General features: G+C 59.3%; 38 protein-coding genes and 2 pseudogenes (1 of these 40 running past the window's edge). 3 read left to right on the forward strand and 37 right to left on the reverse strand.

The genetic code is table 11. The features are described from left to right. On the reverse strand, window positions 1-462 hold the 5' portion of the coding sequence (gene tyrS, locus SDD30_RS02200) for a tyrosine--tRNA ligase (protein ID WP_434073295.1). The gene continues 759 nt to the left of window position 1, outside the view; 462 of the gene's 1,221 nt are visible here — the first part of the coding sequence; it begins with the start codon at window positions 460-462; its stop codon lies off the left edge, out of view. A gap of 215 nt (window positions 463-677) precedes the next feature. Here tyrS and SDD30_RS02205 point away from each other — a divergent pair, with 215 nt between their 5' ends. Beyond that, on the forward strand, window positions 678-3,404 hold the full coding sequence (locus tag SDD30_RS02205; protein ID WP_434073296.1) for a transglycosylase domain-containing protein: 2,727 nt from the start codon (window positions 678-680) through the stop codon (window positions 3,402-3,404). A gap of 31 nt (window positions 3,405-3,435) precedes the next feature. On the opposite strand, the gene SDD30_RS02210 is transcribed toward SDD30_RS02205, so the two are convergent. From SDD30_RS02210 to SDD30_RS02375, 34 genes are all read right to left on the reverse strand, one after another. After that, on the reverse strand, window positions 3,436-5,820 hold the full coding sequence (locus SDD30_RS02210; RefSeq protein WP_434073297.1) for an endonuclease MutS2: 2,385 nt from the start codon (window positions 5,818-5,820) through the stop codon (window positions 3,436-3,438). A 98-nt stretch (window positions 5,821-5,918) separates the two neighbouring features. After that, window positions 5,919-8,558 carry a U32 family peptidase gene (locus tag SDD30_RS02215; RefSeq protein ID WP_434073298.1) on the reverse strand — a complete coding sequence of 880 codons (2,640 nt, stop codon included), beginning with the start codon at window positions 8,556-8,558 and terminating at the stop codon, window positions 5,919-5,921. 146 nt (window positions 8,559-8,704) lie between these two features. After that, entirely contained in the window at window positions 8,705-8,893 is a 189-nt protein-coding gene (locus tag SDD30_RS02220) for a hypothetical protein (protein ID WP_434073299.1), read from the reverse strand. Window positions 8,894-9,241: 348 nt separating this feature from the next. Then, window positions 9,242-11,485 (reverse strand): sigma 54-interacting transcriptional regulator, encoded by a 2,244-nt coding sequence (locus tag SDD30_RS02225; protein WP_434073300.1) that lies wholly within the window; start codon window positions 11,483-11,485, stop codon window positions 9,242-9,244. 173 nt (window positions 11,486-11,658) lie between these two features. After that, window positions 11,659-11,802, reverse strand: a complete 144-nt coding sequence (locus SDD30_RS02230; protein ID WP_434073336.1) for a hypothetical protein — start codon at window positions 11,800-11,802, stop codon at window positions 11,659-11,661. Window positions 11,803-11,955: 153 nt separating this feature from the next. Beyond that, window positions 11,956-12,504 carry a bifunctional diguanylate cyclase/phosphohydrolase gene (locus tag SDD30_RS02235; protein WP_434073337.1) on the reverse strand — a complete coding sequence of 183 codons (549 nt, stop codon included), beginning with the start codon at window positions 12,502-12,504 and terminating at the stop codon, window positions 11,956-11,958. Continuing rightward, complete coding sequence (locus SDD30_RS02240) at window positions 12,453-12,839, reverse strand: hypothetical protein (RefSeq protein ID WP_434073301.1); 387 nt, start codon at window positions 12,837-12,839, stop codon at window positions 12,453-12,455. The genes SDD30_RS02235 and SDD30_RS02240 overlap by 52 nt, the downstream gene beginning before the upstream one ends. A gap of 213 nt (window positions 12,840-13,052) precedes the next feature. Next, the gene (locus SDD30_RS02245; RefSeq protein WP_434073302.1) at window positions 13,053-13,220 is read right to left on the reverse strand and encodes a hypothetical protein; all 168 of its coding nucleotides are present in this window, start codon (window positions 13,218-13,220) and stop codon (window positions 13,053-13,055) included. 112 nt (window positions 13,221-13,332) lie between these two features. Continuing rightward, the gene (locus SDD30_RS02250; protein ID WP_434073303.1) at window positions 13,333-13,602 is read right to left on the reverse strand and encodes a hypothetical protein; all 270 of its coding nucleotides are present in this window, start codon (window positions 13,600-13,602) and stop codon (window positions 13,333-13,335) included. Window positions 13,603-13,737: 135 nt separating this feature from the next. Beyond that, the gene (locus tag SDD30_RS02255) at window positions 13,738-13,881 is read right to left on the reverse strand and encodes a hypothetical protein (RefSeq protein WP_434073304.1); all 144 of its coding nucleotides are present in this window, start codon (window positions 13,879-13,881) and stop codon (window positions 13,738-13,740) included. A gap of 235 nt (window positions 13,882-14,116) precedes the next feature. Continuing rightward, window positions 14,117-15,199, reverse strand: coding sequence for a BMP family protein (locus tag SDD30_RS02260; RefSeq protein WP_434073305.1), 1,083 nt, complete (start codon window positions 15,197-15,199; stop codon window positions 14,117-14,119). 14 nt (window positions 15,200-15,213) lie between these two features. Beyond that, window positions 15,214-15,387, reverse strand: coding sequence for a hypothetical protein (locus tag SDD30_RS02265; protein WP_434073306.1), 174 nt, complete (start codon window positions 15,385-15,387; stop codon window positions 15,214-15,216). Between the two features lie 4 nt (window positions 15,388-15,391). Continuing rightward, window positions 15,392-16,738, reverse strand: a complete 1,347-nt coding sequence (locus SDD30_RS02270) for a UbiD family decarboxylase (RefSeq protein ID WP_434073307.1) — start codon at window positions 16,736-16,738, stop codon at window positions 15,392-15,394. Between the two features lie 73 nt (window positions 16,739-16,811). Continuing rightward, window positions 16,812-17,429 carry a flavodoxin family protein gene (locus SDD30_RS02275; protein WP_434073308.1) on the reverse strand — a complete coding sequence of 206 codons (618 nt, stop codon included), beginning with the start codon at window positions 17,427-17,429 and terminating at the stop codon, window positions 16,812-16,814. A gap of 204 nt (window positions 17,430-17,633) precedes the next feature. Further along, window positions 17,634-18,227: an SGNH/GDSL hydrolase family protein gene (locus SDD30_RS02280; RefSeq protein ID WP_434073309.1), complete on the reverse strand. Its 594-nt coding sequence runs from the start codon at window positions 18,225-18,227 to the stop codon at window positions 17,634-17,636. A 271-nt stretch (window positions 18,228-18,498) separates the two neighbouring features. Then, on the reverse strand, window positions 18,499-20,220 hold the full coding sequence (locus SDD30_RS02285) for an NADH-dependent [FeFe] hydrogenase, group A6 (RefSeq protein ID WP_434073310.1): 1,722 nt from the start codon (window positions 20,218-20,220) through the stop codon (window positions 18,499-18,501). 22 nt (window positions 20,221-20,242) lie between these two features. Beyond that, window positions 20,243-23,278 (reverse strand): NADH-quinone oxidoreductase subunit NuoF, encoded by a 3,036-nt coding sequence (gene nuoF, locus SDD30_RS02290; RefSeq protein WP_434073311.1) that lies wholly within the window; start codon window positions 23,276-23,278, stop codon window positions 20,243-20,245. Further along, window positions 23,279-23,647, reverse strand: coding sequence for a (2Fe-2S) ferredoxin domain-containing protein (locus SDD30_RS02295; protein WP_434073338.1), 369 nt, complete (start codon window positions 23,645-23,647; stop codon window positions 23,279-23,281). Further along, complete coding sequence (locus tag SDD30_RS02300) at window positions 23,647-24,201, reverse strand: ATP-binding protein (protein WP_434073312.1); 555 nt, start codon at window positions 24,199-24,201, stop codon at window positions 23,647-23,649. Before SDD30_RS02300 ends, SDD30_RS02295 begins: the two co-directional genes overlap by 1 nt. A gap of 6 nt (window positions 24,202-24,207) precedes the next feature. After that, window positions 24,208-24,681: an NADH-quinone oxidoreductase subunit NuoE family protein gene (locus tag SDD30_RS02305; protein WP_434073313.1), complete on the reverse strand. Its 474-nt coding sequence runs from the start codon at window positions 24,679-24,681 to the stop codon at window positions 24,208-24,210. A 352-nt stretch (window positions 24,682-25,033) separates the two neighbouring features. Further along, the gene (locus SDD30_RS02310) at window positions 25,034-25,789 is read right to left on the reverse strand and encodes a PHP domain-containing protein (protein ID WP_434073314.1); all 756 of its coding nucleotides are present in this window, start codon (window positions 25,787-25,789) and stop codon (window positions 25,034-25,036) included. Between the two features lie 96 nt (window positions 25,790-25,885). Continuing rightward, window positions 25,886-26,224: a DRTGG domain-containing protein gene (locus tag SDD30_RS02315; RefSeq protein WP_434073315.1), complete on the reverse strand. Its 339-nt coding sequence runs from the start codon at window positions 26,222-26,224 to the stop codon at window positions 25,886-25,888. Next, complete coding sequence (locus SDD30_RS02320) at window positions 26,157-27,521, reverse strand: [Fe-Fe] hydrogenase large subunit C-terminal domain-containing protein (protein WP_434073316.1); 1,365 nt, start codon at window positions 27,519-27,521, stop codon at window positions 26,157-26,159. The genes SDD30_RS02315 and SDD30_RS02320 overlap by 68 nt, the downstream gene beginning before the upstream one ends. 14 nt (window positions 27,522-27,535) lie before the next feature. Then, entirely contained in the window at window positions 27,536-27,970 is a 435-nt protein-coding gene (locus SDD30_RS02325) for an ATP-binding protein (protein ID WP_434073317.1), read from the reverse strand. Further along, entirely contained in the window at window positions 27,967-28,392 is a 426-nt protein-coding gene (locus tag SDD30_RS02330; RefSeq protein WP_434073318.1) for a hypothetical protein, read from the reverse strand. Before SDD30_RS02330 ends, SDD30_RS02325 begins: the two co-directional genes overlap by 4 nt. Window positions 28,393-28,837: 445 nt before the next feature. After that, window positions 28,838-29,530 carry a response regulator gene (locus SDD30_RS02335; RefSeq protein WP_434073319.1) on the reverse strand — a complete coding sequence of 231 codons (693 nt, stop codon included), beginning with the start codon at window positions 29,528-29,530 and terminating at the stop codon, window positions 28,838-28,840. Then, on the reverse strand, window positions 29,520-32,246 hold the full coding sequence (locus tag SDD30_RS02340; RefSeq protein ID WP_434073320.1) for a DUF4118 domain-containing protein: 2,727 nt from the start codon (window positions 32,244-32,246) through the stop codon (window positions 29,520-29,522). The genes SDD30_RS02335 and SDD30_RS02340 overlap by 11 nt, the downstream gene beginning before the upstream one ends. 205 nt (window positions 32,247-32,451) lie before the next feature. Next, entirely contained in the window at window positions 32,452-33,030 is a 579-nt protein-coding gene (kdpC, locus tag SDD30_RS02345; RefSeq protein ID WP_434073321.1) for a potassium-transporting ATPase subunit KdpC, read from the reverse strand. A gap of 51 nt (window positions 33,031-33,081) precedes the next feature. Continuing rightward, window positions 33,082-35,145, reverse strand: coding sequence for a potassium-transporting ATPase subunit KdpB (gene kdpB, locus SDD30_RS02350; RefSeq protein ID WP_434073322.1), 2,064 nt, complete (start codon window positions 35,143-35,145; stop codon window positions 33,082-33,084). A gap of 121 nt (window positions 35,146-35,266) precedes the next feature. Then, window positions 35,267-36,979 carry a potassium-transporting ATPase subunit KdpA gene (gene kdpA, locus SDD30_RS02355; RefSeq protein ID WP_434073323.1) on the reverse strand — a complete coding sequence of 571 codons (1,713 nt, stop codon included), beginning with the start codon at window positions 36,977-36,979 and terminating at the stop codon, window positions 35,267-35,269. An 82-nt stretch (window positions 36,980-37,061) separates the two neighbouring features. Further along, complete coding sequence (kdpF, locus tag SDD30_RS02360; RefSeq protein ID WP_434073324.1) at window positions 37,062-37,166, reverse strand: K(+)-transporting ATPase subunit F; 105 nt, start codon at window positions 37,164-37,166, stop codon at window positions 37,062-37,064. 451 nt (window positions 37,167-37,617) lie between these two features. Then, window positions 37,618-39,021 (reverse strand): [FeFe] hydrogenase H-cluster radical SAM maturase HydG, encoded by a 1,404-nt coding sequence (gene hydG / locus SDD30_RS02365; protein ID WP_434073325.1) that lies wholly within the window; start codon window positions 39,019-39,021, stop codon window positions 37,618-37,620. 277 nt (window positions 39,022-39,298) lie between these two features. Next, the gene (gene hydE, locus SDD30_RS02370) at window positions 39,299-40,360 is read right to left on the reverse strand and encodes a [FeFe] hydrogenase H-cluster radical SAM maturase HydE (protein WP_434073326.1); all 1,062 of its coding nucleotides are present in this window, start codon (window positions 40,358-40,360) and stop codon (window positions 39,299-39,301) included. A 224-nt stretch (window positions 40,361-40,584) separates the two neighbouring features. After that, the gene (locus tag SDD30_RS02375) at window positions 40,585-40,839 is read right to left on the reverse strand and encodes a TM1266 family iron-only hydrogenase system putative regulator (RefSeq protein WP_434073327.1); all 255 of its coding nucleotides are present in this window, start codon (window positions 40,837-40,839) and stop codon (window positions 40,585-40,587) included. 399 nt (window positions 40,840-41,238) lie between these two features. On the opposite strand from SDD30_RS02375, the gene SDD30_RS02380 reads away from it, so the two are divergent. Beyond that, complete coding sequence (locus SDD30_RS02380) at window positions 41,239-41,733, forward strand: hypothetical protein (RefSeq protein ID WP_434073328.1); 495 nt, start codon at window positions 41,239-41,241, stop codon at window positions 41,731-41,733. 5 nt (window positions 41,734-41,738) lie between these two features. Here the strand turns inward: SDD30_RS02380 and SDD30_RS02385 are convergent. Beyond that, a pseudogene (locus SDD30_RS02385) lies at window positions 41,739-41,870 on the reverse strand (Txe/YoeB family addiction module toxin); the annotation flags it as partial. 2 nt (window positions 41,871-41,872) lie between these two features. Then, window positions 41,873-42,028 (reverse strand): annotated as a pseudogene (locus SDD30_RS02390) (type II toxin-antitoxin system Phd/YefM family antitoxin); the annotation flags it as partial. A 397-nt stretch (window positions 42,029-42,425) separates the two neighbouring features. Between SDD30_RS02390 and SDD30_RS02395 the strand changes: the two are divergent. Further along, the coding region (locus SDD30_RS02395) for a DinB/UmuC family translesion DNA polymerase (protein WP_435870346.1) at window positions 42,426-42,840 on the forward strand (415 nt) is incomplete at its 3' end.

Genomic DNA, 42,840 nt, shown 5'->3' on the forward strand with positions numbered 1-42,840 from the left:
CATCCGGGCCACCGTGATACTAGCCGCCAGTTCGATAACCTCAGTGAAGGTCAGTTTGGCCAGCCAGCTGCTGTTAAAGGTGACCCTGGTTCGATCCGGATCCAGTATTTTGAATATCTGTTCTTTATAGGTTTCCGCATTGGCCAGAACTTCGGCTTCTGTCAGCTGGCGCCTGGTTTCCGACTTGCCGGTAGGGTCGCCGATGCGGCCGGTGAAGTCACCGATGATAATAATCACCTGGTGACCCAGTTCTTGAAACTGGCGCAGTTTCTGGAGCACCACGGTATGGCCCAGGTGGATGTCCGGCGCGGTGGGGTCCAGGCCTAGCTTTACTTTCAGGGGCTTACCAGTGGCCAGGGATTTTTTTATTTTCGCCTTTAAGTCTTCCTCCGGGACAATCTCAGCCGTTCCCCGACGGAGTACCATCAACTGCCGTTCTACTTCCTGCTGCAAGTAAACCATCCTCCGCTAATGTAGTGCAACTTTTCCGTTCCCCCAACGTCTATTATAAAGAGAGAATCACAGTAGCCAGCCGCCACCAACGAACGGGAGAAATCGAGGCAGGGCTTGCTTTAGTTTAGCATAAGCTGCTGCCGTCCTTCAAGGTGTCAACATTCCCCTATCGTCCCGGCTATGATATAATGAAAAAGCCGTTGAAAGGAGGTCAATTAGAAATAATGGCTCCAGAGAAAAAACGCCGACGTAAACTGAATATTTTCCGGGCGGCATTACTAACCCTGGTGGTGCTAGGGGTAATCCTGGTAGGCGCCGGGGCCGGTTTTGCCATTGGCATCATTCGCTCCATGCCTGACTGGCGCCCTGACAACTTCAAACTGGATATGACTACCTTTGTCTACGATAAAAACAACCAGCTGGTTGATGAACTTCATGGGGAGCAAAACCGGGTGGTTGTGCCCCTGGATAAGATCCCACTCAACCTGCAAAATGCCGTCATCGCCACCGAGGATGCCCGCTTCTATCAACATCACGGCATCGACATCAGGGGCATCCTGCGGGCCGCCTATATCAACCTGCGTCATGGCAGCATCCAGGAGGGTGCCAGCACCTTGACCCAGCAGCTGGCTCGTAATGCCTTCATTGACAACCCCCAGCGGACCTTCAAACGCAAGATTCAGGAAGCCTTGATGGCCATTCAACTGGAACGCATGTATACCAAAAAAGAAATTCTGGAGAAATATCTAAACATCGTCTATCTAGGTCCGGGCACCTACGGGATGGAAGCCGCCGCCCAGTACTATTTCGGTACAGATGTCCAGAACTTGGATCTGGCCCAATCAGCCGTGCTGGCCGGTATTATCCAGAACCCCGGTCGTTACTCGCCCTTCATCAAAGGCAATGAACAGGCCACCAAAGAGCGCCAGGCTGCAGTGCTGGACAATATGGTAAAGTATGGTTACATCACCCCGGAACAGGCCAGCCAGGCCAAAGCGGAGAAGCTAAACTTTAATCAAGCTAAAAAGACGACAACGGCTAAATACCCCTATTATATCGACGCCGTCGTGGAAGAGGCCAGCCAATTACTGGAAAACAAGGGCATCGAAGCTGCCGAGCTCTACCGGGGCGGCCTGAAGATCTATACGGCCCTGGACTCCGGCATCCAGGCGGAAATGGAAAAGGTCTATCAGGATAAAAACAACTTCCCGGCCAGTGCCCCGGATCGCCAGATTGAGAGCGCCATGGTGGTCCTGGACCCCCATACCGGTGAGGTACGTGGCCTTGTAGGTGGCCGCGATTATACCACCCGCCGGGGCTTCAACCGGGCCATCCAGGCGGAACGCCAGCCTGGTTCAACTATCAAGCCCCTGGTGGTCTATGGCCCGGCCCTGGAAAAGGGTTATCCCCCGGCCTTTGTCATTGATGATGTCCCCACCACCTTCCCCAGTACGCCCAAACCCTTTAGCCCCCGCAACTACGACGGCCGTTACCGGGGCCTGATCAGCATGCGGGAGGCCCTGCGCTGGTCCGTCAATGTGGCCGCTGTCAAGATGCTCAGCACCATCGGCGTTGATGCTGGTTTCGATTTCGGCCAGCGCCTGGGGTTACCCCTGAAACCGGAGGACCGCAACCTGGCCCTGGCCCTGGGCGGCCTGACTACCGGGGTCTCGCCCCTGGAAATGGCGGCCGCCTATGGTACCTTTGCCAACCAGGGGATCTATACTCCCCCCCACCTGATTAACCGGATTACCGATCATAATGGCCGGGATCTGGTCGTGGTCAACCCACCCAAAAAAGCCGTCATGAGCGAGCAATCGGCCTACCTCATGACCGACATGCTCGAAACAGTCGTGGCCTCCGGTACCGGCACCAGGGCCCAGCTCGGCCGCCCGGTCGCCGGCAAAACTGGTACCACCTCCCTGCCGGAAACACCAGAATTTAAAAACCTCAACGGGGAAAAGGATGCCTGGTTCGTCGGTTATACCCCGGAACTGGTCGGTGCTGTATGGATGGGTTACGACCAGACCGATGCCCGCCACTACCTGAAGAGCGTTGCCGGGGGCGGCTACCCGGCCCTGATCTGGAAAAAGGTCATCGGCGCTGCCCTAAAGGATAAACCGGTCCAGGATTTCCCCCGGCCGGCTGGGATTATCTACGCCGATGTGGACGCCAAGTCGGGCCTTTTGCCCAGCGACCTGACGCCCAAGGAGTTTATCGTGAAAGAGATCTTTACCCAGAGCATGCTGCCGAAAAAAGTCTCCGATGTCTGGGTGCAGGTCCAGATCGATCCTACCACCGGAATGCTGGCCACCCCCAATTGCCCCAACGTGACTACCGGTGTCTTTTTAAAGCGGCCGGATGGTTATAACGGCCCGGTTAAACCTGAGGATGCCTACCTGGAGGCGCCGACGGAGTATTGTACCCTCCATAGCGGCGGCGGCAACGGCGCCAAGCAGGAGCTGGTAAGTATCTGTACCGACCCGCGCCATGGCGGCGCCCTGTTCTTGGCCAACGTCCCGGGCCCGGGCCAGTCTGGCGGCTGCCCGCCCCAGTACGTCAAGCAGGTCCAGCTGCCCCCAGGCCAGGTGCCTACCAAGCATTGTGACCTGCCGGACCACCAGCTTGTACAAAGCACCAGTAAGCCCGGCCAGAATACCGGACCGCCGGCCCCGGACCTCAATGGCCAGCTGGAAGTCGGCCCTAACGTCAGCCAGCCCCGGGTAATCCTTTCCTGGGATGTCGCCGACGGCGGCAGTTATGTCTTCTCCGTTGAGCGACGCACCGGCGGTTCCGGCTACCGCAGCCTGGCCATCGTCAAGGATACCAGCTATACCGACACCGGCGTTAAGCCTGGTCTCACCTACCAGTACCGGGTAATTGCCCTGACTGGTGAAGACAGGTCCGGCACCCCTTCTAACGAAGTAACCATTGCCGTCCCCAAGAAGTAGTTAAAAAGCCCCGGCTGCTAGCCGGGGCTTTTTAACGCCCAAGATCGACAACTGTGACGCCACTACCCCCTTCACCGGCCCCGCCCAGGCGGAAGCCCCTGACCAGGGGATGCTGGCGCAGGTAGTCCTGGAGGGCCACCCGCAGGGCGCCGGTACCCTTACCATGGATCAGGTTGACCCGGTTTAAACCCGCCAGGACGGCGTCGTCCAGGTAGGCATCCACCCGGAGACAGGCCTCGTCCACAGTCAGGCCCCGCAGGTCGAGCTCCGGCCGCAGGTCATCATTAACGGCCGCCTTGACCGTCCAGCCACCGCCGTTAACCTCCCCCCCGACCGGGGCCTTGTTTTTGCGGCTCCTGTCTTTCACCAGGCGCAGTTCCTGCAGGGGAATATTCACCTTCAAGGCACCGACCTGGACCAGGACCTCGCCCTGCTCGCCAGGGGGACTGAGGACTGTGCCGGTCTGGCCCCAGGACGCCAGGTACACCTGATCCCCGGCCTGGAGGTTCTCCGGCGGCCGTCCCGCTGCCGTTGGCCGGTAGCCATCCAGGACGGCCTCTGTCCCCTCCTCGAGCTCCTTTAACCGCTGGCGGGCTGTGGTCAATTCCCGTTGCTGGCCGCGCAGGTTTTCTTCGGCCAGGGCCTTCTCGACCCGGGCCATGATCTCCCGGACCTCATACCGGGCCCGGCGCAGGATTGTCCGGGCCTCCTCCCGGGCCTTGTCCAGCTGTCGGGCGGCCTGCTGCTGCCAGGCCTGCTTCTCCCTGGCCAACTCGGCCCGGGCAACTTCAGCCTCCTGGCGTAAAGAGGCGGCTGCAGCCCGTTCCCGGGCGCTGGCGCGCTTATCTTCCGCCAGGCCGGCAATCAAGTGGCTGACCCGCTGATCCTCCTCGCTTAAAAGGCTCCGGGCCCGGTCGATTAGCGCCGGGGGCAGGCCCAGGCGGGCGGCCACAGCAAAGGCATTGCTCTCCCCCGGGGCGCCGATGAGGAGGTTATAGGTCGGCTGCAGGGTCTGGCTGTCGAATTCCACGGCGGCGTTTTCCACCTCCGGCGTAGCGTAGGCGTAGGCCTTAAGCTCACTGTAGTGGGTGGTGGCGATGGTCCGGGCGCCCAGGGCCGTCAGGTGATCGAGGATGGCCATGGCCAGGGCCGCCCCCTCGGTGGGGTCGGTACCGGCGCCCAGTTCGTCCAGGAGGATCAGGCTCCCCGGCTCTGCGGCCCCGATGATGGTCACGATCTGGGCCATATGGGAGGAAAAAGTGCTCAGGGACTGTTCGATACTCTGTTCGTCGCCGATGTCGGCGTAGACGGCGGCCGTAGCGTCGACTTCGGTACCGTCGGCCGCCGGCAGGTGCAGGCCGCACTGAGCCATAAGGGTAAAAAGGCCTACCGTCTTCAGGGTAACCGTCTTGCCGCCGGTATTGGGACCGGTAATGACCAGAGTATTGAAATTTTCGCCCAGGGTCAGGCTGATCGGCACTACCCGGCCCCCGAGGAGAGGGTGACGGCCCTGGCGGATCCGCCAGCGGCCGGCGGCATTGAGCCGCGGCGGCAGGGCGGCCAGGGCCTGGCTGAGGCGGCCTTTGGCCAGGGTAAAATCCAGCTCGCCCAGGGCGGCCAGGGTGGCCAGCAGTTCCTCCTTTTGCCCGCCGATGAGGTTGCTCAGGTGCTGCAGGATAACCTCTACCTCCCTGGCTTCGGCCGCCTGGAGACGCCGCAGTTCATTATTCAGCTCCACCAGGGCCATGGGTTCGATAAACAGGGTGGCCCCGCTGGCGGACTGGTCGTGGATAAGACCGGGGACCTGCTGGCGGTATTCCTGCTTAACGGGAAGGACATAGCGATCGTTGCGGATAGTAAAGAGGTTGTCCTGGAGGTATTTCTGCATCTCCGTTGAGTGCAGGTAGCCATCCAGGCGCTCTTTGATGCGGCCCTGGGCCTGGCGGATCTGCTGGCGGAGGCTGGCCAGCCGCAGGGTGGCCTGGTCCAGTACCAGGCCATCGGGACCGATGGCTCCGGCTATAGCCTTCTCCAGCTGGCGGAAGTCGCCGATCCCGGTGGCCAGGCCTTGCAGGATGGGCCAGTCACCCTCCAGGCCCAGGAGAAACTGGCGCAGGCGCCTGCCGGCCGCCAGGGTAGCAGCTACCCGGAGGAGTTCCGGGCCGTCCAGGATAGCCCCGGCCGCCGCCCGGCTAATCTCCGGCCTCAGGTCATGAAAGTTACCCAGGGGTAGATCCGGGTAACGTAACAGTACCCGGTCACCTTCGCCGGTGGCGGCCTGGCGCCGCCGCACCGTCTCCAGATCCCGGGCCGGTGCCAAGGAACGGACCAGCTCCGCCCCCAGGGGCGACAGGCAGCACTCCTCCAGCCGGGCCAAGACCTTATCCAGTTCCAGCTTGAGATAAGTCTTCTGCAAAAACCCTTCCCCCATTTTTTATCTCGTTCCCATGATACCTGTAACAGCTGCCGCGGTCAACAGGAAAGCCCGGCCTATTGCCAGCCGGGCATTCCCCTTTAAATAACGCCGCGGAAATAGTGGCCGCGGGTAATACCTGCGGGGGCCAGGTCCTCGGCCTGCCGGGCGGCCGCCGCCAGGACGCCCTCTTCTTCCCGCGTCCCCAGGGCGGCCAGGGCCTCCCGGTAAAGGCCGGTCAGCCGGCGGATATAACCGGCTGGTTTTTCCCGGACCTCAAGGCGCACCCAGTTCAGGTTCAGGGCAGCGATGACCGCCAGGTGATCCACCAGGCTCATCTCTTTGGGGTTATAGAGATAAAAGTGGCACTGCCGGTCTGTAGCTATGGGGAAGACCAGCCCCAGGCGGTCCTTGAGGCCATAATGCCCCCGGCGGCAGGGGGCCGTGCAGGTCCGGCCTGTTTTCTTGCCGCCCAGGCGCGCCCCCAGGACGCAATGGGCCGAGACCATCAAGGGCAGTGAACCGTGGACGATAATCTCCAGGGGTAGACCCGCCGTTCGCGCCCGCAACTCCCGCAGTTGCTCCAGGTTTAGCTCCGGCGACAGGGTTACCCCCGCCAGGCCGGTAGCGATTAAATCCTTTACTGCGGCGGCATTAAAAACGTTCAAGGGGTAATCGCCCCATCCCTGCAGGTGGTGCTGCTGCAAAAGCTCCAGCCCGCCCAGGTTGGCCACCAGGATTAACGCGGCCCCGGCAGCCAGGAGGTGTTCCAGGTGCCGGTTGACGGTTGGGGTTTCCTGCTCATGCCACAGGCGCGGCAGGGCCGGGATCAGCTCCGCCCCCTGCTCCCGGGCCTGGGCCAGCAGTTCCTTCAGGCCGGAGGTGTCCAGGGGTCTTTTACCCTGCCAGACCTCACCAGCCAGGTAAACCCGCCGGGCGCCGGCCTCCAGGGCAGCGCGGGCACCCTCCCTATCGCCCACGGCCACTGCCAGGCCAGGCCGGACCTGATTGGCGCGCCGGTGCATCACTGGACTGGCAGGGACCTGGCTACCGCCTGTTACCGCCCCGCTCCCACCCTGATTATAGCCAGTAGCCCCGGCCGCTCTCTCTCCTGCCACCAATTCGGGAGCAGTTATTGCCTCCAGCCGGGCGAGGTAACGTTCCCGGGCGGCCCGGAAGGTCTCCCGGTCCGGTACCCGCCGCGGCCAAGCTTGCAAGCGTTTTTGGCGTAACAGGTCTATGGCCTCCCGGCGCACCCGGTTCAATTCGCTTAAAGGAACCATTACCGGCCCTTCCAGGGTGGCCTCCAGGTGGGCCAGCCGGTAGGGGGTGTTGCCCAGGCGGCCCAGCTGCGCCCTCAGGGTAGCCTGGTCCAGGGGATGGCGCTGCGCCACGGCAGCGGCTACCCTTGTCTGCACCGTGACCCGGCGGCCCCCCGGATCCCTGACCTCCAGTTCCAGGGGTATTCCCGGCCGGGCCTTGACGAGCATGGCCAGGGGCATCCGCGGCTCTTCCCGGGGGGAGGTATAGGTCCGCCGGATCCTCTCCAGGAGCTCGGCGTCACTAGTTTTAAAGATCCGGTCCCCCGGTCTGGTGGCCGGCGGTAGCTCCAGGGCCACGGTAGCCCCTGCCGGGGCAGCAGCGATCTCGCGTCCCTCCTGCCAGATGTGATGGACGACCATTCCCTGGTGGCCGCCCCGGCTGACCCAGACATCCAGGCCGTCCCCCCGGCTTAAGGGGGCCTCTAGGTGCACCGGCCAGCGCCCGGCCTGGCGCTGGCCGGCCCGGCCCAAATAAAGGCCCCGGTTGCTGGGCCGGCCGTAACCCATGAGATCGGCGCCCGGGTCGCCGGCCAGGTAGCCCGGCGTAAAATCGCGGTTAAAGATTTGGGCCACTTCTTCCCGTTCAGCCGGGGAGACGGTAAAACCCTCCGGGTCCGCCAGGTAGCGATCGATAATCCGCCGGTAAGCCCGGGTAACTACAGCTACATACTCCGGCCGCCGCAGGCGACCCTCGATCTTAAAAGCCGTCACCCCGGCAGCCAGCAGGTCGGGCACCCGGTCCAGGGTGTAAAGGTCGCGGGTGCTTAAGAGGTGTTCCGGTTTGGCTTCCAGGGGCCGCCCGTTCTCGTCCACCAGGAGATAGGCCAGGCGGCAGGGTTGGGCGCAGCGGCCGCGGTTGCCGCTGCGGCCCCCGATCATACTGCTGAGGAGGCATTGACCGGAATAGGAGAAACAGAGGGCGCCGTGGACAAAAGCCTCCAGTTCTATCTCCACCTGGCTACTGATGGCGCTGATATCGGCCAGGGATAGCTCCCGGCCCAGGACGACCCGTTGGAAACCCAGCCCCTGTAAATAACGAGCACCGGCGACATTGGTGATGGTCATCTGGGTACTGCCAATGAGGGGTAATCCGGGAAGGAGCTGGCGAGCCAGGGCGACCAGGCCCAGGTCCTGGACGATAATCCCATCGGCCCGCGCCTCCCCCAAGAAGTAGAGGTAATCCAGGGCCGTAGGTAGTTCCGTATCCGCCAGAAGGATATTCACAGTTACATAAATACGACAATCCCGCTCGTGGGCGTATTCGATGGCGGCTACCATCTGGTCGCGATCAAAGTTGGCCGCCCCCGCCCGGGCGTTAAACTGTTGCCCCCCTAGATAAACGGCGTCGGCCCCGTTGGCAATTGCTGCCTTCAGGGTTTCCGGGTTACCTGCCGGGGCCATGAGTTCTGGTTTCGGCATCTTTTCACCCCAAGGTTTATCACTCCAAGATTTATTATATCGCTTCCGGCAGTAAATAAAATAAGGTAGTCAAAAACGCCGGCAGCTTTTCTTAGCCTGCCGGCGTTTTAATTTCTATCTACACTTTTTAACATTTTAATGCTACCTTAGTTCTGGTCTACTTTACCCGCAGGATCTGCGGCTACAGGGACGTAATCAGCCCGGCAAAACCACTCCCAATTGCTCCGCAGGCAGTTATAGCGCTCCTCCAGGCGGGCATAGGCCTCGTTGAGTTCGCCAGCCGTCAGGGCAGGCAGTACCCCTGCGTACTCTACTTCCGCTAAAACCTTAGCCATTCTTTATTCCTCCCTTTTAAATTTCCTTTGGTAGCGTTATTTTACCACACTTTTAAAACAGTTGCGTCATTCCCCTGCTACATGGTCGTTTTTCTCCTGCCGGTGGTTGATAATCCCCCCTAAACGGTTTTTTGTACCTCTTTTCACTAATACCTATATGCAAATTCCATGCCAGCCCATAAAAATACGGCCTTCGCAGCCATAGGGTATGCGAAAGCCGTCTCATGCACAAGCCAACCGGCCCGTAATAATACATATTTCTAGACACCGATCGGCTTGATTTCCGAAGAATAAAGGAAAATCTGTAGTCCATATATTTGGATGGGATTCAGTTTTTTATATCGGCGTTTACTCTATCCCGTTTTTTCGACCCATTAACTTATAGCGTTTAATCATTTCGTTTAAGGTACTGCGCTTCAGGCCCAGGATCTCTGCCGCCCGGGCCTGCACCCCCTGGCTCTCTTCCAGGGCCTGAAGAATAAGCCGCGCTTCGTAGGCTGAGACAGCCTCTTTGAAACTCATGCCCCGGGTATAGGCCCACCCGGTAGCGCTAGCCGCCATGTTACGGAAGTGCCGCGGCAGATCGCCCAGTTCAATCTTTTTACCCTCAGTCAGGATAACGGCCCGCTCGATGACATTCTCCAGTTCCCGGACGTTCCCCGGCCAGTCAGCCCGCACCAGGGCGTCCATAGCCTCATGGGTAAAGCCGTTAACCTCTTTACCCAGGCGCTGGCAGGATTTTTCCAGGAAGTGCCGGGCCAGCAGGGGAATGTCGTCGCGCCGCTCCCGCAGGGGCGGCAGCCAGATGGTGATAACGTTGAGGCGGTAAAGGAGTTCCGGCCGGAAGGATCCTTCTTTGACGGCTTCTTCTAGATCGCGGTTGGTCGCCGCCAGGACCCGAACATTGACCCGGGTGGGCCGGGTTTCCCCTACCCGCAGGAATTCCCCCTCTTGGAGTACCCGCAGCAACTTGCTCTGGAGCCCCAGGCTGATATCGCCGATCTCGTCCAGGAAGATGGTGCCTTCGTGGGCTTCCTCAAAGAGACCCTTTTTCGCCGTGACCGCCCCGGTAAAAGCGCCCCGGGCGTGGCCAAACAACTCACTTTCCAGTAAAGTCTCCGGCAGGGCAGCGCAGTTAATGCTGATAAAGGGGGCTTCGCTGCGCCGGCTGTTATAGTGAATCGCCCGGGCCACCAGTTCCTTACCTGTACCGCTCTCGCCCCGGATTAAAACTGTGGCATCGGTTTTAGCCACCTTTTCAATCAGGCGGTAAACCTCCTGCATGGGCGTGCTGTTACCCACCAGCTGGCCGAACTGGCCCTGGAAAGCCTTAAGTTCCTGGCGCAAGTGGAGGTTGCTTTTCTCCAGCTGGGCAATCAGGTAGGGCAAACACATCCGGTTTTCTGCCAGGCCATGATAGACAGCAACGGCCTTTTCCCGGCAGGAGGGGTAACCACAGGCGCCACAGTTAAGTTCATCTTCGGGGGTGTACTTGCCCAATTCGGCCAGGATGGCCCGGATATCTGCCTCGCTGGGCTGGGGGAAGAAAACGCTCCGGTCGTGGAATTCCCGGCGCAGGTTGATCCCGGAGAGGTCCAGGGGCCGGGGCGGGGTTTCGTTTTTCAGGCCCTGGCGGGTAAACTCGGCAATGATCTTCTTCCGGCGGAAAGAAGAAAAGTTATTCTCCTGCATGGGGCCGTTGATACAGCCTTTACAGAAAAGCATATCGACTATCTGGGGGACCATTTTGCCCTCGTTGACGGCCTTTAAGAACTCCAGGCAATCCTCCCGGCCCTCCACCACCAGGACCTGGTTGGCCAGGATGTCGGCGTCGATGCCGGCACTCCGGAGGAGGCCGCCGCCAACGGGGTATAAGCGTCCCAGGTAAGCGGGTTCATTGTCAAAGTCGCTATCACCACACGTAGCGATGTCAATCTCCCTGGCAGCCAGCATTTCCTTAATTTCCGTAAAAGTAAGCACGGCGTTGACGGCCCCGGCCACCTCTTCATCGCCAGCCTCACCCTTTTTAGCCACACAGGGACCGATAAAGACCACCCGGGTATTCGGCCCCTTGCGGGCCTTGAGGTAACGTCCCAGGGCGATCATGGGTGAGACCACCGGCACCAGCTGGGGTAGCAGGCGGGGGAAGTATTTACTCACCAGATTAACTATCGCCGGGCAGGGGGTGCTGATGAGACCCTGGCGTTCACCAGACTCCTGGAGGTATTTCTGATACTCCAGGGTCACCAGGTGGGCGCCAAAAGCCACCTCGTGAACCTCGGCAAAACCCATCTTCTTTAAAGCCGTCACCACTTGGCCGGGCCAGGCTGGGTGAAATTCGGCGACAAAGGAAGGCGCCAGGCAGGCAATAACCCGGCCGCCGTCGGCCAGATATCCCTCGGTCCGCTCTACTTCGCGTTCTACCAGTTTGGCCTGCTGGGCGCATACCTGGACACAGTGACCACAGGCAATGCAGAGCTCAGGTACCACCCTGGCCTGGCCATCGACAACTTTGATGGCCTTGACCGGGCAGTTGCGGATACAGGCGTAACACATCCGGCATTTACCTGTGATGGTTTTCACTATTTCCATCAAACCTCGCCCCCTGGCGCGCCCTTTTTCTTAAACCTATTATACAATACATCCGGCCGGATGGCGAGACAAAATTTTGGATTGTAGGGGGCTAAAAACGAGTAGGGGAGAATGGCTAGCCCCCTTTAATTCATGAAAAAATACGATTTCTTAAGGTGATTGAGTAGTTGCGTTTAATCTTTATCCCCCAGGCCGAAAATACGCTTTGTGGTGGCCATGACCCAACTCCAGTGCAGGACAATATGAACGATGACCAGAATAACCGCGATCACCGCCAACAGTTCGTGGAAACCCACCCATTCATGCCGGCTAAAAATAAAAGTAGCCGCTTCGCTCCCCCGTCCCTACCTGCCGGAAGGTAGCACTTTCCAGGTGATGAAGCCCGATATGGCCAGGCCGATTGCGCAAAGGAAAAGAAGCAAATCGACTATGTAGTTTATTTTCCATTTTGGCATAAAAAGATCTCCTCCCTAACAGCAATCGCCCTGGCCGCCGTTCCGGCAGTACTCGATTTCCTTTAAATGGCGCCGAAAGGCGGCGACCACGCCGGGGTCGAACTGGCTGCAGGCGTTGTTTTTCAGCTCGGCCACAGCCGCCTTGCAGAACATGGCCCGGCGGTAGGGGCGGTCGCTGGTCATGGCGTCGAAGGCGTTGGCCACGGCCAGTATCCGGCACAGGTTTTCCGTTCTGGCCTCGTTCCAGTACTTGACGGGCAGCAAAAGGAGAAACTCGTCGCCGCCCCAGCGGCAGATGACGTCGCCCGCGCGCAGGCATCCCTGCAAAACCTCGGCGGCCATTTTTAAAAGCCTGTCGCCTTCTTCGTGGCCGAAAACGTCGTTTGCAAGTTTTAAACCGTTGACGTCGGCCATGATTACGGCTACGGGAAGCTTTACGGTATTGGCGGCATCTTGCAGCCATTCTTCAGCATAGCGGCGGTTGTAAAGACCGGTGAGGGCGTCGTGGTAGCTTAAATGAACAATCCTTCGCTCCCATTCCCTTTGCCGGTGACGTCGCGGAATACCATCACCATACCATGGATGCCGCCGCTTTCGTCCGTTATAGGGGCGGCGCTGTCGGCGATGGGCACCCTATACCCGTCACGGGTGACGAGCATGGTATGGTTGGCCAGGCCGACGATTTTCCCCCTCCTTAAGACTCTGGCGGTCCGGCGCAGGAGGATGCTACGGGATAATATCCAGGCCGCCGTCCACATTAAATTCTTTTCGCTTTCCGCCCACTCCCTGCCTGCACCGCAGACGTCCAGGCCTACGAAGCCGTAGTATTCCTTTTCTAAAAATATGGGCGCCACCAGGATTGATTTTATGCCCTGAATTTTTAAGGTTTCCTTCGTCAAGGAATCGGGAATGGCCTCTATATCGCCATAGTAAATGGCTTCTCGATTTTTTCAGCCTTTCCGTCCACCAGGCGTACTCTTCTTCAGACATATGCTGGAGACTATCTTTCTGGGGGGCAACGCCGGGGGCCATCCATTCGTAGGTGTTATTGATAGTTCCCTTTACCGGATCCCTTTCAAAGATATAGGCCCGGAGGGCGTCCATCCCCTCTCCTAATATCGCGATACTCTTAGTAAGAAAACTTCAAGGTCGCCTTCCTGGAGGGCCTGGGCCGCCAGTTTGCTGACGGTTTGTTCGTATTTTAGAGTCTGGCGCAACCGGACCTCCGCCTGTTTGAGGCTGGTTATTTCCGTACTAAAACCGATTATGTATTTCATCATGCCCTTTTCTGTTATCGGGGTTAATCTGGTGAGCTTTTTCCCCGCCGGGAAGGTTTAATGTTTCTTCGTAGATTATGGGCCTTCCGGCCGTTACACACCTTTGATAATTGTCTTAAATGGTTTTTCCCAGTTCTTCGCCCATCAGCTCCACCGGGGTTTTACCCTGGATTGCATTGAGACTAAAACCCGTCAGCTTCTGGTGGGCTTCGTTGGTGCGCAGGTAACGAAAACGGCCCTCGTCGACTTCCACCAGTAAAAGGGCGTCCTGGGTGCCGTTGAAGATCATTTCCAGCTCATCGGTCAGCTCTTTTATCTTTCCCGTCTGCTCCTCGAAAATTCTGATCCTTGCCGTCTCTGGTGTTATATCCTGAAAGATAGTCACGAAGCGGTCTTTTTCGGGTGAAAAAGCCTTGACCTTATACCAGGCTTCAGGGATGAGGCATACTGCACCATTCTCCCGTCTCGCCGTTCTGCACCAGGCGGTCGTAACATTCCACCCAGTCGAAATCATCTTCCCTTATACCGGGCAGGCTTCAAAGGCGGGATTAAGGTCCAGGAAAACGTAATCTTCCGGCAGGCCTTTTTCGTCGTAGAGAATCCAATGATAGGCATAGCCGCAGGACGCCTTTTCCAAAATCTCCCTAAACAACTCTTGCCCCATGATAGCTCTCCTCGGTTTAGATTGTCTGCTATATTTGTTTTCGATGGTTATATTCTGTCACACGTTGAGTTCATCTGTCAATAATAATCAGGTCCTGCCTAAAGATAGACGCCCCCCTTCGGCTGAGGGCTTGCCACCTCGCCTACATTAGTGGCTTTTACCACCAAGCTAACACCCCTGCCGGGCGCACTAAAAAAGGGCAGGGGTTCCCCTGCCCTTAACCGTTAGCGCCGTGCTACTGCTTTTCGACGGTAACCTGGCCCGTTTTGGTGTCCAGGTCGATCTTCACCTTGCCGCTCTTGATGTCCTCAGGCACCTGTTTGATCTTCTTTACTATATCGGCCGGTAATTTCTGTTCGAAATCGTAGAGGGGTGCCAGGAATACGGCTCCTTCTTTTACACCTACCATATAGACGTCAGGTTTGTAATTGCCGTCCATGACTGTTTTAGCCATAAAGGACATGGCCTTGCCGATATTTTGCACGCCGCTGGTGACGACATTATCTGGTGCCACCGCATGCTGATCCGAACTGCTGCCGATGGCGTAGACGTTTTTTTCCTTGGCCGCCTGGATGGCGCCCAAGCCGGCCTGGTTGGCATTACCCAGGACCACGTCGACGCCCTGATTAATCATGCTCATGGCAACTTCCTTCATTTTACCCACGTCACTAAAACTACCGATGTAGGTACTCAAAACCTCTACGTTCGGGTCGATATATTTAGCCCCCTGCTTAAAGCCTTCAATCCCCAGTTTAATCGGGGTGGTCTCTTCTCCGCCGATGGCGGCGACTTTTTTGCTCTTGCTCAGGATGGCCGCAGCAGCCCCTTCCAGGAAGCCCATCTCGGCGCTGTTGACGGAAAAGGAGGAGATGTTTTTATCACTGAAATAGCCGTTGGTAACGATAAAGATGGTTTTGGGAAATTCCGGGGCGACCTTCTTAGCGGTATCGACGAACTCAAAACCGTGGGCGAAGACGATGTTATAGCCCTGGGTGGCATACCCCCGCAGGACCTCTTCCTGGTCGGATTTGCTGACGTTTTCCGAGTAGGTCGTTTTGACTCCCAGTTCCTTTTCCACCGTCTTCAGCCCGTTGTAGCCGGCGGCGTTCCAGCCATTGTCATTGATAGGGCCGTTTAAAACCAAGGCCACTTTAAAATCTCCGGCCTTACTGTCAGCACCCGTCTGGGCACCCTGATTGGCCTGATTGGCATTGCTGCCTGACTGCTTGGCGCCGCCGCAGCCGCTGAAAACAAGGGCTGTTGCCAGCAGTAAAATCAGTAACCCTACCAGATATACGGTACGCGCTTTAATTTTCACTATTCAAGACCTCCTCACTTATTCTTGCGCCCAGCCGGCGTGGCGCCGACTTTCCACGCTTTAATTCCCTGCTCTTGAAACCAACGATAAACCCAGGCAGCCGCTTCTCCTTCCCGGCCATAGGGGCTGGGGATATTGCCGAGTTGCAGCAACAGGCTCAACAATTCCCGGCGATCCACCAACGGCATCCGATCACCCCTTCAAACCTGGCAGGAACTTCTCCAGGTCCACCTTCGGGTAGCGGACACGACGGTAGTCGTCTTTAAGGCCCAGGGCCAGGGTGGCGTCAATGGCGAACTTGGTATGGGTGCCGTCGGGGCCGGTGGTGGGGTCGTTCTCCATGCCCTGGGCGTAGGGGACGATAAAGATATCTCTCTTGGCGTCAACGCGGGTGGCGATGGCCCAGAGGATATCGCTCGGCTGGTAGATATCGACGTCAGTATCCACAACCACGGCCACCTTGATATTGACATGGGTCATTAAAGCCGCCAGGGCGATGTTCTTGGGCTCGCCCTCGTTCTTTTTGTCAATGGCGATTACCGCCATAAAACCGCCGCTGTATGGGGTCAGGTGCACATTCCGGACATTGGGCGAGGCGTGGGTAGTTAGATTGCGCAGCATGATTTCCCGGGGCAGGACATTCCCTAGATAGATATGCTCGAAGGAGCCCGGTACTATGGTCCGGAAAATAGGTTGATCCCGGTAGCTCAGGGCCGTGACCTCAAACACAGGGTTTTGATAGACCTCGCCGAAGTGGCCGGTGAATTCGGCCAGGGGGCCCTCCGTCTCCCGTGTGTGGGGCGGTACGAAACCCTCAATGACAATCTCCGCCCCGGCCGGGGCCAATAGATCCATTGTGTGACATTTACTTACCGGCAGGGGCCGACCGTTGATAGCTCCGGCCAGCATGGCTTCGTCCTCCTCAATCCGGAAACCGGCGGCGATTTCCACGGCCGGGTCGACGCCGATGGCCACGGCCACGGGTAAAGGCTCGTCCCTTTTCTCTAGTGCCTGGTAAAACCAGGCAATATGACGCCAGGCGTTCATCATGATGCCGAACTTCCGGGGGCCCTTGAGCTGCAGGCGGTTGTAGGAGTAATTCTGCCGGCCGGTAGCCGGGTCTTTGCTGATCATGATGCCGGCGGTTACATATGGCCCCGCATCGCCTTCATTATGCCAGGGGATGGGTAGCTGTTCTTCCAGGTTGATCGCCTCGCCCTGGAAGACATTCTGTCGCCAGGGCGGGTTTTCTACTACCACCGGGTCAATGAGGTTGGCCAGGGCCTGTTCCAGTTTCCGGCTGATTCCTGCTGGTTCAGTATCCAGGGCCAGGGCGATGCGCTCCATATTACCCAGCAGGCCGCCGACGACAGGGATGCCCGAAGGGTGGGTCAGGTTCCGGAATAAACCTACGGGCCGGTTTTGCTGCAGCATAGTGTTGATGATGCTGGCCAGTTCATAGTTAAGCTGGACTTCCCGGTCGATGGTGACCAGTTGGCCGGCAGATTGGAGTTTTTGCAGGTAGTCTCTAAACTCCATGATTATCCCCCCTAAAAATAGGCTTCTACTGTGCAAACTCGGGGCCGCTGGGATTAGTAACAGCCCTACGGAATCAGGCTTTAAGAGCCTCCCGCCCGGCATGTAATAGCAGGGCCAGTTCCGCCACCCGGCGGGCCAGGCCGCGGACGGTATCCATACCAATGTTGTCCTCCCCGGCCGCCTCAATTTTATCCTGGGACCAGATCTTGCCGCCGGCATATCCGCCGATCTCGCCTCCTACGACCACCAGGCCGCGGGTAAGCATATAGTTGATAATGGTGTTTACGGTAATTTCCTGGCCGCCGTTTCGAGTTCCGCCTACGGCAATAGCCCCGCCGACCTTGTTGCGCAGGGCGCCGGGAAAGACGTGGTGGATAGGCCGCAGGCGGCTGAAAAAGGCGGCCAGCTGCGGCGTCGGCCCCATTACGTATACCGGCGAGGCCACCAGGAAGGCATCGGCAGCGACAAAGATATCAAAAAGCGCCTGCATATCGTCCTGGACATTGCAGCGGGTCTGGTGACGCTTGCAGTAATTACACCCGGTACAGGGCTGGACCTTTTTCCCCCGCAGGGTTACCAGCTCGGTCGCGATTCCCGGCAGGGTTGCCGCTTCCTGCAGAGCCTCCTGGAGGACGTACTCCGTCGCCCCCTTGCGCGGGCTGCCGCACAGGCCCAATAGTTTGACTGCCAAAATATTCCCTCCTCTCTCCGTGCAGGTATTTGCTGTGATATAGTTACATAAAATAACGTTATTCTTTGTAACTAACTTACTTTATTATTCGCCATAAAACCGCTTTTTCCTTCCGGGCTATTAAATGCTATTAAATTAAATAAACCCGGCTTTTCACGGGTTTACCTCAAGTCATATGAAAAATGGCCAAAGGAAAAAAGCGGTTTAGTTGGTTCTGCTGCACAATTTCCGGAATAAAGGCACGGCTACGGCGGCCATGACCCGGTAACCGGCAACACTGGGATGAGCGTCGTCGGTAAAGTAGTCCCGCCGGCCCCAGCCGGTGGCCGGGTCCAGGAGCGGGGTATAAAAGTCCAGCAGTTTTAACCTTTGCGTACGAGCCAGTTCACGGCAGGCCTCACGATAATCTGCCAGCATGGCGGCCATCTTTTTTAAGAATGACGCCGGTATATCGGACCCGGTTAGGCAGAGAGGCGGCGGCAGGCAAATGATGGCCTCGATGCCAGCTTGCTGGGCTTTAGCCACCATCGCCCTGATATTATCTTCCACTTCCGCCACCGCATAACCCGCCCAGGCGTCATTGGTGCCACCCATGATGGTCACCGTCCGCGGCTTAAGTCTCACCACGTCCTCGTCGAAACGGGCCAGCATCTCCCCCGTCGTCTCGCCGCTGATACCACGGTTAAGTGCCTTGAGGCCGGTTTCCCGGGCCGCCAGCTTCAACCAGGATGCCTCCGGCCCGAAGGGGTACCCCCACGTCAGGCTGTCTCCCATACCGATGAGATCGATAGACGGCATTGAATCCTCCGCCAGTGTTCGCTCCTTGGCCAAGTTGATTAAATTATCTTTCTTGAATTCTAGTATAACCTGAAATAACAGATAAAACAAGATGGAACCTCTAATTAAGCCGTCTACAACGATCAAACACCCAGGTAAAAAACCTCCCGGTTACCCTTGTAAGACGGGAGGTTTTTCTGCCGGGTGCTACTTCCCTTAGAAGTTGCCACCCGTCCAGCCAGCAGAACCTTATTTATGGTAGTGGGGCCGCAAGGGCGGCAAAGGTGTCCCTTTAGTACTTCCCCCGGGGCGTATACTTGGTGTGCAGCAGGTGGTGGGACTTCTCACCCAGGGGCTGACCCAGAAACTCGCGGTAGAGGGCCTGGATGGACGGGTTCTCATGGGACTTGCGGATGGGCATCTCCTTATCGGCCTGGTAAATGCCCTTAATGCGTTCCTCCCGGATAGCGGTGTTGGTCGGGATGGGCTGGCCGCCGCCGCCGATGCAGCCGCCGGGGCAGCACATGATTTCAATAAAATGGTACTGCTCCCCGGCCTTGACCCGCTCTAAAAGTTGCCGGGCGTGACCCAAGCTGTGGGCCACCGCCACCCGGACTTGGGTACCCTTAATGTCTACCGTGGCTTCCTTGATGCCTTTAAGGCCGCGGACATCGTAGAAGTCCAGGGCCGGCAGGGTTTCGCCGGTAATGAGTTCATAAGCTGTCCGTAGGGCCGCCTCCATAACGCCGCCGGTGGCGCCGAAGATAACCGCCGCGCCGGTGGATTCGCCCAGGGGGTCGTCGTATTGTTCTTCCGGCAGGCTGCGGAAATCGATTCCCGTTTCCTTGATCATCCGCGCCAGCTCGCGGGTGGTGAGGACGTAATCCACATCCTGGTAGCCGCTGTCCCGCATCTCCGGCCGCTGGCACTCGAACTTCTTGGCCGTGCAGGGCATGATGGAGACGACGATCATCTTGGCCGGATCGATCCCAGCCTTCTGGGCGTAGTAGGTCTTGGCCACGGCGCCGAACATCTGCTGGGGCGACTTGCAGGTGGAGACGTTAGGGATAAACTCCGGGTAGAAATGCTCCATAAATTTCACCCAGCCCGGGCTGCAGGAGGTGATTAATGGTAAAACGCCGCCTTTAGTGAAGCGCTCGATAAACTCGGAGCCCTCCTCCATGATGGTCAGGTCGGCGGTAAAGTCGGTATCAAAGACCCGGTCAAAGCCCAGGCGCCGTAAAGCCGCCACCATCTGGCCGGTATTGACGCTCCCCGGGGGCAGGCCGAACTCCTGGCCGATGGAAACCCGGGTGGCCGGGGCCGTCTGGACGACGACGAACTTCTCCGGATCGGCCAGGGCGGCCCAGACGTCGTTGATATAATCTTTTTCGTACAGGGCTCCTACCGGACAGACCAGGGTGCACTGGCCGCACTCCACGCAGGCGATGTCCAGGAGCTTTTCCTGGAAAGCTGGGGCAATGACGGTGTCAAAACCCCGTCCCAGGGGGGCGATGGCCTTGACGCCCTGGACCTTCTCGCAAACAGAGACGCAGCGGCGGCAAAGGATGCACTTGTCAGGCTCGCGAATGATAGCCGGTGTGGAATCGTCTATAGGATACTCGCTCTTTTTACCCTCAAAGCGGACCTGCCGGATCCCCAGTTCCTGGGCCAGGGATTGCAGTTCGCAGTTCAGGTTGCGGATGCAGGTAGGGCACTCCATCTTGTGGTTGGAAAGGAGTAGTTCCACATTCAGGCGCCGGGCCATCCTGACCCTGGGGCTATTAGTCTTTACCATCATACCCTCGGCTACCGGGGTCACACAGGAGGCCATCAAATTCCTGGCCCCTTCCACTTCTACCACGCAGACGCGACAGGCGCCGATTTCATTGATTCCCTCCAGGTAACAAAGGGTGGGTATATGAATACCGGCCTCCTCGGCGGCCTTCAGGATAGTCGTACCGGCTTCTACCTCTACGGGTACGTTATCAATCGTCAGTTTTACGGTACTCAACTTCTTCGCCTCCTATCTTTCCCTATTCCCGCACGTCGCAGCGCAGGCAACGGGACGCTTCAGCTACGGCCTGTTCCTCATCATAGCCCACTTCCACCTCAACAAAGCCCTGGAGGCGATCGGCCAATTCCAGGCTTGCCGCTACCTCGCGGTTAGTTATTTCTTCAATGACCGGCGCTGTCCGCTGGCGTTTGATTGCCAATTCGGGTACGACTATACCGTCGCCGCCCAGGTACCGATCAATGGCCGCCGCTATCCGCTTGCCGGCGGCTATGGCACCGATGACGGTATCCGGCCCGGCCACACAGTCACCGCCGGCAAAGACCCCGTCCAGAGCTGTGGCCCCGGTCTTGGCATCGGCGACTACCGTTCCGGCAAGGCCTTTTTCCACCCCAACCGGGATACCATCAGGATCCACCGTTTGGCCGATGGCGGTAATGACCACATCCACCGCCAGGGTGAAATCGGCTCCCTCCATGGGCACCGGTCGCCGCCGTCCGCTGCGGTCAAATTCACCCATCTTCATCCGGGCGCATTGCATGGCCGTGACCCGGCCGTTTTCGCCCCGGATAGCCACCGGGTTGGCCTGGCAGGTGAGTTGCACGCCTTCCTTCTCCGCTTCCTGAATCTCCTCACGGATAGCCGGCATGTCGTCCTTCTGGCGGCGGTAGATAAGGTGGACTTCCTTCGCTCCCAGGCGCAGGGCTGAGCGGGCGGCGTCCATGGCCACGTTACCGCCGCCGACAACGGCCACCACTTTGTCTTTGACATCCAGAGCCTGGCCCAGATTGAGCCGGCGCAGGAAAGTGGTGCCGCCGTAAACACCTTCCAGTTCCTCCCCGGGAACGCCCAATTTTTGGTCCTTATGGGCGCCGATGGCCACAAAGACGGCTTCGTACCCTTGTGCCTTCAGGTCGTCGATGGTAAAATCGCGGCCCAGGGCTTTGCCTGTCTGCAGCTCGACCCCCAGCTCCATGATGGTATCAATCTCCGCCTGGAGGGTCTTCTTGGGCAGGCGGTACTCGGGGATACCTACGGCCATCATGCCGCCGGCCACCGGGAGGGCCTCGAAGACGGTCACGCTATATCCTTTACCGGCCAGATAGTAGGCCGCCGTCAGCCCCGCCGGACCGGCGCCGATAATAGCTACCTTTTTACCATTGGCCGGGGCGATGGCAGGCCGCGGCCGCTGGCCGTTCAGCTTCAGGGCGTAGTCAGCGGCGAAGCGTTTCAATTCGCGGATGGCCAGGGGCTGGTCCATTTTCGCCCGGTTGCACTTGCCCTCACAGGGGTGATTGCAGACCCTGCCGCAGACTACCGGGAAGGGATTCTCCCGTCGGATGACCTCATAGGCCTCGGCAAAGCGCCGTTGACGGATCAGGTCAATATAGATGGGCACATCCACGTTAGCCGGGCAGGCGTTCTGACACGGCGAGTTAAAAAGGGCGGCACAGACACCCGCCGGGCAGCGGTGATCGCGGATGTGGGCCAGGTACTCATCGCGAAAGTATTTAATGGTGCTCAACACCGGGTTGGGCGCCGTCTGGCCCAGGCCGCAGAGGGCCGTATCCTTAATCTGTTGGCCCAGCTCCACCAGCAGGTCCAGGTCTTCTTCCTTGCCCTGTCCCTTGGAGATCCGGTCCAGGATCTCCAGCATGCGGGTGGTACCGATACGGCAGGGGGTGCACTTACCGCAGGACTCATCTTTAACAAAATCCAAGAAAAACTTGGCCAGGTCCACCATGCAGGTGTCCTCGTCCATGATAATGAGACCGCCGGATCCCATAATAGTACCCAGGGCCGTCAGGGACTCATAGTCAATGGGGGTGTTCAAGTATTCTGCCGGGATGCAGCCGCCGGAAGGCCCGCCCGTCTGGGCGGCTTTGAACTTCTTGCCGCCGGGGATGCCACCGCCGATGTCGTAGATCACCTCGCCCAGGGAGGTGCCCATGGGGATCTCCACCAGGCCGTTGTTATTAATCTTGCCGGCCAGGGCAAAGACCTTGGTGCCCTTGCTCTTTTCCGTGCCGATGCCGGCGAACCATTCCCAGCCCTCACGGATCAGGGTGGGCACATTGGCCAGGGTCTCGACGTTATTGATGACCGTCGGCTTGCCCCAGAGGCCGGATACGGCCGGGAAAGGCGGCCGCGGCCGCGGTTCGCCCCGGCGGCCTTCAATAGAAGCCAGCAGGGCTGTCTCTTCGCCGCAGACAAAGGCGCCGGCGCCCAGGCGGATGTCGATATCGAAGTTGAAACCGGAGTTAAAGATGTTCTGGCCCAGGAGGCCCTTCTCCCGCGCCTGCTGGATGGCGATCTTCAGGCGGTTGACAGCAATGGGGTACTCAGCACGGACATAGATATAACCCTGGCTGGCGCCGATGGCGTAACCGCCGATGGCCAGGCCTTCCAGGACGGCGTGGGGGTCGCCCTCCAGGATGCTACGGTCCATGAAGGCCCCCGGGTCGCCCTCGTCGGCGTTACAGACGATATACTTCACCGGTCCCGGCGAGCGGTGGGCAAATTCCCACTTCAGGCCGGTGGGAAACCCACCGCCGCCCCGGCCGCGCAGGCCGGCTTTTTTCACGGTATCGATTACCTCCGCCGGCGTCATGGTCGTCAACACTTTACCCAGGGCCTGGTAACCATCCCGGGCGATATATTCGTCGATGGATTCCGGGTTAATCAGGCCGCAGTTGCGCAGGGCGATGCGTACCTGGTGCTTGAAGAAGGGGATGTCTTCGAAGGCTTTAACGGCCGCTTCCGTTTCCGGCTGCTTGTATAACAAACGCTCCAGCACCCGGCCCTTGACGAAGTGCTCTTCCACTAGTTCCGGGACATCCTCCGGGTGGACCTGGTTGTAAAAGACCCCTTCTGGGTAGACCATCATGTTGGGGCCGAAACGGCAGAAACCAAAGCAACCGGTATCCACTACCTGGATCTCTTTGTCCAGGCCGCGGGCCTTTAATTCGTGGATCAAGGCTTCTTTGGTAGCCGGGCTTTCCGAGGCCGTACAGCCGGTGCCGGCGCAGACCAAGACGTGGGCACGATAGAATTCCATTTACGCTTCCCCCCTGTTAACAACCCATTCACTGATCACGATGCCATTGACTACATGCTGGGCGACGATCTGCCGCGCCTTGCCGGCATCGACTTTACCGTAGGTTACCCGCGGTTTCCCCGCTAGGATAACGTCCACCAGGGGCTCCTGGGCGCATAGGCCCACGCAGCCGGTCTGGGTGACAGCAACATTGCTCAAGCGCCGCTTGCCCAGTTCATCCAGGATGGCGCTCATAACCTCCCGGGCGCCGGCGGCGATACCGCAGGTCCCCATGCCGACGATAATCTTAGCCTTCTGGCCGGCCTCCCGCAGGCGGATAGCCTCCAGTTCAGCCTCCTTGACCTTTTGCAGTTCTTCCAAGGATTTGATCACTTCTCGTCACCTCCGTACAATTCTGCCAAGCCTTTGTTAATATAACGTTGTACCCAATCCAGTACCGGCCCGCAGTTCAGGGGTATTTCCCCCAGGTGCAACTGCAGCCAGGCCGAGGAAAACTGAAACTCCCTGCCCCCCCGGCGGTGCTGGTAGACAATCTCCACTGGTTCCTCCCGGCTCAAGGCCGCAGCCACCGTCGCTCCCATGTCGCCCAGGGGCGGCAGGTCCGGGTGGCTGAGCCTCATGGTGGCCACCACCCTGGTCCCCTGGCCCGGTTGGGAGGTCAGGGACAGGGCGCCGTCGCACTGGGTGGCTGTAGCCTGAAAGAGGGAAAGTCCCAGGCCTACCTTCCTGGTGGTGCGGGTGGTGTAAAAGGGATCCATGGCCCTTTGCCGGGCCGCCGCCCCCATACCGCGGCCGTCGTCCTGGACGGTAATGGTCAACCGGTCCCCCTCGGCATCCTCGACGATGGTAATCAGGATGTGGCGGGCGCCGGCGGCCAGGGCGTTTTCCAGGAGATCAAGGAGATGCAGGGCTAGTTCTTCCATGATTACTTACTGGTACTGCTTGAGGACAGCAGCAGCCTTATCGGGTTTTAAAAGGCCGTGGGCGCGTTTGTTGACGGTCATTACCGGGCCCAGGCCGCAGGCTCCCAGGCAACGGACGACCTCCAGGGAGAACTTGCCGTCGTCGGTGCTGTCGCCGGCTTTAATTCCCAGTTCCTTCTCCAGGCGCTCCAGGATCTCCGGCGAGCCTTTGACATAGCAGGCCGTGCCCTTGCAGACGGATACCTGGTACTTGCCTTTGGGTTTGACGGTAAAGTGGTGGTAGAAGGAAATAACACTGTAAACCTCGGTCAAAGATACCCCCAGGCCGTCGGCGATGGCGATCTGCACCTGCCGGGGCAGGTAGCCGATGAGGTCCTGGGCCTGGTGGAGGACTTCGATGAGGGCCGAGGGCTGGCCGCGGTGGGCGGCGATGATCTGGTCGAGTTCCTCCCATTTGGCTTCGCATTGACAGGCTTCCATGGTAACAAAACCTCCTTCGAAAATAGTGCTCACTTCAGCGTGCTTCCGGGGGTGAGGCAGGTTCCCTTCGGGCGCTGGTTGCGCACTTATACTTGTATCGAACTCGGCCGGCTTCGGGCGCGGCCTTAACTCGCCCTTCGGGCTCGGACAGGCGGCCGCGCTCATCCTCAGCCGGCCTCGTTCTTCTGAACTAAGCGCAAATGCGCCCTCCGGGAACCTGCCTCACCCTTATCATCTGCAAATTAATTTTCATGCATCATGGTGCGCTTCACACGGGGTAACTCCTTCGAAAATGGGTTCTGGCAAAAAGTTCAACTCTGGTTCTATCAAAATACCGAATCAGATGCGCTATTTATCTGAAATTCTCCTTCCTCGCATCAACCACCACCCTGAAGTGCTGTTTTTGCAGGGCGCGGGTTAGGGAGGCAATATTTAGCGCCCCTAGATCATACTCGGTAATCCGCCGGCCGATGTCGCCCAAGTAATGGGCGTCGGAAGCGGCCACTAGGGACCTGCCGGCCAGGGCGGGAAACTTTTTCCGGGCGGCCTCCGGTCTGAACAAGCCCAGTTCCAATGCCGGCACCGGCAGTCCCGGCGGCATAACCCCCAGGTTGGCCAGGAGGCTGTATGATGGCCTATCCACGTGGGCCGGCAGGCAGAGCCCGCCCCGGCTGTTTACCTCCCGGACGACTTCCTCTACTGACATCCTGGTGCTGCCTAAAAGAAGCCGTTTTTCCCGGCCTATCTCCCACCCGGCGGCATCCATCAGGATTTGCGGCCCGAAATAGTCCTCCCGGTTCTCCCCGGCCGGAAGATGACGGTATACCTTCTCCTGCCAGGCCAGGGCCGCAGTAGCGGTAGCGAAAAGGCAAACCAGGTGCACGTCTTCCTGGGTCTGGACCTCCATACCGGCTAGGACCTCAAGGCTGGTACCCCGGGCCGCCTCCTGGACAGCGGCCACATTACCGGCACTATTATGGTCGGTCACGGCAATGAGCTGTAAGCCGGCTGCCAGGGCTGCGGCCACAATGGCCGGCGGGGTCATCTCTTCCCCGGCGCAGGGCGACAGGGCGGTGTGGATGTGGAGGTCAGCACGATAAACAGCCATGATATCACCGGTTAACTACTTTGAAACTCAAAGGTTCGATTATGAAACTGGCCTTGCCAGTTTCGACCCTGGATCTCGCTGCTCACTTCCCACCTCTCATCTCCCATATAACAGCTGGTAGAGCTGCCCGGCTACCTCAAAGGTGCGGGCAGATGTTGCCAGGAGCGGTAGCCCTTCAACCTCAGCCTTACGGCAGACCTCCGACGCTACTTCTCGCCCCCCGGTAAAAACCACCCCCGCAGCCTCCGCCAGGAGGGCCACAGCCACCACATTCATGTGGGTCTGGAGGGTCAACCATAAACATCCAGGTTTCCCGTTGGCCATGAAGTCGCTGATCAGGTCGGAGCAGTAACCGCTGCTCACCTCCCTATCCAGGGCTCCTGCCCCGGCCAGGACCTGCAGGTTCAGGCTGGTTGCTATTTCCCTGATTTTCACTGTTACTCCCCCCTTCCGGTTGGGCCATGGAAGGCGGCAATTTTCGCGCCAGTTCAACTACCTCTTCCGCCAGCACCCGCACCCGCTCCCGTAAGACAAAGACACAATCCGTATCCTGGGCCTCACCCCGGACAATATCCTCCGCCAGGGCGCGGCAGCTGGGGGAACCACAGGAACCGCAATCCAGGCCCGGCAGTAGGGCCTGGGTAGTTTCCAGGCGGCGCATCTTTTCCAGGGCCGTGACTAAGTCGGTGTCCAGTTGCAGTACCGCCCGGGGTTGAACCGGCGTCGTCGCCAGGTTGTTACCCGGCTCGGGTAGCTCCCCGGCACCTGCCGGCAGGCGCCGGGCCAATTGCCGCAGTTCCAGGCGGGCCAGGTAGGGGTTACGGACCATCAGCGCGCCGCCGACACAACCGCCGGGACAGGCCTGGGCTTCAATATACTCGATATCATTAAAGTCGCCGGCTTCAATGCGGGTAAAGACCTCGATGACGTGATGGATGCCATCGACCTCCAGCAAACGCCGGCCGCCGATGCTGGTATTCTCGCCCCCACTCTGCCCCCAACCGTAACCGGCGGCCCCGGCCCGGTAGGGATATGCCGGGGCTTTGGCTAAAACCTTAAGGATATCACCATAAATCGCCGCCAGGGGGATGACACCATCAGGTCCTGGTAAGCCCTCCTGCTGCTGGCGACCGGCGGTTATCTTGGCCGGGCAGGGGGAAATAAAGAAGGTGCCGATGGCCTCGGCCGGCAAGCCAGTAACTGCTCTCCCCTTTTCCCGGGCCAGCCGGGCCGCCACATCCATCGGCGTGGCCAGGGGCAACAACTGCTCCACCAGGGCAGGAAAACGCACCTGGATTAGGCCCACCACCGCCGGGCAGGCCGGGGAAATCAGTGGCCTTTTACCCTGGTAACCATCCAGGAAACTGCGGGTCGCCCGGGCCACCACCTCGGCCGCCATGGCTACCTCGTAAACTTCATCAAAGCCCAGGGCCAGCAGGGAGCCCAGAATCTGTTCCAGGCCGGCCCGGCCGGCAAACTGGGAAACAAAGGCCGGCGCCGGCAGGGCGATGCGATAGCGGTACCGATCGAGGGAGTCCAGACCGTCACCGACAGCGATCTTGGCGTGATTGGGGCAGATGCGGATACACTCGCCGCAATCGATACAGCGCTCCTGGATTATATGCGCCTTACCCTCCCGCACCCGGATGGCTTCGGTCGGGCAATGCTTGATGCAGTTGGTGCAACCCTTACACTTGTCCTCGTCCAGGCGTACGGAATGGAAGTACTCCATCACGCCACCGCCTTTTAGCGATTATAAATTACCATCTTGATAGTCGTTCCTGTACCCGGAGCGGATTCTATTGCCAATTCGTCGGTACAGCGGCGAATATTAGGCAACCCCATACCGGCGCCGAAGCCCATCTCCTGGATCTCCCGGGGGGCGGTGGAATAGCCTTCCTGCATGGCCAGGTCGATATCAGGGATGCCCGGCCCTTCATCCCGGGCGATAATAGTGATTACCTCCGGCGTAACCTGTGCTTTGAGTTCACCGCCCCGGGAGTGAATAACGATATTCATCTCCGCTTCATAAGCGGCAATGGCCACCCGCCGGATGATGCCCGGCGGAAAACCAACCTGCTGCAGGACCAGGCGGATGCGGGCCGCCCCATCCCCGCCGGCCAGGAAATCCCGGGCGCGGACAGGAATAGCCAGCTCCAGGGCTGGTTGGGGTTCCTTCATTTCAAGTCGCCGGCCTGGAAATTAAGGTCATTGTTTCCTACCCCACTCGCCCCTGGCTTTTCTTCCTCCAGTAGTTCACCGGAACACCCCTTTAACCCGGCCCGAAAGAGGCGGCCGCAGCTGTCGTACATTAATAACCTGGTCCCCAGTAAGGGCAGGCCTGCTCCGGCGGCGACGTTAATTAAGCCGACGTCCGGTCGCTTGCCCCGGACAAAGACCACAGCCCCCGCGTCGACCATGGCCGCCGTGTTGATGACGTGGTGATTGGTCAGGCCGGTTAGCAGAAGAATGCGACCCCGGGCAAAGGCCAGGACATCGCTCATCAGGTCAGAACCAAAGCCGGCTTCAATTTCCAGATCCAGTTGGTCCGCGCCGGTAAAAACCTCGGCCCCCAGGATGGCCTGAATCTCCCTGAGCTTCATCCAACCGGCACCTCCAGTGGTGAATTAGTTCACAATTTAAGGTAAAATATATGCTCCCCTCTGTGACTGCTGTCTTGGTGGCGGTGCCCGGAACATAAACACAATGCTGGCCGGCTAATTTAGCGAACTCTGCCCCAGTGATAGCGTGGTTATTCACTTTAATAGTAGGAAGCATTTGTGATTGTTAGCATAGGATGTTTATTCGCCATGGAACTTGATTCTCCTGCTGGCTCTCGTAAAATTCTTATAAGCCGTTCAATATATTGAATAGCACCATCTATATTTTTGGTTTCAATGGTTTTGAACAGCTGCCTGCGTTTCTTAGAAAAGGTCGCCAGGGCGCTGGACGCCAAGATCGAAATTAAGCTCAAATAACTTAAAAGCAGCAGGCACGGATTAGCGCCTGTTGCTTTTCGTTTGGTCCTAACCATTACTTTCTCGTCAATTATTCCCCGCCTACCAGGCGGTAGCCGACGCCCGGCTCGGTGATGATGTAGCGGGGCCGGGTGGGGTCGGGCTCGAGCTTGCGCCGCAGCTGGCCGATGTAGACGCGCAGGTAATGGGTATCCTCCTGGTACTCCGGACCCCAGATGGTCCGGAGAAGCTGGCGGTGGGTCAGCACCCGCCCGGCATTAACGGCCAGGTGCTTCAGGATCTCGTACTCCGTGGGCGTAAGCTTTACTTCCCGGCCCGCCACCGTTACCAGGCGGCGTGGCAGATCCACCGTCAAGCCGCCCAGGTGAAGGGCGGGCTCGTCCTCCCTTTGGGCCGTGTGGCGCAGGGCTACCCGCATCCGGGCCAGGAGTTCCCCCATGCTGAAAGGTTTGGTAACGTAGTCATCGGCGCCGGCATCGAGGGCGGCGATTTTATCCTGCTCGTGCTCGCGCACTGTCAGGATGATGACCGGTACTTGCGACCACTCCCGTAGGCGTTTGATAACCTCCAGGCCGTCTAGATCCGGCAAACCCAGGTCCAGGATGACCAGGTCCGGGTGCAGGAAGGCGGCCTGCTGCAACCCCTCCTCCCCGCTGGTGGCCTCGGCCAGGTCGTAGCCGTGGGCCGCCAGGGCCACCTTGAGCAGGCGGCGGATGGGGGGCTCATCGTCGATAATGAGGACGCGGGCGCCCTTAGCTGTCACCTTCCTCACCTTCCCTGACCGAAGGAATCTGCTCCGGGGGCTGCTCATTCAGCGGCAAAGAAAAAGCGAAGACGCTGCCGCCCCCGGGACGAGGTTCGGCCCAGATTCTCCCCCCGTGGGCTTCAATGATTCCTTTGCAAATGGAGAGGCCCAGGCCGGTGCCGCTGACGTGACGGGGCGAATGGAGGCGATAAAACTTATCAAAGACCCGCTCGCGATCTTCCGCGGGGATACCGGCGCCCCGGTCGGCGACGGCCACCTGAAGCTCCTTATCCTCCCCCCGGACGGTAATATCAATAGGGCTCCCCTGGGGAGAGTACTTAAGGGCATTCTCCAATAAATTAATCAGAACCTGCTCCAGGAGGGTAAAATCCGCTCTGACCAGGGGTAGGCTGGGAGGAACAGCCACCTGTAAGGGGCGACCCTGCAGGAGTTCCTGCAGTTGACCCAGGACCACGCCAATAATATCTTCCACGTCACACCATTCCCGGTTTAACTGCATCATGCCGCTTTCCAGGCGAGCCATATCCAGCAGGTTGCCGACCATCCGGTTCAGGCGCCGCGCCCCCTCCTTAATGGTTTGCAACAGGGCCTGCCGGGCCTCAGGCTGGTAGACCCCCTCTCCTTCCAGGAGGCCGGTAACGGCGGCCGTGATGGAGGCCAGGGGTGTACGCAGGTCGTGGGAAATGGAATTAAAGAGGGCTGTCCGCAGTTTTTCCGATTCCGCCAGGCAGCGGGCCCGCTGGGCCTCGGCTGCCAGCTGCAGGCGCAAGATGGCCAGGGCGGCCAAGTTGGCGAAGGCCTCCAGCAGCCGGCGCTGCTCCGGCGCCAGGTGGCGCTCGGGGTGTTTCAGTTTTACGCCCAGGACCCCCAGGTTATTTTCTTCCGCCTTTAAAGGCAGGTACAGCCCCTCCGCCCCGGCCAGGGTGTCAGTCCCCCTGCCGGCCAGTTGCCCGTGGGTAAAAACCCATTTGGCCACGGCTCTTTCGTTGTCGTCCAGCCACTCTTCGGGCCGGGAAGGAGCCGCTGCCCGGGCCATCAGCCCCCCGTCGGCGCCGGGCATGAAGACCACAGCTTCACCCTCGATGGTCTCAGCGACTGTTCGGACTACTGTCTTTAATAGATCCTCCAGGCCAGTCGCCACCGCCATTTTGCGGCTGAGGGCATAAAGGGCGGCTGTCCGTGTTTCCCGGTAGCGAGCGTTCTCGGCCTGGGCCTTCAGCCGGGTGGCCAGGGTCCCGGTGATTATAGCCACCCCCAGGAAGACGACAAAGCTGAGGAGATAGCGGAGATCAGTCACTGTGAAGCTAAAAACCGGCGGTACAAAGAAAAAGTCGAAGGCCAGCATCCCCAGAATGGCCGCCATGATAGAGGGGCCGCGGCCCCAGCGGGCGGCGCCGAAGAGAACCGGTAACAGAAAGAGAAGGGCAATGTTGATTAAATCGAAGACCGGCTGCAGCATTTTACCCAGGACCGTCACCAGCAGGACGGCGATCACCGCCCCGGCGTAGGGCCAGGAGGGAGGCCCCGGGCGGCGAAGCCCGGCGGCCTCGCTACGCTGCTCTGCTCTAGGCCCGGCTTTGCTGGGGATGAGGTGAACGCCGATCCCCTGGCTGCCGCGAATAACTTTATCTACCAGGGAGCCCCGCCACATCTCCTGCCAGCGGGGATGTAACGGCTTACCGATAACGATCTGGGTAACGTTCTTCCGGTGGGCCAGGTCTAAAAGTTCGGCAGCGGCATCATCACCCGTCAGGGTGACCACTTCCGCCCCCAGCTCTTCGGCCAGGCGCAGGTTGCGCGCCAGCTGGTCCCGCCGGTTGTCATCGGCTGGCGGGCAGCCCGGCGTCTCCACGTAGACGGCCAGCCATTCCGCCCGGAGGCCAGCAGCGATGCGCCTGGCGGCGCGAATTACCTGGGCGGAGAAAGGGCTGGGGCTTACGCAGGCCACGACCCGCTCCCCGGCCGGCCAGGGACCGGGGATGCCGTGGACGCGCATGTAGCGGTCCAGCTGCCCCTCCACCCGCTGGGCCGTATGGCGCAGGGCCAGTTCCCGCAGGGCGTTAATATTACCCGGCCGGAAAAACTTCTGCATGGCCTTTTCCGCCTGGTGCGGCACATAGACCTTGCCCTCCCGCAGGCGCTCGATTAACTCCTCCGGCGGGATGTCAATGAGTTGGACCTGGTCGGCCTCCTCCAGGAGCCGATCGGGAACGGTCTCCTGCACCCGGACGCCGGTGATCTGGGCAACGATATCGTTTAAGCTCTCCAGGTGCTGGATGTTCAGGGTGGTGTAGACGTTGATGCCCGCGGCCAGGAGTTCCTCCACATCCTGGTAGCGGCGGACATGGCGCGAACCGGGGATGTTGCTATGGGCGAGTTCATCTACCAGTGCCAGCTGCGGCCGGCGCTGCAGGATGGCATCCAAGTCCATCTCCCGAAAAACCTTACCGCGGTAAACCATCTCCCGAGGCGGGATAACCGGCAGACCTTTCACCAGGGCTTCGGTTTCCTGCCGGCCATGGGTTTCCACCCAGCCGATGACCACATCGACGCCGTCGGCCCGGCGCTCGTGGGCGGCTTCCAGCATGGCGTAGGTCTTGCCTACGCCGGCGGCCGCCCCCAAGAAGACGGTCAACCGGCCCCGGTTCCCGGCTTTAACCTCGGCCAGTAAATCATCGGGATCGGGCCGCCGGGGTTCGTTCTCCTTCTCCATATTCTCACCTCCCCTGAAACACTCTGCTGCCAAAAATAATTACAAGCCGGTTACTTGGGGCTGGAGGATACAGGCGTAAGGCGACTTGGTTCGAGGCGTAAGCAAACTCAGGGAAGCCTTGAGCCGAGGCGGCGTTGAACGGGAGGGGAGCTTGGTGACAAGGTATTAGCCCCCACGAGAGACTCCCCCAAAAACGGGGTTCTAGCTACCGCGCCATCTTATCCAATTCCAGGTTTAATTGTAACACATTCACCCGCGGTTCTCCCAGGAGGCCGAACTGCCGGCCGGTAATATTTTGGGTAACCAGGGCACGAACCTGTTCTTCAGGTAGGTTCCGGGCCCGGGCCACCCGGGGGACTTGCAGGTAGGCCGCTACCGGGCTGATGTCCGGATCCAGGCCGCTGGCCGAGGCGGTCACCAAGTCGGCCGGCACCGGCGCCCCGGCCGGCAGGCCGTTTTCCGCCCGTACTGCCTCCAGGCGCCGGGCCACAGCGGCCACCAACTTGGCGTTGGTAGGACCCAGGTTGGAACCGGAGGAAGCAGCGGCGTCGTAACCGTCCGGGCCGGCCGCCGAGGGCCGGCCGTGGAAATAGCCTGGCCCGGTAAAGTGCTGGCCGATGAGGCTGGAGCCTACCGGCCGGCCGTCCCGGTAGGCCAGGGAGCCATTGGCCTGGCGGGGAAAGAGCGCCCGGGCCAGACCGGTAGTCGCCAGGGGGTAGATAATCCCCGTCAGAATCGTCATTACCACCAGCATTAAAACTGCCGTCAAGATTTTCCTGGCCATAACACCTTCCTGCCCTTCGTCAAAATTTATAACCCGGCTTATACAGCCCTTCTACACAATTCCTAGGGTCGTCAGGAGGAGGTCGATGAGCTTGATGCCGATAAAGGGCACCACCAGGCCGCCCAGGCCGTAGACCAGGATGTTGCGGCGCAGGATGACATTGGCGCCCAGGGGCCGGTAGGCCACTCCCCGCAGGGCCAGGGGCACCAGGGCGATGATGATCAGGGCGTTAAAGATCACGGCTGAGAGGATGGCGCTCTGGGGCGTGGCCAGGCGCATGATGTTCAGGGCCTCCAGTTGCGGGTAGGTGACGGTGAACAGGGCCGGGATGATGGCGAAGTACTTGGCCACGTCGTTGGCCACACTGAAGGTGGTCAGGGAACCACGGGTCATAAGCAGCTGTTTACCGATCTCCACCACCTCCATGAGCTTGGTGGGATTGCTGTCCAGGTCGACCATATTGCCGGCCTCCTTGGCCGCCTGGGTGCCGCTGTTCATGGCCACACCAACGTCGGCCTGGGCCAGGGCCGGGGCGTCGTTGGTGCCGTCGCCGGTCATGGCCACCAGGTGCCCTTTGGCCTGGTATGCGCGGATAAGTTGCAACTTGGTTTCCGGGGTGGCTTCGGCCAGGAAATCGTCCACCCCCGCCTCCGCCGCGATGGCTGCCGCTGTCAGGGGATTATCGCCGGTGATCATCACCGTCTTGATCCCCATGCGCCGCAGCTCGGCGAAGCGCTCCTTGATGCCGCCCTTAATCACGTCCTTCAGGTAAATGACCCCCAGGACCCGGGCCCCTTCAGCCACCACCAGGGGGGTGCCGCCTTCCTTAGCCACCTTCTCTACGGTAGCTTTCACTTCGCCCGGCAAGGAACCGCCCTTTTCCCGGACATAGGTCTCAATGGCATCGGCCGCACCCTTGCGGATCTCCCGGCCTTCCAGATCAACGCCGCTCATGCGGGTGTGGGCGCTGAAGGGAATAAAGGTGGCCTTCAGGCTGCCCAGGTCCCGCTCGCGAATCTGGAACTTGTTTTTGGCCAGGACGACGATGCTGCGGCCTTCCGGCGTCTCGTCGGCCAGGGAGGCCATCTGGGCGGCGTCGGCCAGTTGCGCTTCGGTTACCCCCGGGGCCGGCATAAAGGCCGTGGCCATGCGGTTGCCCAGAGTGATGGTCCCGGTCTTATCCAGGAGCAGGACATCCACGTCGCCGGCTGCTTCCACAGCCCGGCCGGACATGGCCAGAACGTTACGCTTCAGCAGGCGATCCATACCGGCGATACCGATGGCCGAGAGCAGCCCACCGATGGTAGTCGGGATCAGACAGACCAGCAAAGCGATAAGGATAGGTACCGGGGCCAGGGCGCCGGAGTAGAGGGCGAAGGGCTCCAGGGTAGCCACCGCCAGCAGGAAGATGATGGTCAGGCCTACCAGGAGGATGGTCAGGGCGATCTCGTTAGGCGTCTTTTGCCGTCGTGCCCCTTCCACCAGGTTGATCATGCGGTCCAGAAAAGTTTCACCGGGGTTGGCCGTTATCCGCACCTTAATCCAGTCGGAGAGGACGCGGGTGCCGCCGGTGACGGCGCTGCGGTCGCCACCTGACTCCCGGATCACCGGCGCCGACTCGCCGGTTACCGCGCTTTCATCCACCGAGGCGATGCCTTCGATGACCTCGCCGTCGCCGGGGATGACATCCCCGGCCTCTACCAGAACCACGTCGCCCTTGCGCAGCTGGGAAGCCGGCAGAGGCTGGGTTTTACCGCCCACCAGCTTTTTGGCCGTCGTTTCACTGCGGGTGCGGCGTAAACTCTCGGCCTGAGCTTTGCCCCGTCCCTCGGCCAGGGCTTCGGCGAAGTTAGCGAAGAGGACCGTTATCCACAGCCAGACGGCCAGCTGGATATTGAAGGCCAGCATAGCCCGCGTACCTGTAACTAGATCCCGCAGGATGAAAAAGGTCGTCAACGCAGCACCTATTTCTACCACGAACATCACCGGGTTGCGCAGCTGCACCCGCGGGTCGAGCTTGCGCCAGGCGTCTTTGATGGCTGGGAGGATCAAGGCGCAGTTGAAGCTGCCCCGGGATCCGGCCAGCTTGTTGGAGAGATTACCTTCTCCGGACATAAAGCTTTCTACCTCCAAAAATAGGCTTCTACCCGCAGGCTGGCGTTCCAGGCTCCAGGCTCAATCGGCAATATTATCGTTCGTAGAGGAGGGCATCAGCCCCCCCTCGCGTCCCCTTAAACTAAAAAGTTTTGCCGGCCAGCATGAGCAGGTGCTCTACTATGGGGCCTAGAGCCAGGGCCGGGAAGAAAGTCAGGGCGCCGACAATGAGGACCACCGCCGCCAGCAAGCCGGTAAATAACAGGCTGGTAGTCTGGAAGGTACCCGGACCGGCCGGTACGGTTTTCTTCGTCACCATGCTGCCGGCAATGGCCAGGACCGGTAAGATGACCCCGAAGCGGCCGATAAGCATGGCCAGGCCGATAGCGAGATTATAAAAGGGTGTATTGGCGTTTAAGCCAGCAAAAGCGCTGCCGTTATTGCCCGCCCCCGAAGCAAAAGCGTAAAGGATCTCACTCAAGCCGTGGGGGCCGGAATTAGCGATGGCGGCGGTACCGGCAGGCAGTACCGACGCCAGGCCGCTACCCAGCAGGATGGTGGCCGCTGGGATGAGGACCGCCAGGGTGGCCATTTTCATCTCCCGGGCTTCGATCTTCTTGCCCAGGTACTCCGGCGTGCGGCCCACCATCAGGCCGATAATAAACACCGTGAGGATGACGAAAATGAGCATCCCGTAAAGCCCGGCGCCGACCCCGCCCAGGACCACCTCGCCCAGCATCATCTGCAGCATCGGGATGAGGCCGCCCAGGGGCGTCAGGCTGTCGTGCATGGCGTTGACGGCGCCGCAGGAAGCGGCGGTGGTGACGGTCGCAAAAAGGGCCGAGTTGGCGATGCCGAAGCGGACCTCCTTACCCTCCATGGCCGTAGGACCGCTGACGCCCAGGTTAGCCAGCTGGGGATTGCCATAGTGCTCGGCGCCGTAAACCACCCCCAGGCCCAGGACAAAGAGGAGGAGCATAGCGGCCAGGATCACCGTACCCTGGCGGTGGTTACCCACCATGCGGCCGTAGGTAATGGTCAGCCCCGCCGGAATGAACAGGATGGCTAGCATCTCCAGTAAATTGGTCAGGGGCGTCGGATTCTCGAAGGGGTGGGCGGAATTGGCGTTAAAGAAGCCGCCGCCGTTGGTCCCCAGCTCCTTGATGGCTTCCTGGGAGGCTACCGGTCCTAGGGCCAGGGTCTGCCGTCCCCCTTCTACGGTAGTTACCGTCAGGTAAGGGCTCAGATTCTGGATGACCCCTTGGCACACCAGCACCAGGGCCAGGACCAGGGCCAGGGGCAGCAGCACCCGGACGGTGGCGCGGGTCAGGTCGACCCAGAAGTTGCCGATGGTGGTCGCCGTGCGCCGCGCCAGGCCGCGGGTCAGGGCCACGACCACGGCGATACCCGTGGCGGCGGAGAGAAAATTCTGCACCGTCAGGCCGGCCATCTGGGTTAAGTAGCTCATGGTACTCTCGCCGCTATAGGCCTGCCAGTTGGTGTTGGTCATAAAACTGGCCGCGGTATTAAAGGCCAGGTCCGGGGGTACGGCGCTGAAACCCTGGGGGTTCAACGGCAGCCAACCCTGGACCCGCTGCAGCAGGTAGAGGGCTAGCATACCCAGAAAGTTGAAAAGCAGCAGCATGGCCGCGTACTCGCGCCAGTTCATCTCGTGACCGGCGTCCACCCCGGTCAGGCGGTAGACCAGCCCCTCCAGGGGATTAAGTACCGGGTCGAGGAAGGTCCTCTCGCCGCTAAAGACCCGGGCCATGTAGCGGCCCAGGGGTACAGCCAGGAGCAGGAGCAGTACCAGAAACAGGACCAGCTGCAGGATATCCATGTTCACGTTGATCATTCACCCCGTTTTGCTCAGGAATGGCCTGCTAAGCCTATCCTCTAATTGTTTGCCTTCCAAGCCGGCAAGGCCCAGGGCAGCCTTAAAGTTCCTCGGCGCGCATCAGGGCATAGACTAGATAGACCAGCAAAGCTACGGTAACCAGGCCCCCCATAATAAGATCAAACATTAACCTTCGCCTCCGCAAAAATCATTCTACCTGTAGTGGATGAGCGCTCACATTTTAAACGATTCGCCTCGCTCAAGTCCAATTTCCTGCCCGCGGTCGCAGTTATACTGGTGGGATGTGGGTTGCCGCTCTCCTCCAGGGTTCTGGTGCGCGATGGTGGCGCCGACCCCCGTGCAGGTTTATTTTACCCCCTTTGGCTATCAAATAGCTGTCAGGAAATCATGGCCAGGGGTAAAAAAAGTATAAAGATGGGCTCCATTCCCCGCCAAAAATCCGCCGCCAATTCGGCTCGCAGCGTTTCGACGTTCAATTCACCCGACCATAAGGCCCTCTGTTCCCGATCCTGCGCCTCATATCAAAATAACACTCAAGTGACTTAAAAAATAACCCCCATTGCCTGTCGGGCAGGGGGCTGCCGGGGAATGTTTCCCTGTTTTCCAATGGAGTAACCGGCGAGAGTATCGCCAGCCTAAAAATACAGATCCCTTGCGCCGGCGGCGATGTGCTCCAGGCGGCGTTCAGTCTCGGCGCGGATGGCCGCGGCCGGGATCTGCCCCATATGCTCCCTGATGGTAGCTTCCCCTGCTGCCCGGGTGGCCGGGCGGGCGTAGTCCAGCAGGTACTCCTTAAAGGTCAGGATGGCGTTGGGCTGGCAGCAATTCTGGATGGCGCCGGTTTTGGCGAGGGACATGAAGCGATCCCCCGTCCGTCCCTGGCGGTAACAGGCAGTGCAGTAGCTCGGCAGGTAGCCCCGCTGACAAAGGTCGAGGATAACGTCGTCGGGGTGGCGGTGGTCGCCAATTTCGAACTGAGGTGTATCGTCTTGATGATCGGCGTAATGGCGGCCGTAACCGCCGACGCCGGTGCAGGAACCGGCGCTGATCTGGGAGATGCCCAGCTGTAGGAGCTCGGCCCGTAGTTCCGGCGTCTCGCGGGTGGAGATGATCATGCCGGTATAGGGCACGGCCAGGCGGATGAGGGCCACCAGCTTTTTAAAGTCCTGGTCGTCTACCAGGTAGGGAAAATTCTCCAGGGTAATACCGAAAGCCGGCCGCAGGCGGGGAACGGAAATGGTATGGGGACCGACGCCAAAAACCTCTTCCAGGTGCCGGGCGTGATAGAGCAGGCCCATGACCTCAAACTTGTAATCATAAAGGCCGAAGAGGACCCCCAGGCCCACGTCGTCGATGCCGCCCGCCATGGCCCGGTCCATGGCTGTGGTATGCCAGTCGTAGTCCGATTTGGGGCCGCTGGGATGCATATAGGCGTAGGTCGGCCGGTGGTAGGTCTCCTGGAAGAGAATGTAGGTGCCGATACCGGCGGCTTTAAGCTGCCGGTAGTCGTCCACCGTCGTCGCGGCGATATTGACGTTCACCCGGCGGATGCTGCCGTTGGCCTCGGTAATGTGGTAGATGCGGTTGATGACATCCAGGACATAGTCCAGGGGGCAGTGGACGGGGTCTTCCCCGGCTTCCAGGGCCAGGCGCTTGTGGCCCAGGGACTCCAGGATGCGTACCTCCCGTTCCAGCTCCTCCGGCTCCAGGCGATGGCGCTCAAATTCGTTACTCCGGCGGTAGCCGCAGTAGCGGCAGTTATTGATGCAGTAATCGCTCAAATATAAAGGCGCGAACAGGACGATGCGCTGGCCGTAGATCTTCTCCTTGATTTCCCGGGCTACGGCGAACATCCGCCGCCGCACACCGGCGTCGTCGTTCTGGAGCAAAACGGCCACCTCGTAGGGTTCCAGTCCCTTAGCCGCCCTGGCTTTTTCCACGATCCGGGCCGCCTCGTCCGTCGCCGCCTGCCGGGCCTCGGCCAGGTAACCTTCTATTTCCTCATGGTTAATGAAGTTGGCGTGGTAGTCATGTTGCATAAAAAACCCTCCTTGTGCCGCCGACGGCTATTTTACGTAAAGAATATACCCATCGCCCAATATAAACCCTATTTCCGTAACTGCTTACTCACCGATTATTATCTAATGCTCCCGTTTCACTTACCAGTGATCGCCACCCGGGCGATGGGTGTTTCAACATCAGCCCTGCAAGTTGCCGGAGTTAAATGTAGTTTAATTCCTCTGTCGACCCTTCGCCATACCCTCTCCGCTTCTGCTCCGTTTTATGGACGTTTGTCGCATAAAACCATACTTAAACTTAAATCGTCACGACCATAAACTGTTTTAACGCATGGCCCGGTCCCCGGCCCAGGCGCCGGCCCAAGGAGCGTACCATGCCCTCCAGGCAGTGGCGGCAGTCTTCCGGTCCTTCATTGACGCAGATTTTATTGGGATAGATCTGGTAATCAGGTCGGTATTCCGCCGGCGTCAGGTTGGGCATGATGACATTGGCCCCCCGGGTCAGGGCCAGCTGGCGCCCATTGGCAGCCAAAGTGCCTAGGGCCGTGGTGGCCGGCAGGTGGGCGTAGGGGATGACCAGGCGGGCTACAGCCACCACCCGGTAGGTCAGCTCCACGCTCCCGGCCGGCTCCCCGCCCAAGGGGGTGTCCGGGTGGGGAATAAAGGGGCCCAGGCCGGCCATCTCCACGTCCAGCTGCCGTAGGAGGAGCAGATCGTCGGCCAGATCGGCCAGGCTCTGACCCGGCAGGCCGATGATGTTACCCGAACCCACCTGATAGCCCAGCTTTTTGAGCCAAGTAAGACACTGCCGGCGCGCCGACCAGCTCATCCCCGGATGCAGGCGGGCGTAAAGTTCTTCGTTGGCAGTTTCGTGTTTCAGGAGGTAGCGATCGGCCCCCGCCTCTCGCCAGCGGGCGTATTCTTCCCGGGGGCGCTCGCCGACGCACAGGGTGACGGCCACACCCAGCTTTTTAATCTCCCGGATTACCCCGGCCAGGACCGGGGCCGTATACCAGGGGTCCTCCCCCGACTGGAGGACCACGGTACCGTAACCCAGTTCCGCCCCCCGGCGGGCCACAGCGACGATATCCTCAGGCATCAGGCGGTAGCGGCGTAACCTGGCGTTATCCGCCCGCAGGCCGCAGTAATAGCAACGGCGGCGACAGTAGTTGGAAAACTCGATGATCCCGCGCAAATGGACCTCGTCCCCGGCCACCCGGGCGCGGACATTGTCGGCTTGCCGGTAAAGGGCGTCCGCTTCGGCGCCGACAGCCGCTCCCAGCAGGGTGATAATATCTTCCCGATTCAGCTCCCGGCCGGCCGCCGCCCTGGCCAGGCAGGCCGCAAATCCCGTTCGCAAGGACTTCCCCCCTTTCATGCACCATTGGAACTGCGTCTCAGACCCATCAGAGCATATTGGCAAAAATCCCTTCCCTAGGCACTTTGGGCACATTGGGCACTTATAGATACCGCAGGACTATAAGGGTCGGGCGCGAAAAATAGTGTTGCAGTACTTGAGCGAAGCAGGTTGAACCGGTGGCGATACCTTAAAAGCGCCGCACCTCCGGCTGCGGTGCCTGAAACTCAACTTCCCTTTCCGGTTAAAGCCGCCCGTACCTTGACCCCGGGCAAACCGCCCAGTTTCCCCGTCAAGGCGCCAATGGTGTCCGTGGTCCCGTCAACGATCAGGGCGATAACGGCCACTCCCCGCTCCCGGTAGGGGATACCCATGCGGCCGACGATGCAATGGCCGTAATCGCTTAAGATGGCATTGACCCGGGCGGCAGTATGTTCCCGGTCCTCGATCACTATACCCACGACGCCGATCCGGTTTTCCACCGCACCACTCCTCTCGCTGCCGTATCTGGTAGTTGCGACATTTTTCCTGGCAAGATGCCGATGCAAGCTCCAACCAAAAAACGCCTGCCAGCTAAACAGCCGACAAGCGTCAAACGTCTAATTTCATAATCAGGCCCCCTTCCCTCAGGTTCAGGTTAACCCCTCACCGCAGGTTTTGTCTGCTTCCCTCCCGGGCCGGTCCTGCGACCCACCTGGTCAGGTTTGTTCAAGATCTATTTTGCACCACAGCGGGTCAAAATGCAAGGAGAATTTTTATTGTGCGGATACAGCCTTCCGGCTAAAAAATTTTGTCCTCCCCGCCGCCCTCCTCCGGCAGGAATTCTTTTGCCGGTAGAGAAATTTATACTGGTAATAATCTCCGTAGAAAGGAAGTGCCCGATGGAAGAACTACTCAGGCAGCTCCTCCAGGGGCAGGAGGAAATTAAAGTAATACTACAGCAACACGGTGAAACCTTACAACAGCATGGCGATATCTTACAGGAACATAGCGTAATTTTGCAGCATCAAAGCGAAACTTTGCAGCATCATAGCGAAGTCTTACAACAACAAAGCGAGATTTTACACCATCATAGCGAAGTTTTAGAGCATCATAGCGTAATTTTGCAGCATCATAGCGAAGTCTTACAGCATCATAGCCAACAGCTAGAAAAGTTGCAGCAAAGACAGCTCCGGATCGAAAACAGCATTGAAAATGAAATAGCACCTAAAATCAACGCCCTCTTTGACGCCTTTGAGCTACGGGGCGATCAAATCGAAAAGCTCCAAAAACACCTGGATGGACGGCTGGATGCTATCGCCTTCGATGTTAATTACCTGCTCAATAAGACCGCCCGCCAGGAAACAGCCATTATTGAATTAAAGCAGGCCAGATAAGAAACTTACTCATAGTGGGTCCACATCCGTAATATTTTAACTATCCCTTCATCCCTGAAAACTTCATAGACAATTCGATGCTGAATATTTATCCGGCGCGCATAAGCCCCTTTTAAATCCCCTTTAAGCCCCTGATAGATTAATTTATATCCCATCCAATATCCTCTACGCATTCGCTAACAGGCGTATTCATGCCTTTGATAATTGATTCCCTCATGCCCGGAATGGATACTAAATACAGAGTTTCCTGGATGGCCCGCCAATCGGCTTCGGATACCAGGATCACATTGCCATTTTTAGCCGCTGACCTGGTGGTGAAAGTCCACTGCAGGCGAGGCAACACCAACCTATTAGCCAAAGGCAAGGGTATCCGCCGCGAGGTGGATAAATTTTACCTGTTCCTGTGCGCCTGGATTATCTCGATTTGTGCTGGGTCAGTTGGGCATAGCAGCTATTCTCCGTACTGATATCCCCATTCTCAACAATAAGCATCTTTGTTACCCGCTCAGTAAGCACCCAGTGCCAGACCCCTTGCCTGACATTATATACCTTATATACCTTGCCTGGCTCCATCCAGGTACTGAATACTTCACCCGGGACTACTATAGTTATGAGGCGATTAAAGTGGTCTTACTGGAGCTTTCCGAGCTGGTGGCCCGGAGGGCTGCCTGGGAAATTACCTTGGCCGCACGGTGAGTATTAGCCTTAAAGACGCCAAGTATAACTGGCTGGGACGTTCTTACACCCTGCCCTATTATACTGATACGGCTGCTGATATTTACGCGGCGGCCCGGCAGCTCCTCCAGCGTTACTGGCTGCCTGGGCGACCGGTGCGGCTGATGGGAGTGAGCCTGGCCGGCCTGGTGCCGGCGTGCACGCCAGGAAGACCATTTTGGCCGGGCGGAAAAGCAGGCCTGCGGCTTCTACTGCCCAAAGATTTAGCTAGCGGTTCTTCCCATCTTCATGCCGCAAAAATATGGTATAATAGTACCCAGAAGAAGGTGATCCCTTGCCGGATAATTACGGGCAACCCCGGCCTCCCCACCACCCCCACGACAAGGGTTACCGGCAGCTCCTGGCCGACAAAAGGGTGTTCCTGGAACTCTT

Origin of the sequence: Moorella naiadis (nom. illeg.) (assembly GCF_051020825.1) — a bacterium.
Classification (GTDB): Bacteria; Bacillota; DSM-521; order Neomoorellales; family Neomoorellaceae; genus Neomoorella; species Neomoorella naiadis.

What these genes read in the sequence shown, in the direction of transcription:
- SDD30_RS02205 (WP_434073296.1), top strand. Translation starts at nt 678, where the DNA reads ATGGCTCCAGAGAAAAAACGCCGACGTAAACTGAATATTTTCCGGGCG.
- SDD30_RS02215 (WP_434073298.1), bottom strand. Translation starts at nt 8,558, where the DNA reads ATGCCGAAACCAGAACTCATGGCCCCGGCAGGTAACCCGGAAACCCTG.
- SDD30_RS02220 (WP_434073299.1), bottom strand. Translation starts at nt 8,893, where the DNA reads ATGGCTAAGGTTTTAGCGGAAGTAGAGTACGCAGGGGTACTGCCTGCC.
- SDD30_RS02225 (WP_434073300.1), bottom strand. Translation starts at nt 11,485, where the DNA reads ATGGAAATAGTGAAAACCATCACAGGTAAATGCCGGATGTGTTACGCC.
- SDD30_RS02245 (WP_434073302.1), bottom strand. Translation starts at nt 13,220, where the DNA reads ATGATGAAATACATAATCGGTTTTAGTACGGAAATAACCAGCCTCAAA.
- SDD30_RS02255 (WP_434073304.1), bottom strand. Translation starts at nt 13,881, where the DNA reads ATGGGGCAAGAGTTGTTTAGGGAGATTTTGGAAAAGGCGTCCTGCGGC.
- SDD30_RS02265 (WP_434073306.1), bottom strand. Translation starts at nt 15,387, where the DNA reads ATGCCGTTGGTGGATCGCCGGGAATTGTTGAGCCTGTTGCTGCAACTC.
- SDD30_RS02270 (WP_434073307.1), bottom strand. Translation starts at nt 16,738, where the DNA reads ATGGAGTTTAGAGACTACCTGCAAAAACTCCAATCTGCCGGCCAACTG.
- SDD30_RS02280 (WP_434073309.1), bottom strand. Translation starts at nt 18,227, where the DNA reads ATGCCGTCTATCGATCTCATCGGTATGGGAGACAGCCTGACGTGGGGG.
- nuoF (WP_434073311.1), bottom strand. Translation starts at nt 23,278, where the DNA reads ATGGAATTCTATCGTGCCCACGTCTTGGTCTGCGCCGGCACCGGCTGT.
- SDD30_RS02300 (WP_434073312.1), bottom strand. Translation starts at nt 24,201, where the DNA reads ATGGAAGAACTAGCCCTGCATCTCCTTGATCTCCTGGAAAACGCCCTG.
- SDD30_RS02305 (WP_434073313.1), bottom strand. Translation starts at nt 24,681, where the DNA reads ATGGAAGCCTGTCAATGCGAAGCCAAATGGGAGGAACTCGACCAGATC.
- SDD30_RS02310 (WP_434073314.1), bottom strand. Translation starts at nt 25,789, where the DNA reads ATGGCTGTTTATCGTGCTGACCTCCACATCCACACCGCCCTGTCGCCC.
- SDD30_RS02320 (WP_434073316.1), bottom strand. Translation starts at nt 27,521, where the DNA reads ATGGAGTACTTCCATTCCGTACGCCTGGACGAGGACAAGTGTAAGGGT.
- SDD30_RS02325 (WP_434073317.1), bottom strand. Translation starts at nt 27,970, where the DNA reads ATGAAGGAACCCCAACCAGCCCTGGAGCTGGCTATTCCTGTCCGCGCC.
- SDD30_RS02330 (WP_434073318.1), bottom strand. Translation starts at nt 28,392, where the DNA reads ATGAAGCTCAGGGAGATTCAGGCCATCCTGGGGGCCGAGGTTTTTACC.
- SDD30_RS02340 (WP_434073320.1), bottom strand. Translation starts at nt 32,246, where the DNA reads ATGGAGAAGGAGAACGAACCCCGGCGGCCCGATCCCGATGATTTACTG.
- kdpC (WP_434073321.1), bottom strand. Translation starts at nt 33,030, where the DNA reads ATGGCCAGGAAAATCTTGACGGCAGTTTTAATGCTGGTGGTAATGACG.
- kdpB (WP_434073322.1), bottom strand. Translation starts at nt 35,145, where the DNA reads ATGTCCGGAGAAGGTAATCTCTCCAACAAGCTGGCCGGATCCCGGGGC.
- kdpA (WP_434073323.1), bottom strand. Translation starts at nt 36,979, where the DNA reads ATGATCAACGTGAACATGGATATCCTGCAGCTGGTCCTGTTTCTGGTA.
- hydG (WP_434073325.1), bottom strand. Translation starts at nt 39,021, where the DNA reads ATGCAACATGACTACCACGCCAACTTCATTAACCATGAGGAAATAGAA.
- SDD30_RS02380 (WP_434073328.1), top strand. Translation starts at nt 41,239, where the DNA reads ATGGAAGAACTACTCAGGCAGCTCCTCCAGGGGCAGGAGGAAATTAAA.